Annotated in this window: 59 protein-coding genes, 1 tRNA gene and 1 pseudogene (2 of these 61 running past the window's edge); 33 read left to right on the top strand and 28 right to left on the bottom strand. The window is 63.0% G+C overall.

The window, feature by feature from the left end; translation table 11 throughout:
- The 6 genes from CK227_RS09120 to CK227_RS09145 form a co-directional block, all read left to right on the top strand.
- Positions 1–241, top strand: partial view of an SDR family oxidoreductase gene (locus tag CK227_RS09120; RefSeq protein WP_095772556.1) — the final stretch only. Its footprint begins 575 nt before the window's first position; 241 of the gene's 816 nt are visible here — the last part of the coding sequence; the start codon falls outside the window, past its left edge; the stop codon is at positions 239–241.
- Positions 242–280: 39 nt separating this feature from the next.
- Complete coding sequence (locus tag CK227_RS09125) at positions 281–766, top strand: MaoC family dehydratase (protein ID WP_010911413.1); 486 nt, start codon at positions 281–283, stop codon at positions 764–766.
- Positions 763–1,797 (top strand): phosphotransferase, encoded by a 1,035-nt coding sequence (locus tag CK227_RS09130; RefSeq protein ID WP_095772555.1) that lies wholly within the window; start codon positions 763–765, stop codon positions 1,795–1,797. The genes CK227_RS09125 and CK227_RS09130 overlap by 4 nt, the downstream gene beginning before the upstream one ends.
- Positions 1,798–1,809: 12 nt before the next feature.
- A complete protein-coding gene (locus CK227_RS09135) occupies positions 1,810–2,586 on the top strand; it encodes an SDR family oxidoreductase (protein WP_095772554.1) in 777 nt (258 codons plus the stop codon).
- 104 nt (positions 2,587–2,690) lie between these two features.
- On the top strand, positions 2,691–3,335 hold the full coding sequence (locus CK227_RS09140; protein WP_095772553.1) for a TetR/AcrR family transcriptional regulator: 645 nt from the start codon (positions 2,691–2,693) through the stop codon (positions 3,333–3,335).
- A gap of 187 nt (positions 3,336–3,522) precedes the next feature.
- On the top strand, positions 3,523–3,771 hold the full coding sequence (locus tag CK227_RS09145) for a DUF680 domain-containing protein (RefSeq protein ID WP_095772552.1): 249 nt from the start codon (positions 3,523–3,525) through the stop codon (positions 3,769–3,771).
- A 157-nt stretch (positions 3,772–3,928) separates the two neighbouring features.
- On the opposite strand, the gene CK227_RS09150 is transcribed toward CK227_RS09145, so the two are convergent.
- The 8 genes from CK227_RS09150 to CK227_RS09185 all read right to left on the bottom strand — a co-directional run bounded on the left by CK227_RS09150 (position 3,929) and on the right by CK227_RS09185 (position 11,706).
- Positions 3,929–4,978, bottom strand: coding sequence for a Gfo/Idh/MocA family oxidoreductase (locus CK227_RS09150; protein WP_095772551.1), 1,050 nt, complete (start codon positions 4,976–4,978; stop codon positions 3,929–3,931).
- Between the two features lie 16 nt (positions 4,979–4,994).
- Positions 4,995–5,780 (bottom strand): ThuA domain-containing protein, encoded by a 786-nt coding sequence (locus tag CK227_RS09155; protein ID WP_095772550.1) that lies wholly within the window; start codon positions 5,778–5,780, stop codon positions 4,995–4,997.
- A gap of 79 nt (positions 5,781–5,859) precedes the next feature.
- Positions 5,860–6,096 carry a hypothetical protein gene (locus tag CK227_RS09160; protein ID WP_095772549.1) on the bottom strand — a complete coding sequence of 79 codons (237 nt, stop codon included), beginning with the start codon at positions 6,094–6,096 and terminating at the stop codon, positions 5,860–5,862.
- A 59-nt stretch (positions 6,097–6,155) separates the two neighbouring features.
- A complete protein-coding gene (locus tag CK227_RS09165) occupies positions 6,156–6,740 on the bottom strand; it encodes a sarcosine oxidase subunit gamma (RefSeq protein WP_095772548.1) in 585 nt (194 codons plus the stop codon).
- On the bottom strand, positions 6,733–9,726 hold the full coding sequence (locus tag CK227_RS09170; RefSeq protein WP_095772547.1) for a sarcosine oxidase subunit alpha: 2,994 nt from the start codon (positions 9,724–9,726) through the stop codon (positions 6,733–6,735). The genes CK227_RS09165 and CK227_RS09170 overlap by 8 nt, the downstream gene beginning before the upstream one ends.
- A complete protein-coding gene (locus CK227_RS09175) occupies positions 9,723–10,019 on the bottom strand; it encodes a sarcosine oxidase subunit delta (protein WP_095772546.1) in 297 nt (98 codons plus the stop codon). The genes CK227_RS09170 and CK227_RS09175 overlap by 4 nt, the downstream gene beginning before the upstream one ends.
- 11 nt (positions 10,020–10,030) lie before the next feature.
- Complete coding sequence (locus CK227_RS09180) at positions 10,031–10,453, bottom strand: hypothetical protein (RefSeq protein ID WP_095772545.1); 423 nt, start codon at positions 10,451–10,453, stop codon at positions 10,031–10,033.
- On the bottom strand, positions 10,453–11,706 hold the full coding sequence (locus tag CK227_RS09185; protein ID WP_095772544.1) for a sarcosine oxidase subunit beta: 1,254 nt from the start codon (positions 11,704–11,706) through the stop codon (positions 10,453–10,455). Before CK227_RS09185 ends, CK227_RS09180 begins: the two co-directional genes overlap by 1 nt.
- Before the next feature lie 215 nt (positions 11,707–11,921).
- Between CK227_RS09185 and CK227_RS09190 the strand changes: the two genes are divergently transcribed.
- The 8 genes from CK227_RS09190 (at position 11,922) to CK227_RS09225 (ending at position 17,962) form a co-directional block, all read left to right on the top strand.
- Complete coding sequence (locus CK227_RS09190) at positions 11,922–12,290, top strand: YrdB family protein (RefSeq protein WP_095772543.1); 369 nt, start codon at positions 11,922–11,924, stop codon at positions 12,288–12,290.
- Between the two features lie 110 nt (positions 12,291–12,400).
- Positions 12,401–13,159: an SDR family oxidoreductase gene (locus CK227_RS09195; RefSeq protein WP_095772542.1), complete on the top strand. Its 759-nt coding sequence runs from the start codon at positions 12,401–12,403 to the stop codon at positions 13,157–13,159.
- Positions 13,160–13,269: 110 nt separating this feature from the next.
- On the top strand, positions 13,270–13,656 hold the full coding sequence (locus CK227_RS09200; protein WP_010911428.1) for an SET domain-containing protein-lysine N-methyltransferase: 387 nt from the start codon (positions 13,270–13,272) through the stop codon (positions 13,654–13,656).
- Between the two features lie 176 nt (positions 13,657–13,832).
- Complete coding sequence (gene rpsU, locus CK227_RS09205) at positions 13,833–14,099, top strand: 30S ribosomal protein S21 (protein ID WP_010911429.1); 267 nt, start codon at positions 13,833–13,835, stop codon at positions 14,097–14,099.
- Between the two features lie 143 nt (positions 14,100–14,242).
- A complete protein-coding gene (locus CK227_RS09210) occupies positions 14,243–15,085 on the top strand; it encodes a tetratricopeptide repeat protein (protein WP_095772541.1) in 843 nt (280 codons plus the stop codon).
- A 208-nt stretch (positions 15,086–15,293) separates the two neighbouring features.
- Positions 15,294–15,770, top strand: coding sequence for a DUF992 domain-containing protein (locus tag CK227_RS09215; protein WP_095772540.1), 477 nt, complete (start codon positions 15,294–15,296; stop codon positions 15,768–15,770).
- Positions 15,771–15,857: 87 nt separating this feature from the next.
- Positions 15,858–16,343 (top strand): DUF992 domain-containing protein, encoded by a 486-nt coding sequence (locus CK227_RS09220; RefSeq protein ID WP_095772539.1) that lies wholly within the window; start codon positions 15,858–15,860, stop codon positions 16,341–16,343.
- Positions 16,344–16,525: 182 nt separating this feature from the next.
- Positions 16,526–17,962, top strand: coding sequence for an MFS transporter (locus tag CK227_RS09225; protein WP_095772727.1), 1,437 nt, complete (start codon positions 16,526–16,528; stop codon positions 17,960–17,962).
- Between the two features lie 85 nt (positions 17,963–18,047).
- Here the strand turns inward: CK227_RS09225 and CK227_RS09230 are convergent, their stop codons facing one another.
- The 7 genes from CK227_RS09230 to kdpF are packed head-to-tail and all read right to left on the bottom strand — an operon-like array spanning position 18,048 to position 26,220.
- On the bottom strand, positions 18,048–18,737 hold the full coding sequence (locus CK227_RS09230) for a response regulator transcription factor (protein ID WP_095772538.1): 690 nt from the start codon (positions 18,735–18,737) through the stop codon (positions 18,048–18,050).
- Positions 18,734–21,466 carry a sensor histidine kinase KdpD gene (locus CK227_RS09235; protein WP_095772537.1) on the bottom strand — a complete coding sequence of 911 codons (2,733 nt, stop codon included), beginning with the start codon at positions 21,464–21,466 and terminating at the stop codon, positions 18,734–18,736. Before CK227_RS09235 ends, CK227_RS09230 begins: the two co-directional genes overlap by 4 nt.
- Before the next feature lie 57 nt (positions 21,467–21,523).
- Positions 21,524–22,087, bottom strand: a complete 564-nt coding sequence (kdpC, locus tag CK227_RS09240; RefSeq protein WP_095772536.1) for a potassium-transporting ATPase subunit KdpC — start codon at positions 22,085–22,087, stop codon at positions 21,524–21,526.
- Positions 22,088–22,098: 11 nt separating this feature from the next.
- The gene (gene kdpB, locus CK227_RS09245; protein ID WP_095772535.1) at positions 22,099–24,192 is read right to left on the bottom strand and encodes a potassium-transporting ATPase subunit KdpB; all 2,094 of its coding nucleotides are present in this window, start codon (positions 24,190–24,192) and stop codon (positions 22,099–22,101) included.
- Positions 24,189–24,398, bottom strand: a complete 210-nt coding sequence (locus CK227_RS09250) for a hypothetical protein (protein ID WP_245433474.1) — start codon at positions 24,396–24,398, stop codon at positions 24,189–24,191. Before CK227_RS09250 ends, kdpB begins: the two co-directional genes overlap by 4 nt.
- Before the next feature lie 7 nt (positions 24,399–24,405).
- Positions 24,406–26,109, bottom strand: coding sequence for a potassium-transporting ATPase subunit KdpA (gene kdpA, locus CK227_RS09255; protein WP_095772533.1), 1,704 nt, complete (start codon positions 26,107–26,109; stop codon positions 24,406–24,408).
- Between the two features lie 21 nt (positions 26,110–26,130).
- Positions 26,131–26,220 (bottom strand): K(+)-transporting ATPase subunit F, encoded by a 90-nt coding sequence (gene kdpF, locus CK227_RS09260; RefSeq protein ID WP_019861144.1) that lies wholly within the window; start codon positions 26,218–26,220, stop codon positions 26,131–26,133.
- Between the two features lie 430 nt (positions 26,221–26,650).
- Between kdpF and CK227_RS09265 the strand changes: the two genes are divergently transcribed.
- Positions 26,651–27,148, top strand: a complete 498-nt coding sequence (locus CK227_RS09265; RefSeq protein ID WP_179295809.1) for a ferritin-like domain-containing protein — start codon at positions 26,651–26,653, stop codon at positions 27,146–27,148.
- 41 nt (positions 27,149–27,189) lie between these two features.
- Here the strand turns inward: CK227_RS09265 and CK227_RS09270 are convergent, their stop codons facing one another.
- The gene (locus CK227_RS09270; protein WP_095772531.1) at positions 27,190–27,909 is read right to left on the bottom strand and encodes a Crp/Fnr family transcriptional regulator; all 720 of its coding nucleotides are present in this window, start codon (positions 27,907–27,909) and stop codon (positions 27,190–27,192) included.
- Positions 27,910–28,129: 220 nt separating this feature from the next.
- Here CK227_RS09270 and CK227_RS09275 point away from each other — a divergent pair, with 220 nt between their 5' ends.
- The gene (locus tag CK227_RS09275) at positions 28,130–28,366 is read left to right on the top strand and encodes a hypothetical protein (RefSeq protein WP_095772530.1); all 237 of its coding nucleotides are present in this window, start codon (positions 28,130–28,132) and stop codon (positions 28,364–28,366) included.
- Between the two features lie 499 nt (positions 28,367–28,865).
- Here the strand turns inward: CK227_RS09275 and CK227_RS09285 are convergent, their stop codons facing one another.
- Together CK227_RS09285 and CK227_RS09290 are read right to left on the bottom strand one after the other, a co-directional pair.
- Positions 28,866–29,168, bottom strand: coding sequence for a DUF982 domain-containing protein (locus CK227_RS09285; protein ID WP_095772528.1), 303 nt, complete (start codon positions 29,166–29,168; stop codon positions 28,866–28,868).
- 197 nt (positions 29,169–29,365) lie between these two features.
- On the bottom strand, positions 29,366–30,625 hold the full coding sequence (locus CK227_RS09290; protein ID WP_095772527.1) for an acyltransferase: 1,260 nt from the start codon (positions 30,623–30,625) through the stop codon (positions 29,366–29,368).
- A gap of 303 nt (positions 30,626–30,928) precedes the next feature.
- Between CK227_RS09290 and CK227_RS09295 the strand changes: the two genes are divergently transcribed.
- Positions 30,929–32,470, top strand: a complete 1,542-nt coding sequence (locus CK227_RS09295) for a hypothetical protein (RefSeq protein WP_095772526.1) — start codon at positions 30,929–30,931, stop codon at positions 32,468–32,470.
- A 153-nt stretch (positions 32,471–32,623) separates the two neighbouring features.
- Here CK227_RS09295 and CK227_RS09300 read toward each other — a convergent pair whose 3' ends face one another.
- Positions 32,624–33,496, bottom strand: coding sequence for a DUF5677 domain-containing protein (locus CK227_RS09300; RefSeq protein WP_095772525.1), 873 nt, complete (start codon positions 33,494–33,496; stop codon positions 32,624–32,626).
- 125 nt (positions 33,497–33,621) lie between these two features.
- Here CK227_RS09300 and CK227_RS09305 point away from each other — a divergent pair, with 125 nt between their 5' ends.
- Positions 33,622–34,485: an ATP-dependent DNA ligase gene (locus CK227_RS09305; protein WP_095772524.1), complete on the top strand. Its 864-nt coding sequence runs from the start codon at positions 33,622–33,624 to the stop codon at positions 34,483–34,485.
- On the opposite strand, the gene CK227_RS09310 is transcribed toward CK227_RS09305, so the two are convergent.
- Entirely contained in the window at positions 34,482–35,060 is a 579-nt protein-coding gene (locus tag CK227_RS09310; RefSeq protein WP_095772523.1) for a hypothetical protein, read from the bottom strand. The two genes, CK227_RS09305 and CK227_RS09310, sit on opposite strands and share 4 nt — an antisense overlap.
- Positions 35,061–35,930: 870 nt before the next feature.
- Positions 35,931–36,020 (bottom strand) — tRNA-Ser (locus CK227_RS09320).
- Between the two features lie 367 nt (positions 36,021–36,387).
- Here CK227_RS09320 and CK227_RS09325 point away from each other — a divergent pair.
- The 3 genes from CK227_RS09325 (at position 36,388) to CK227_RS09335 (ending at position 38,770) form a co-directional block, all read left to right on the top strand.
- Positions 36,388–37,104: a hypothetical protein gene (locus tag CK227_RS09325; RefSeq protein WP_245318105.1), complete on the top strand. Its 717-nt coding sequence runs from the start codon at positions 36,388–36,390 to the stop codon at positions 37,102–37,104.
- A gap of 134 nt (positions 37,105–37,238) precedes the next feature.
- Positions 37,239–37,562, top strand: a complete 324-nt coding sequence (locus CK227_RS09330; protein ID WP_095772521.1) for a hypothetical protein — start codon at positions 37,239–37,241, stop codon at positions 37,560–37,562.
- A gap of 218 nt (positions 37,563–37,780) precedes the next feature.
- The gene (locus CK227_RS09335; RefSeq protein ID WP_095772520.1) at positions 37,781–38,770 is read left to right on the top strand and encodes a BMP family ABC transporter substrate-binding protein; all 990 of its coding nucleotides are present in this window, start codon (positions 37,781–37,783) and stop codon (positions 38,768–38,770) included.
- A 56-nt stretch (positions 38,771–38,826) separates the two neighbouring features.
- Here CK227_RS09335 and CK227_RS09340 read toward each other — a convergent pair whose 3' ends face one another.
- Positions 38,827–39,225, bottom strand: a complete 399-nt coding sequence (locus CK227_RS09340; protein ID WP_095772519.1) for a hypothetical protein — start codon at positions 39,223–39,225, stop codon at positions 38,827–38,829.
- 22 nt (positions 39,226–39,247) lie between these two features.
- Positions 39,248–39,457 (bottom strand): SlyX family protein, encoded by a 210-nt coding sequence (locus CK227_RS09345; RefSeq protein ID WP_095772518.1) that lies wholly within the window; start codon positions 39,455–39,457, stop codon positions 39,248–39,250.
- A gap of 215 nt (positions 39,458–39,672) precedes the next feature.
- On the opposite strand from CK227_RS09345, the gene CK227_RS09350 reads away from it, so the two are divergent.
- The 6 genes from CK227_RS09350 (at position 39,673) to deoA (ending at position 46,034) form a co-directional block, all read left to right on the top strand.
- Entirely contained in the window at positions 39,673–41,205 is a 1,533-nt protein-coding gene (locus tag CK227_RS09350; RefSeq protein ID WP_095772517.1) for an ABC transporter ATP-binding protein, read from the top strand.
- Entirely contained in the window at positions 41,202–42,341 is a 1,140-nt protein-coding gene (locus tag CK227_RS09355; protein WP_095772516.1) for an ABC transporter permease, read from the top strand. The genes CK227_RS09350 and CK227_RS09355 overlap by 4 nt, the downstream gene beginning before the upstream one ends.
- Before the next feature lies 1 nt (position 42,342).
- On the top strand, positions 42,343–43,314 hold the full coding sequence (locus CK227_RS09360; protein ID WP_095772515.1) for an ABC transporter permease: 972 nt from the start codon (positions 42,343–42,345) through the stop codon (positions 43,312–43,314).
- A 168-nt stretch (positions 43,315–43,482) separates the two neighbouring features.
- A complete protein-coding gene (gene cdd / locus CK227_RS09365) occupies positions 43,483–43,875 on the top strand; it encodes a cytidine deaminase (RefSeq protein WP_095772514.1) in 393 nt (130 codons plus the stop codon).
- Between the two features lie 30 nt (positions 43,876–43,905).
- Entirely contained in the window at positions 43,906–44,715 is an 810-nt protein-coding gene (locus CK227_RS09370; RefSeq protein ID WP_069093120.1) for a purine-nucleoside phosphorylase, read from the top strand.
- Positions 44,715–46,034 (top strand): thymidine phosphorylase, encoded by a 1,320-nt coding sequence (gene deoA / locus CK227_RS09375; protein WP_095772513.1) that lies wholly within the window; start codon positions 44,715–44,717, stop codon positions 46,032–46,034. The genes CK227_RS09370 and deoA overlap by 1 nt, the downstream gene beginning before the upstream one ends.
- Here deoA and CK227_RS09380 read toward each other — a convergent pair whose 3' ends face one another.
- From CK227_RS09380 to CK227_RS09390, 3 genes are all read right to left on the bottom strand, one after another.
- Positions 46,035–46,598, bottom strand: coding sequence for a TIGR02281 family clan AA aspartic protease (locus tag CK227_RS09380; RefSeq protein WP_095772512.1), 564 nt, complete (start codon positions 46,596–46,598; stop codon positions 46,035–46,037).
- 121 nt (positions 46,599–46,719) lie between these two features.
- Positions 46,720–47,349, bottom strand: coding sequence for a uracil phosphoribosyltransferase (gene upp / locus CK227_RS09385; RefSeq protein WP_010911460.1), 630 nt, complete (start codon positions 47,347–47,349; stop codon positions 46,720–46,722).
- A 126-nt stretch (positions 47,350–47,475) separates the two neighbouring features.
- On the bottom strand, positions 47,476–48,450 hold the full coding sequence (locus CK227_RS09390) for an adenosine deaminase (protein WP_095772511.1): 975 nt from the start codon (positions 48,448–48,450) through the stop codon (positions 47,476–47,478).
- A gap of 134 nt (positions 48,451–48,584) precedes the next feature.
- Between CK227_RS09390 and ubiE the strand changes: the two genes are divergently transcribed.
- The 3 genes from ubiE to coaBC all read left to right on the top strand — a co-directional run bounded on the left by ubiE (position 48,585) and on the right by coaBC (position 52,565).
- On the top strand, positions 48,585–49,361 hold the full coding sequence (gene ubiE, locus CK227_RS09395; RefSeq protein WP_095772510.1) for a bifunctional demethylmenaquinone methyltransferase/2-methoxy-6-polyprenyl-1,4-benzoquinol methylase UbiE: 777 nt from the start codon (positions 48,585–48,587) through the stop codon (positions 49,359–49,361).
- A gap of 67 nt (positions 49,362–49,428) precedes the next feature.
- Positions 49,429–51,003, top strand: coding sequence for a 2-polyprenylphenol 6-hydroxylase (ubiB, locus tag CK227_RS09400; RefSeq protein WP_095772725.1), 1,575 nt, complete (start codon positions 49,429–49,431; stop codon positions 51,001–51,003).
- A gap of 92 nt (positions 51,004–51,095) precedes the next feature.
- Positions 51,096–52,565, top strand: coding sequence for a bifunctional phosphopantothenoylcysteine decarboxylase/phosphopantothenate--cysteine ligase CoaBC (gene coaBC / locus CK227_RS09405; RefSeq protein WP_210421433.1), 1,470 nt, complete (start codon positions 51,096–51,098; stop codon positions 52,563–52,565).
- Between the two features lie 140 nt (positions 52,566–52,705).
- Here coaBC and CK227_RS09410 read toward each other — a convergent pair whose 3' ends face one another.
- Complete coding sequence (locus CK227_RS09410) at positions 52,706–53,503, bottom strand: invasion associated locus B family protein (protein ID WP_245318104.1); 798 nt, start codon at positions 53,501–53,503, stop codon at positions 52,706–52,708.
- A 183-nt stretch (positions 53,504–53,686) separates the two neighbouring features.
- On the opposite strand from CK227_RS09410, the gene CK227_RS09415 reads away from it, so the two are divergent.
- Positions 53,687–54,070: a hypothetical protein gene (locus tag CK227_RS09415; protein WP_245318103.1), complete on the top strand. Its 384-nt coding sequence runs from the start codon at positions 53,687–53,689 to the stop codon at positions 54,068–54,070.
- Positions 54,071–54,195: 125 nt separating this feature from the next.
- Positions 54,196–54,672, top strand: a complete 477-nt coding sequence (locus CK227_RS09420) for an NUDIX hydrolase (RefSeq protein WP_095772509.1) — start codon at positions 54,196–54,198, stop codon at positions 54,670–54,672.
- 10 nt (positions 54,673–54,682) lie between these two features.
- Here the strand turns inward: CK227_RS09420 and CK227_RS09425 are convergent.
- Positions 54,683–55,322, bottom strand: a pseudogene (locus tag CK227_RS09425) (citryl-CoA lyase); the annotation flags it as partial.
- Here CK227_RS09425 and CK227_RS09430 point away from each other — a divergent pair.
- Positions 55,305–55,627: the 5' portion of an IclR family transcriptional regulator gene (locus CK227_RS09430; RefSeq protein WP_245318116.1), read on the top strand. 226 nt of this gene lie beyond the right edge of the window; the window shows 323 of its 549 coding nt (coding positions 1–323); the start codon lies at positions 55,305–55,307; its stop codon lies off the right edge, out of view. The pseudogene CK227_RS09425 and the gene CK227_RS09430 overlap by 18 nt on opposite strands.

Consider the following 55,627-nt stretch of genomic DNA (forward strand, 5'->3'; position numbering starts at 1 on the left):
CGTCAACGCCTTTGCCCCCGGCCCTTTCCAGAGCCGCATGACGGCCTTTGCCACCGGTACGGATGAGCAGGCCAAACATGTCGGCAACCATGTTCCGATCGGCCGTATCGGCGCACCGGATGACATTGCCGGCGCAACGCTCTATTTGTGCAGCCGTGCAGGCAGCTATGTCACCGGCGCCATCCTGCCGATCGACGGCGGGCAGTCGGTGCAGCATGGATTGACCTTGTTCAAGGAATGACATTTTCCGGCCGTAGAAGCCGGAGGTGAACTGGAGGACATGAGCGTGGAACCGATCAGTCTCGATGTGCTTCTGGCCAGTGTCGGCAAGGAGGTTGGCGTTTCGCCGTGGCGGGTGGTGACGCAGCGCATGATCGACCAGTTCGCCGACGCCACCGACGACCACCAGTTCATCCACTGTGATCCCGAGCGGGCCAAGCGCGAGACGCCGTTCGGCGGCACCATCGCGCACGGCTTCCTGTCGCTGTCGCTGCTGTCGGCAATGACGTTCGAGACAATGCCGCCGCTGGAAAACAGCAAGATGGGCGTCAACCACGGCTTCGATTCGCTGCGCTTCCTGGCGCCGGTGAAGACCGGCGCGCGCATCCGCACCCGTTTCGTGCTGGCCGACGTCAAGGTGAGACCCTCGGGCTGGGTGCAGACGGCGCACGACGTGACGATCGAGATCGAGGGCTCGAAGAAACCGGCCCTGACCGCCCGCTGGCTGACGCTGACGCTGATCGAGCGCCAGCCCGAGACCGCATGATCGACCCCAACGCGCTCGACCAGGCAGCGCTTGCGCCTTACCTCGAGGCGGAAATACCCGGCGTTTCCGGGCTTGCTTCAATCGAAAAATTCAAATCCGGCCAGTCCAACCCGACCTATCTCATCACGGCGGACAGCGGCCGCTATGTGCTGCGCGCCAAGCCGCCGGGGCAGTTGCTGAAATCGGCGCATCAGGTCGACCGCGAATTCCGCGTGATGAAGGCCCTTGCCGGCACCGCCGTTCCGGTGCCCGAAATGCTGCATCTGTCGGCCGAGGACTCGCCGATCGGCCGCATGTTCTATGTCATGGATTTCCTCGACGGCCGTATCTTCTGGGATCCGGCATTGCCCGAGGCACGTGACAACGAAGAACGCGCCGCCATCTACGACGCCATGAACGGCACGCTCGCGGCCCTGCACGATGTCGATGTCGACGCGGTGGGTCTCTCCGATTTCGGCCGGCCGGGCAATTATTTCGAACGGCAGCTGGCACGCTGGACCAGCCAGTACCGCGCCTCCGAAACCGCCATCATTGCCGACATGGACCGACTGATCGCCTGGCTGGAAACGCACCTGCCCGCCGATGACGGCCTGATATCGCTGGTGCATGGCGACTACCGGCTGGACAATCTGATCTTCGCGCCGGGCCAGCCAAGGGTCATCGCGGTGCTCGACTGGGAGTTGTCGACGCTTGGCCACCCCTTTGCCGATATCGCCTATCAATGCATGCAATGGCGCCTGCCGCATGCTTCCGGCTTTCGCGGCCTCGGCGGCGTCGACCGCGCCGCGCTCGGCCTGCCTTCCGAGGAAGACTACGTCGCTGCCTACTGCCGGCAGCGCGGCCTCAGCGGCATCGGCAACTGGACCTTCTTCCTCGCCTTCTCCTTCTTCCGGTTGGCGGCGATCTGCCAGGGCGTCTACAAGCGCGCGCTGGACGGCAATGCCTCCAATCCCGAAAAGGCCAGGACCTATGGCGAGGCGGTGAAGCTGCTGTCGCATCTCGCCGCCAGACTGATCGACAAGCAGACATGACGGGGAGCCATTATGGGCCGCTTTGACGGGGCAACGGTGCTGATCACAGGCGCCGCCGGCGGTCTCGGCCGGGGTGCTGCGAAAGGCTTTGCCACCGAGGGCGCGCGGCTGGTGCTGTCGGACATCGACGAAAAGGCGCTCACCGATCTCGCCGCAACCTTGCCCGCCGAGACGGCGTTCCTGGCCGGCAACGTAGCGGACGAAAAATTGTCCGAGGACCTGGTCCGGCTGGCGGTCGAAAGATTCAGCAGGCTGGATGTCGCCATCAACAATGCCGGCATCGTCCAGAGTCTCGTGCGCCTGCCGCAGGTTCCGTCGGACGAGGCCCGCCGCGTGCTTGAGATCGACCTGCTTGGCGTCTTCTATGCCATGAAGCACCAGATCCCGCAGATGGAGCGCCAGTTCGGGGCGACGGCCAAGGGCGGCGCTATCGTCAATATCGCCTCGGTTGCCGGACTGGTCGGCGCGCCGAAACTCTCGGTCTATGCGGCCGCCAAGCATGGCGTCGTCGGGCTGACCAAATCGGCGGCCGCCGAATATGCCACCAAGGGTGTGCGCATCAACGCCATCTGCCCGGCCCACACAAGGACGGCAATGGTGGACAGTTTCGTGCGCGCCTCGGGTGCCCCGGAGGCAGAGGCGTTGGCCGAACTGACACGCGGCGTGCCGATGAAACGCGTGGCGGAGGTCGACGAAATCATCGCCGCCATCCTCTTCGCCGCCGACCCGGCCAATTCCTTCATGACCGGCCATGCGCTGGCCATAGACGGTGGCGTCGGGGCGATCTGATGCCTCCCGCTTGGGAACCTGCGGCGCCCTTGTCCGTTTCCGTACAGCGTATATAATTTAGCGCAGATACCGCCAACCCCAGACACCACCGAAAGGCACCGGACTTGCCGCTGAGCGTCCAGAAACGCCGCGAAAAACAGAAGGCCGAGCTGCGTTCCGAACTGGTCGAAGCCGCGCATAAGCTCGTTCAGGAAGAAGGCTATGAGGGCCTGACCATCCGCAAACTGGCCAAGCGGGTCGGCTATGCGCCGATGTCGGTCTATTCCTATTTCGCCGACAAGCAGGACATTCTGTTCGCGCTGGCCGAAGACGCCTTCGAAACGCTCGCCCGCCGCATCGAGGAGCATCCGTCCGACGATCCGATCGAGGCCTTGCAGGCGGTGATGACTGAATATGCCGCCTTCGGCCTCGGCAATCCCAATGAATACCGCACGGTTTTCATGACCGAAAAGACCAGGCCGCCGGAAGGTCGGAGTTTTCAAGAAATGCACGAGGCCAACCCGGCGATGAAGGTGCTGATCACGCGGGTCGAAGCCTGCGTCGCCGCCGGAAAACTGCAAGGCGATTCGCGCGCCATCGCCACCATGTTGTGGGCGGTCGGCCACGGCACGATCTCGCTGCTGATCACCTTTCCCTTCTACCCCTTCGGCGACCCGCAGGCTTTCGTGAAACGCATGTGCGATTTCCAACTGGCCGCACTCAGCACCCAGAACGTGCCGCCATTGACCGACACACCGGTCAACTGCTGAACGACATCTCCTTCGTTTCCACGCTTCCTCGCCACCTTTCGAACCAAACCGAGGGCAAATTCTTGGTTAACAAAAAATTTATCGTACGCGTACGATCTTGACTTGAACTTCGCGATCGGCGGACGTATCTGTACGCAGCACCGTACATGTACGAAAGAAATTCACTCGTCGAAAACGGAGACTGACGATGAAAAAGACACTCCTCACCCTCGCCGCCGTGCTGGCACTTTCCGGTTCGGCCTTCGCCGCCGGCACCACCCAGCCGGTCAAGCACCTGCCGGCCGCGACCTGCGTCGACACCAAGACCAATGTGAAGCTGGATTGCGCCTCGACCGCCTCGGTCGAGAAGAAGGGCGCCGCGGAAAATACCGCTGAAGGCAAGGGCCCGCGCCTTGGCATCAGCATCAATCCCTGGATCCTGCCGAGCGCGTTCTAAGATCGACCGCATACCCGCCCGGGGTTTCCCCGGGCATGGACGAGACTCACAGCCCGCCCAGGTTCTGCGCCTGATATCGAGTAGGTACGCAGCCAACCTTGCCGCTGAAGGCGGTGCTGAAGGCGCCAAGACTGCCAACCGCTGCGATGGCCGGATGTCAGCCGACCGAGATCGGCAGCCTGCTCGCCGAACTCTCGAAGGCGGCGTCGATAAGCTTCTGAATGTCGGCGGCGCGCCGAAAGGACGGGTCGCCATTCCGCCCGGCATCCAGCGCGTCGACAAAACGCCGGGCGTTGCGCTTGACATCCGGCAGGGCCAGCTCTCGCCAGAGCTGAACATCGACATCCTCTCCCAGGCACGCCGACAGCCGCGCTGCCTTGCCATCGGTCTCGACCTTGAGCGCTCCTTTGGTGCCGTGCAGCGTCAGCGACAGGTCATTGCCATGGCCGGTTGTGTAGCGGCTCGCCATGATCGTCGCCAGCGCGCCGGATGCCAGCCGTGCCGTCATCGCCACACTGTCATTGGCGTCCAGCACATAGTCGCCGATCCGGTCGCCTTCGGACTTCGGAAACGTCACCAGGTCGGCGTGCAGGCTGACAATATCCTGGGCCGCGCCATAGGTGGCGAAGTCGAGGATGTGAATGCCGACATCGCCCAGAACCCCGGTCGAACCGTGCCGGGTCGACAGTCGCCACAGCCATTTGTCCTCGACGCGCCAGTCGCCCCAGGATTTGCTGACCAGCCAGCTCTGCTTGTAGCTCGCCTCGACATGGCGCAATTCGCCGATCGCGCCCGCCAACACCAGACGCCTTGCTTCCTGGATCGCCGGTGAATTGCGGTAGGTGAGATTGACCATGTTGACGAGGCCGGCGGCCTCGGCCGCTTCGGTCATGGCAAGCGCATCGGCATGGTTCGGTGCCAGCGGCTTTTCGCAAAAGACATGTTTTCCCGCTGCAAGCAGCGCCAGCGTCGTCGCCTTGTGCACACCGTCCGGAGTGGCGTTGATGGCGGCGTCGAAATCGCCCCAGGCGATCGCCGCTTCAAGGCTCTCGAAAGAAGCGCCGATGTCGTTGGCAGCGGCAAACGCCGCGGCGCGGCCAGGCAGTTGATCGACGCAGGCGACGATGCTGCAACCAGGAACCTTTGCGAACTCTTCGATATGATGTCCGGCGATCCAGCCGGTGCCGAGCAAGAGCAGGCGATGCATCAGATCAGGTTCCCCATCAACTCAACCCCTTATCGCCATCGGCATGCAGGCGCAGGCCCTTCTGCACGATCTTCTCCTTGGCCTTGTCCGTCGGCACGTTCGGCGCATTGGTGATGCCGGACCATGCGGGTGCCGGATTGTGCGCCCAGTGCACGGCATTGCGCAGCACCTGCTGCACGCCTTCATTGTGGTAGATCGGATAGGTCTCGTGGCCGGGTGAGAAATAGAAGATGCGGCCCGCGCCACGCTGGTAGGTCAGCCCGGAACGGAACACCTCGCCGCCCTCGTACCAGGAGACGAAGACCGTCTCCAGCGGCTCCGGCACCGCGAAGGGCTCGCCATACATTTCCGTCTCGCCGATCTCCAGGCATTCGCCGATGCCTTGTGCGATCGGGTGACCACGGTTGATCGCCCAGACACGCTCGCGCTCGCCCGCCTCGCGCCATTTCAGCGAACAGGGCGTGCCCATCAGCCGCTTGAAGATTTTCGAGTAATGGCCGGAATGCAGCACGATCAGCCCCATGCCTTCCCAAACCCGCTTCTGCACGCGCTCGACGATCTCGTCCTTGACCTCGCCATGCGCGGCATGGCCCCACCACAAAAGCACGTCGGTGGCGGCCAGGCGCTTCTCGCTCAGCCCGTGCTCCGGCTCCTGCAAGGTGGCGGTGGTTGCCTCGATGCCCTTGTCCTGGTTGAGCGCCGCGGCAATGGTGCCATGCATGGTCAACGGATAGAGGTCACGCACGGCGGCATTGGTCTGTTCATGGACGTTCTCGCCCCAGACAACAGCTTTTATCGGCATTTTTCCTCCTCCAAAGCGCTTTGAATATCCCAACTGGCGATGCCTTGGAAAGATGCCTGTCGACCAAAATTGCTGAAAATCAGGGCTTGCGGGTTTTTCGACCAGAAACGGTCTTGGCCTTGCCCGGCTTGGCGGGCGCGCCGGGGATCGCCGAACTGGTGATGGACACAGGATCGCTGGCCGGGAACGTGTCCTCCAAGCCTTCCTCGAGTTCCTCTTCGGCGTCGGCCTCGCGATGCCGCTCATGTTCAAGCGAGCGCACCGCCGCGGTTTTGGCATTCGACTGCGGCGATTTCGGCGCGGACTTCGACGGCATCGACACTTCTCCCTCGACCTGTTGCCGCACAACGAACGCAGGCGGCAAAACGTTCCGGGTCAGCCAGCCGCGTCGCGGGCTCCCTCGGACAGGAAAGTAAAGACATAGTCCGAGAACGAACGCCAGCACTCGACCCGGAAGGCATCGTCCGACGTGCGCAACAGCACGATCTCGGCCTTGCCGAGGATGGTGCGCGAAGCCGCGCCCGCCGGGAAGGCGTCGAGCGACAGGTCCTGCGGGCAGCCCGCATTGATCGTGGCTTCGGCCGCCGGACCGGCGACGGAGATCGCGATGTTGCGGTGTGAGATGCCGACAGCCGAATGAAGCGCGGCGACCGTCGCACAGTCGGCGAGCGGATCGTTTCCGCCTTCGTCGATGACAAGCCACTCGTCGGGGCCGAGCCACAAAGCGGTGCGCCCGCCCTTCGACGCGGAAGTCTTCGGCTTCTTCGGCAAGGTCAGGCCAAGCGCCTTCGACAGCGCCGCGACCGAAGCCTCCGGCGCGCGCAACGAGATGCGCTCGGCTGGCGGCAGCACTTCAACCTTCACGCCCGTCGCTGTCGTACTGCGTCCAGCCAATGCCGGACGGCGGTCGACCGAAGGCGATGCGGCCGCAGCCGTCTTCTTTGCAGCGGCCTTAGCCATTGAGGCGGCCTCCCGTCTCGTCGAAGAACACCATGCCGGTAACCTCCACTTCGATCACCCCGTTCGGCATCGGCACGTAGAGCGTATCGCCCATCCGGTCGCGGCCGCCGGCAACCAGCGCCAGCGCGATCGAGCGGCCGCAATTCTGCGACCAATAGCTGGACGTCACGTGGCCGATCATCTTCATCGGGATTGCCTGCTTCGGATCCTCGACGATCTGCGCGCCTTCCTCCAGCACCACCTTCGGGTCCTTGGTCTTGAGGCCGACCAGTTGCTTGCGGCCCTTGGCGACCAGGTCCGGCCGCGCCATGCCGCGGATGCCGACGAAGTCGGTCTTCTTCTTGCCGACCGCCCAGTCGAGACCGGCATCGTTCGGCGTCACCGTGCCATCCGTGTCCTGGCCGACGATGATGTAGCCCTTCTCGGCGCGCAGCACGTGCATGGACTCCGTGCCGTAAGCGGTGGCGCCGTGCTTCTGGCCTTCCGCCCACAGCGCTTCCCAGACGGCCTGGCCGTAATCGGCCGGCACATTGACCTCGAAGCCGCGCTCGCCGGTGAACGACATGCGGAACAGCCTTGTCGGCACGCCGCAGATCTTGCCTTCGCGCACCGACATGTGCGGCAGCGCCTCGTCGGACATGTCGATGCCTTCGACCAGCGGCGCGATGATGTCGCGCGATTTCGGCCCCTGCACCGCGATGACCGCCCACTGTTCGGTGATCGAGGTCAGCCAGACATTCAGATGCGGGAACTCGGTCTGGAGATAGTCTTCCATGTGGTTCATGACGCGCGGCGCACCGCCGGTCGTCGTCGTCACATGGAAGCGGTCCGGCGCCAGCCGGCCGACGACGCCGTCATCGTAGATGAAGCCGTCTTCGCGCAGCATGATGCCGTAACGGCAGCGGCCGGGCTCGAGCTTCTCCCACGGATTGGTGTAGAGCAGTTCCATGAACTTGGCCGCATCCGGCCCGACCACTTCGATCTTGCCGAGCGTCGAGGCGTCGAACAGGCCGGCAGTCGTGCGGACCGCGACGCATTCGCGGTCGACCGCGGCATGCATGTCCTCGCCGGCTTTCGGGAAATACCAGGCACGCTTCCACTGGCCGACATCCTCGAAGACCGCGCCTTGCGCTTCGGCCCACGGATGCGTCGCCGTCTTGCGCGTCGGGTCGAACAGCGGCCCACGCGCATGGCTGACGATCGCGCCGAAGGTGACCGGCGTGTAGGGCGCGCGGAAGGTCGTCAGGCCGACCTCGGGGATCGGCTTGCCCAGCGTCTCCGCGGCGATCGCCAGGCCGTGCATGTTGGAAGTCTTGCCCTGGTCGGTCGCCATGCCGTTGGTGGTGAAGCGCTTGACGTGCTCGATGGAGCGCATGCCCTCATGCACCGCCTGGCGGATGTCCTTGGCGGTGACGTCGTTCTGGAAGTCGACGAAGGCCTTCACCGTCGTGTCCGGGCCGGCGCCGGGCGCGGCGCCCAGCATGCCGCGCGACCAGCTTTCCGAGGCGTCGACCTTCGGCTTGGCGCCCTTGGCGGTTTTCGCACCGGCATCCTTGGCCGCCTTGGCCCCGGCCGCATAGGCCTCGTCCACCGTCGCCGACAAGCCATCCGTGCCGTTGCAGGCGCCGACGGAGACGCAATCCTGCGCATAGGTGCCGGGCACGAAGCGCTTGGTCTCGTCGTTGAAGGCGACCTTGCCGCGCGACTGCGAGAACAGATGCACCGACGGTGTCCAGCCGGCCGACATCAGGATCGCATCGACGGAAATGGTGCGCTCGCCGCCGCCATTCTTCGGCTGCACGGTCATCGAGGACACGCGCAATTTGCCGCCGGCACGGATCACCGCGCGGCCGAAATTGATCTCGATGCCGAGCGCCCGCGCCTCGTCGATCACCGGACCGGTCGGGTTGTCGCGCAGATCGACGATCGCCGCGATGTTGACGCCGGCCTTTTTCAGATCGATCGCCGCGGCGTAAGCCGAGTCATTGGCCGTGTAGACGCCGATATTCCTGCCGACCGCCACGCCATATTGGTTGAGGAAGGTGCGCGCCGCGCCCGCCAGCATGATGCCCGGCCGATCGTTGTTGGCGAACACCATGTGGCGTTCGATGGCGCCCGAGGCCAGCACGACGCGCTTGGCCCGCACCTGCCACAGCCGCTCGCGCGGCAAATCATGGCCGGGAGCCTTCAGGTGATCGCTGACGCGCTCGACCAGGCCGACGAAATTCTGCGCGTAATAGCCGAAAGCCGTCGTGCGCGGCAGCACGCGGACATTGTCCATCGCGCTCAGCCTGGCGATCGCCGCTTGCGCCCAGGCAAAACCGTCCTGGCCGTCGATCCTGGCACCCGTCTCGAAACGCAGGCTGCCGCCGAACTCGGCCTGCTCGTCGGCGAGGATGACGCGCACGCCGGTTTCCGCTGCCGCCAAGGCCGCCGCGAGCCCGGCCGCGCCGCCACCCAGCACCAGCACGTCGCAATGCGCGTAGCGCGACGAATAATGGTCGGGATCGGGTTTGTCGGGCGAAACGCCAAGGCCGGCGGCTTCACGGATCTTCGGCTCGTAAAAGCTTTTCCAGGCCGCCTTCGGCCACATGAAGGTCTTGTAGTAGAAGCCGGCCGAAAACATCGGCGATGCCAGGTCGTTGACCGCGCCGACGTCGAAGGACAGCGACGGCCAGCGGTTCTGCGAATTGGCGGCGAGCCCGTCATAGAGCTCCTGCACGGTGGCGCGCACATTCGGCGTCTTGCGCGCATCGTCGCGCACGATCTGCACCAATGCGTTCGGCTCTTCCGCGCCGGCCGACAGGAAGCCGCGCGGCCGGTGGTATTTGAACGAGCGGCCGACCAGATGCACGCCATTGGCAAGCAGCGCGGAGGCCAGCGTGTCGCCCTCGATGCCGGTATAGGACTGGCCGTCGAAGCTGAACCGCGCGGTCTTGGCCTGGCTGAGGCGACCGGCTCTCGGGATGCGGAACGCGCCGCTCATTTGGCAACTCCGGGCAGCTTGGCGGGTTTGGGTTCGCCGGCCTTGTAGGTCATGACGAACTTGTCGGTGACGGTGTCGCGCACTGCGTTGAAGAAGCGCGCGCAGCCATGCATGTGCCGCCAGCGCTCATAGATGATGCCCTTGGGGTTGGAGCGGATGAAGAAGAACTTCTCGAAATCGTCGTCGCTCTCGCCAGCAATGTCGGTCGAGCGCGCAATATGCGCCTCGCCGGCGTTGCGGAATTCGAGTTCCGGGCGCTCTTCCTCGCAATAGGGGCAGCGGATGAGAAGCATTCTGTTTGTTCCTACAATTCGCCGTGGCCGACGCGGGCGCCGGGGGGTTGGTCGCAAAGTTTCTGGCCCATGGTCACGAACGGCGCGACGAGCCGCAGCCGCTCCTCGACGTCAGCGGAATCGCGAAACAGGGCGCGGTTGGCCATGTTGCCGAGCGTCAGTTGCACCGGGTCGGTCGTGACGATGACGCCACGCGGCTTGAAATCCTCGTCTTCATCCAGGTCCTTCGGCCGGCCTTCGAAGAACATCACCATTTTCTGGCCGCCACCCCAGACGCAGGCGAGCGTTCCCTCGTCGACCGAAAACGGCCATCCGGCCTCGTTGCCGGCGCGCGTGATCGGCTGCAGCCGCACCTCTTCAGCCGAAGGCATGTGGAACATGCCTTGTTCCCCCGCCAGCATCAGCGGCATCGCGACAGCCATCTGCGCCATCATCAGTGCGCCACTGCCGCCGCCGCCGCCTCGTCGATCAGCCGGCCGGTGCGGAAGCGTTCGATGGTGAAGGGCGCATTGATCGGATGCGGATCGTCCCTGGCGATGGTGTGGGCAAAGACATGGCCCGAACCAGGCGTCGCCTTGAAGCCGCCCGTGCCCCAGCCGCAATTGACGTAGAGGCCGGGCACCGGCGTCTTGGCCAGGATCGGCGAGCGATCGGGCGTCACGTCGACGATGCCGCCCCACGAGCGCAGCATCTTCATGCGCGTGAAGATCGGGAACATCTCGCAGATGGCGTCCAGCGTATGCTGCAATATGTGCAGGCCGCCGGTCTGCGAATAGGAGACATACTGGTCGGTGCCGGCGCCGATCACCAGCTCGCCCTTGTCGGACTGCGAGATATAGGCGTGCACCGTGTTGGACATGACCACACATGGCACCACCGGCTTGACCGGCTCCGACACCAGCGCCTGCAGCGGATAGCTTTCCAGCGGCATGCGCACGCCGGCCATGTTCATGATGACCGAGGAATGGCCGGCGGCAACCACGCCGACCTTCTTGGCGCCGATGAAGCCGCGCGTCGTGTCGACGCCCGTGACCGCGCCGTTGGCGGCGCGCTTGACGCCGGTGACCTCGCAATTCTGGATGATGTGGACGCCGCGCGCCGAAGCGCCGCGCGCATAGCCCCAGGCGACCGCGTCATGGCGCGCCGTGCCGCCGCGCCGCTGCAGCGCGGCACCGACGACCGGATAACGCGCATCCCTGGAGATGTTGAGCGGCGGGCAGAATTCCTTCGCCTGCTCAGGCGACAGCCATTCATTGTCGATGCCGTTCAGCCGGTTGGCGTGGACATGGCGCTTCAGCACCTGGATGTCGTGCACATTGTGGGCCAGCATCATGACGCCGCGCGCCGAATACATGACGTTGTAGTTGAGCTCCTGGCTAAGCCCGTCCCACAGCTTCAGCGCATGGTCGTAGATGCCGGCGCTTTCGTCATAGAGATAATTGGAGCGGATGATGGTGGTGTTGCGGCCGGTGTTGCCGCCGCCGAGCCAGCCCTTTTCCAGCACCGCGACATTAGTGATGCCATGCACCGTGGCGAGATAGTAGGCGGTGGCCAGGCCATGGCCGCCGGCGCCGACGATGATGACGTCGTATTCCTTCTTGGGCTCAGGCGAGGACCATTGTTCCTCCCAACCCTTGTGGCCGCGCATGGCCTCGCGGGCGATGGCGAATACCGAATATTTTTTCAACGTCCCAGCCTCGCGCCAACAGATCTCGCGGATTGCAGCCGGGCTTTTGTTCGGCCCGGTGCGCGAGGTGTATCACTAGCGAAACAGCGCTTCCACCCTTGCGCTGTTTGCGACGGCGCTTGCCGTTTTGCGCCACGACGAAAAAGACCCATGCGGGCTGGCTGCCGTGGTTGGGTTCAGCCACATTATCCGTCGGGCGATTCTGGAGGACGAATATGGGCAATGCCTGGTGGAATCTGACCTTGCGCTTCCTGCTGGAGCTTGCCGCCCTGCTCGGTCTCGGCATTGCCGGCTGGCATGTCGCCGACGGATGGTGGCGCTGGGTCCTCGCTTTGGCCTTGCCGATCATTGCGGCCGTGCTGTGGGGTACTTTCGCGGTGCTCAACGACCCAAGCCGGTCGGGCCGCGCACCTGTGCCGGTTCCGGGCACGGTGCGGCTGGCGCTCGAACTGGTCATCCTGTTCGGCGGCGCTGCCGGATTCTATGCCGCGGGTCACACGACCGCGGGCATCGTCGTCGCGCTGCTCATCGCCATCAGCTACGCATTTTCGCTCGACCGGCTGGGCTGGCTGCTGAAGCAATAGTTCAGGACGACGCGACCTTCGCAGGTATCGGGTGGCTCCGACCTGCTCCATCTGCGACCAACATCCCGATTGCCGGCCAGACCGGCGCGAAAAACAGGGATGCCAAAAAAATGCTCGCACTCGCCAACAAGATCGCCATCGTCACTGGCGCCAGTTCCGGCATCGGCCGCGCCACGGCAAAACTCTTCGCCGAGGAAGGGGCCAGGCTCGTCGTCGCCGCCCGACGTCAGGCCGAGCTCGATACGCTTGTCGCCGAGATATCGGACGTGGAGGGCAAGGCCATCGCGCTTGCCGGCGACGTCAGGGACGAAGCCTATGCGAAGGCGCTTGTCGATCTGGCGGTCGAACGCTTCGGCGGCCTTGACATCGCCTTCAACAATGCCGGCGCCGTCGGCTTGATGGCGCCCCTGCCCGACATGATGCCGACAGCATGGCACGAGACGATGGACGTCAATCTGACCGGCGCCTTTCTCGGCGCGAAGTATCAGATACCGGCCATGCTGGAGCGCGGCGGCGGCTCGCTGATCTTCACTTCGAGCTTTGTCGGCTACACTGCCGGCATGCCGGGCATGGCCGCCTACGCCGCCGCCAAGGCCGGCCTGATCGGCCTGACACAGGTGCTGGCCGCCGAATACGGGCCGAAAGGCCTGCGCGTCAACGCATTGCTGCCGGGCGGCACCGACACACCGGGCGCAACGACAACGACGCCCGAAGCCCGCGCTTTCGTCGAAGGCATCCATGCGCTGAAGCGCATGGCGCAGCCGGAGGAGATTGCCCGCTCGGCGCTTTATCTCGCCTCCGATGCCTCGAGCTTCACAACGGGAACCGCGCTGTTCGCCGACGGCGGCGTCTCGATCAGCCGGACGTGAAGTTTTTTTGTGGCGAACAGGCCGGTTCACCGCTTTGACGCAGGCAGCCGGTCTTGCTTTTTCCGCGCGATTTGGCGATTCCGTTTCCTGTCGAAACGGGTCCCGAAACCATGATGCTGATCCGAACCTATGTGGCCGCGAGCGCGATCGAGGGCGTCGGCATGTTCGCCGCCGAGCCAATCCGGAAGGGCGCGTCGATCTGGCGGCTTAACCCGGATTTCGACCGGCTGATCCCGATGGACGAATACGAGGCCGCACCCCAGCCTCTGAAGGAATTGCTCGACCGTTATGCTTATCCGAGCCCGGATCGACCGGGCTTCATGGTCTATGAGGTCGACAATGGCCGCTTCATGAACCATTCGGCGACGCCGAACACCGATTTTTCGCAATATGGCGGCGCGACAGCGACCCGCGACATTGCCGCCGGCGAAGAGATCACTTGTGACTACGGCGAATTCTTCGAGGATTTCGAACGGCTGCACCTGGCCACGGCGTAGTTGGCGCCCTATCTCGGGGCGACCGTGGCAATTTGGCTGTTGTCCTGCATTTCGGCTGTGGACAGCGCGGCCTGATTCTGCTATCAGCCGCCACAATTCGTGGTGTCGACCGCCGCGGAGGCTAGTGGCTATGGCTACTTGCCTGTTGATATCAAACCCGAAAGACAGGATTGCCCGTGCAGGTACTCGTCCGCGACAATAACGTTGATCAGGCGCTTCGCGCGCTCAAGAAGAAGATGCAGCGCGAAGGCATTTTCCGCGAAATGAAGATGCGCGGTCACTACGAGAAGCCTTCCGAGAAGCGCGCCCGCGAAAAGGCAGAGGCCGTGCGCCGCGCCCGCAAGCTGGCCCGCAAGCGCGCCCAGCGCGAAGGCCTGCTGCCGATGACGCCGCGTCCGGTGGCTGCCGGTGGTGCTGCTGGCGCAGCGCGTCCGCCGCGCTGATTATCGCCAATATTTCGTCCTTTTCGAAGGATACCAAGGTGGCGCGATGCGGAATCGCCGCCACCTTTTTATTTTGATTGTGACCCGGCCCGGAGGGGGGATCCGGACCTGAACGACGCGGCATAAGTGAGGACAGGGCAGACATGAACGCAATAAGCGTGGAGCGCGGGACCGCATTGCGTGGTTTCGCCCTGACGGCAGCCCTGCTTTCCGGATTGGTGCTGGCCGGCTGCCAGACATCGGGCCCGACCGGCGAGTTCAACAACATCGACAAGGCGCAAGGGTCGAGCGAGAACATCTCCTCGCTGTCGGCCGTCATCCAGCGCAATCCCCAGGACCCCGAAGGCTACAATGTGCGCGGCTCGGCCTATGGCCGCGGCGGCCAGTATCAGGCGGCGCTCAAGGACTTCAACCAGGCCATCCAGCTCAATCCGAATTTCTACCAGGCCTATTCCAACCGCGCGCTCATCCAGCGCTTCCTCGGCAATCAGGCGGCCGCGCTCGACGACTACAACAAGTCGATCCAGATCAACGGCAATTATGACGCCGCCTATATCGGCCGCGGCAATCTCTACCGCAAGGCGGGCCGCACCCAGGACGCCTTCAACGACTTCCAGAAGGCGATCCAGCTCGACACGACGGACGCCCGCGCCTACCACAATCGCGGCCTGATCTATCAAAGCCAGGGCCAGCACAAATTCGCCATCGAGGATTTCTCGACCGCCATCTCGCTGGCGCCGGATGCCGCCGAGCCCTACAACGGCCGTGGCCTCTCCTATCTGGCGACGGGCGACGAGGACAACGCCTTCTCCGACTTCAACATGGCCATCAAGCTCGACGGCAAGAACGCCGAGGCCTGGGCCAATCAGGCGCTCATCTACGAGCGGCGCGGCGACAAGGCGAAGGCGGCGAAATCCTATAAGGAAGCCGTGCGCCTCAACCCCAATTACCAGCCGGCCAAGGACGGCCTCGCCCGCGTCAGCTGATATCGGCGTTAGCAGAGCCGGCTAAGCATTATAGCGACGTCGGCGTGTCCGAAAGGACACGCGGCGTTGCAGATCGCCGCCCATCCGGCAACCGCGCGTTAACCCCCGCACCAAGCCGTTGACCCTTGCCTTGTTCGCGCCAAGTTTTCAGCGGAACGGTCTGGTCACTCGAGCCGTTATTCCAAGCGATTTGCGAAAGGACCCTCCCATGATCAAGAAACTCGTCAGCGCCGCTGCCCTTGCAACGACCGTGTTCGCTGCCGCTCCGGCCAGCGCCGGAAAGCTGCAGCTCGGCACTCTCGACTGCACCATCGACGGCGGCACCGCCTATATCGTCGCCTCCAACAAGGGCGTGTCCTGCGTCTTCCGTCCCTACCACCACGGCCCGTCGGAGATCTACACCGGCGTCATCTCCAAGATCGGTGTCGATCTCGGCCAGACACATCAGGGCCAGCTCGTCTGGGCGGTTCTTGCCGCGACCCGCGACCGCGACGCGGGCGACCTTGCCGGCAGCTATTATGGCGTCAATGCCGAGGCGAGCGTCGTCACCGGCGGCGGCGCCAACCTGCTGGTCGGCGGCTTCGACGGCGCCTTCATGCTGGAGCCGCTCAGCGTCCAGGCGCAGACCGGCGTCAATCTCGCCGTGGCCGTGACCTCGCTTCAGCTGATTCATTCGCTGAAGTGATCGAACGGAGCCTTGCGCTCCTCTCTACCTTACGGCGCGGAACCATATAGGATGGTTCCGCGCCGTTTGATTTTGAGGGGGAACGATATGCCGAAGACAGCCATCGCCGCTGCCGCGATCGCACTCGTGCTCGGCGCGACACAGGCGCAGGCGCAGGACCGAGGCATCGAACTTGGTACCCTTGAATGCGCCATTGGCGGGGGCACCGGCTTCATCTTCGGCTCGACCAAGGATCTGAGCTGCACCTTCACGCCGACCGACAAGAGCTTCGCGCCGGAGGCCTATTTTGGCGCGGTCAACAAATACGGCCTCGACATCGGCACGACAAAACAGTCGGTGATGCGCTGGCTGGTGCTGACGCCGCTGAAGAACATCTACGCGCCGGGTGCGCTGGCGGGCGACTATATCGGCGCCAGCGCCGAGGTGACGGCCGCCGTCGGCGCCGGCGCCAATCTCCTGGCCGGCGGCTCCTCGCAGGCCTTCACCCTCCAGCCGCTCAGCCTGCAGACGCAGACCGGCATCAATCTCGCCATCGGCGTCAGCCAGTTCCAGCTGCGCAGCACCGAGAACTGACCTCCTTGAAAAAACCGCTTGAGCTCAACCGCGGTTGAGGTTCTACAAGCCCAGCCCGACCGGACCGGCACCCCGATGGGCACGCTATCCGGCGCTGTTGCCGCGCATGGTCCTGCCGGAAAGCCTTGCTGGCTTCTGGTGCCGTGCGCCGGCATCGCGATATGCAAAAGCATGGGGTGGACATGACTGAAATCAGCACAAACAGGGTCGACTGGCGCGCATTGTGGGCGAGCGGCGACCTGGCGCGCTTCTGCTTCATCAGCCTCGGCATCCTGCTGCACGCCACCAACGAGACGATGGTGGCAACCGTCATGCCGGCGATGGTCGGCGAACTGGCCGGGGTGCAGCTCGTCGGCTGGTCATTGGCGATCTACGAGCTCGGCGCCATCGTCGCCGGTGCCGCCGCCGGGCGACTGGTGAGCTACGTGGCGCTGCGCACCAATATGGTGGTCGCGGCCCTGCTCTACGCCGCCGGCGCGCTGATCTGCGCCACCTCGCCTTCCATGCAGTTGTTCCTGGCCGGCCGGCTGATCGAGGGGCTGGGCGGCGGCGCGCTGGTATCGCTCGCCTTCGTCTCGGTCGAGCGGCTGTTTTCGCGCACCATCTGGCCGCAGCTCTTCGGCATCATGTCGGCGATCTGGGGCGTCGCGGCGTTCAGCGGCCCGTTGCTGGGCGCTATCATGACCGAATTCCTGTCGTGGCGCTGGGCCTTCGGCGTCTTCACCCTCGGCGGTACCGCCATGGCGTTGGCAAGCTTCCTCGTGCTCAACACGCCGGAGGCGAAGAAACCCAGCAGGAGCGCCGGCAAGACCCCGCCCTTCCCCTTCGCCGCCCTTGCCTGCCTGGCCGTCGCCGTGGTGCTGATCGCCTCGGCCGGCATCGACATCGCCCTGTTGCGTTCCTCTCTGCTGGTCGTGCTGGGCCTGGCCGGGCTCGCGCTGTTCTTCACCATCGACGCGCTGAAGCCGCGCTCGCGGCTGTTCCCGGCGCGGCTGTTTTCGTGGCGCACTCCGGTCGGTGCCGGCATGACCATGGTCGCCGCCTTTTCCGTCGCGACCTGCTCCTTCGGCGTCTACGGGCCGCTGCTTTTGACCAGCCTGCACGACATCCCGCTGCTGATCACCGGCTACATCATCGCCGCTGAATCGATCGCCTGGTCGATCCTGTCGATCCTCGTCGCCAACGCGCCGCCGCAGCGTGAACGGCTGATCATTGTTACCGGCGCGCTGATGATCGCGGCGGGCATCGCCGGCTTTGCCTATACGATACCCCTGGGCTCGATCCCGCTGATCCTGGTCTGCGCCTTGCTGCAGGGCGGCGGCTTCGGCATTGCCTGGCCGTTCCTGACCCGCGTCATCGTCGCCTCCGCCCCGGACGACGAGCAGACCATCGCCTCGGCCGCGGTGCCGACCATGCAGCGCATCGGCTACGCCGTGGGGGCCGCCCTTGCCGGCATCGTCGCCAATGCCAGCGGCTTCTCGCAAGGCTTGAACCACGACGCGGCGGCCAATGTCGCGAGCTGGCTGTTCCTTGCCTTCGTCCCGCTTGGCATCCTCGGCTGTCTCGCCGCCTTGCGGACGTCGGTGGCCGCAACTCGGCCGTTGGAAGCCGTCGTCTGACTGGAGCAATTCCAGGAAAAGTGTGTACGGTTTTCCGCCCGGAATTGCGTCAAAACAAAAAGTTAGAACTTCAATTCGAGCTGTCTCAATCGACACGCAGCCGATAGCCGACACCGGTCTCGGTGGTGATGTAGCGCGGCTGGTCGGGGGTCTTCTCGATCTTCTGCCGGAGCTGCCTGACATAGACCCGGAGATACTGCACGTCGGTCGAATCATCCCAGATCTGCTTCAGGATGAAATGGTGGGTCAGCACCTTGCCGGCATGCTGCACCAGGATGCGCAATATGTCGTATTCCTTCGGCGAGAGTTTTATCTCCTTGCCCTCGACCTTGACGATGCGCTTGACCAGATCGACGCTGAGGTCGCCGCTTTGGAATACAGGCTTCTCGCCCTGTTGCTGGAACTTGTGCCGCAACGCCACGCGGATGCGCGCCACCAGTTCGTTCATGCCGAACGGTTTGGTGACATAATCGTCGGCGCCGAGTTCGAGCGCATTGACGATACCGGCCTCGTCGGTGCGGCTGGAGAGGATGACGACGGGAATGTCGAGGCCCTCGTCACGCCATTTGCGCAGGAGCTCATGACCGCCCATGCCAGGCAGGCCGAGGTCGAGCAGCACCAGATCCGGCTTTTCCTGTTCCATCAGTTCGATCGCCACCTTGGCGTTCGGCGCCTCGCTGATGCCATAGCCCTGGCTGCCGAGGCCGACCCGAAGCAGCTTGCGGATCGGCGGCTCGTCATCGACGACCAGTATCCTGACATTCGAATTTGTCATGAAGGCCGATCCACGCTGGTCTCTTCGCCGCGATTGCCGGCATCGGGTGCTTCCGCCGTCATCGGGATCCTGATGGTGAACGCAGCCCCTGTGCGGTCGGTCCGGTTGGCGGCCGAGATGGTGCCGCCCATCGATTCGACAAAGCCGCGGCAGATCGACAGGCCAAGGCCGGTGCCGGCGCGCACCTGATCGCCCTTGCGCGCCCGGTAAAAGGTGTCGAACACACGTTCCAAATCATGCCCCGGAATACCCGGCCCCTCATCCATGATCTGCACGATGACGGATCCATTGTCGGCCCATCCCTGCACGCGGATCGTCGAGCCGGACGGCGAATATTTCGACGCATTGTCGAGAAGGTTGAACAGAACCTGCTCGAACAGCACGGGATCGAGCTTCAGCATCGGCAGGTCGGGCGGAATATCGACCTCGATCTTGTGTTCGCTGGTGATCTTGCGGGCGCGGTTGAGCGCCGTGCCGACGATATCGCCGACATAATGCAGGGCATAGTTCGGCTCCATGGCCCCGGATTCGATCTTGGTCATGTCGAGCAGATTGGCGATGAAGCGGTTCAGCCGCTCCGATTCGTCGATCACCGTCGACAGGAGCTCCGCCCGGTCCGGCTCGGGCAGATCCGGCGCGAATTCCTTGAGCGTGCCCGCCGCTCCCATGATCGCCGAGAGCGGCGTTTTCAGATCATGCGAAATCGAGGTCAGCAGGGCCGAGCGTAGCCGGTCGGCTTCGGCGGCGAGCTTGGCGCGGTCGACATCGGCGACCAATTGGACGCGTTCGATCGCCACCGCCGCCTGGTCGGCCAGCGCATCGAGCAGGCGCTGTTGCTCGGGCGTCAGCAGCGGGCCCTGCTTGTCATTGTCGAGGCCGACGACACCGATCGCGGTGCGCCCGGTACGCAAAGGCAGATAAAGACGCTTGGCGCCAGGCAGCGTATCGGCGCCGCGCCCGGCGGCGCGGTTGTGTTCCCAGGCCCAGCGGGCTGCGGCGATGTCGGCTTCGGCCAGCGTGTCGTCCGGCGGATAGCCTGCCTTGACGGTGATGGTGCCGTCTTCGGGCAGAAGCAACACCACGCGCAGCTTCAGCATCGAGGCGATCTGGAAGGCGGTGGCCCACAGCACGTCGTCGAGCGTGCCGGCGCCGGCGAGCTTCCTGGAGAAGAGGTAGATGTCCTCGGTGGCCCGTGCCCGCGAGCGGGCGGCGACGGCCTGGCGCTGCATGCGCGCGGCGAGATTGCTGGCGATCACCGCCACGGCAAGGAAGACGGCGAGCGCCACGATGCTCTCGGGATCCCGGATCGTCAGTGTGTAGCGCGGCTCGAGGAAGAAATAGTTGAAGGCAAGGGCACTGAGGAAGCACGCATAGAGCGCCGGCCAAAGGCCGCCGGCCACCGCCGATGTCAGCACCGCCAGGAGGAAGACGATCGCCAGATTGCGGACGTCCAGGAACTGGTCGAGGACGGCGCTGACGGCCAATGAACCCGCGACATAGGTCGTGGCCAGCAGATAGGGCCAGATCTGGAATTGCTTCTGCTCGGCCGCTGCCTTGACCCTTCTCGAGGTCGCTTCGGCATCCCGCTCGGTCCCCGAAATGACGTGGACGCTGATGTCGCCGGCGTTGCGGATCAAATCATAGGTGAGCGAGCCCTCGATCAGTTCGCGCCAGCGCGACCGGGTCGGCCTGCCCACCACGATATGGGTGAAATTGTTGGCCGTCGCGTGGCGCACGATGTCCTGCGCGACGTTCTGGCCGGGAATGGTCGTCACCTCGGCGCCGAGTTGCTCGGCAAGGCGCATCAGCGTGGCGAGCCGGTCCTTGTCTTCCTCGGACATGCCGGCCGAGCGCGGCGTATCGACATGCAGCGCCGTCCATGGCGCGCGAAGCCGGTCGGCCAGCCTGCGTGCGTAGCGGATGCGGACCGCGCCGCCCGGACGCGCGTCGACGCAGACGAGCACCCTCTCGCCCGCGGCCCATGGGCCCTGGATGGCGTGCGACTGCATGTGATTGAGCAACTGCTCGTCGACACGCTGGGCGGTGCGGCGCAGCGCCAGTTCGCGCAAAGCCGTCAGATTGCCCGACGAAAAATAGTTCTCGATGGCGCGCTGCGCCGTGTTGGGGAAATAGACCTTTCCCTCTTCCAGCCGCTTGATCAGGTCGTCGGGCGTCAGGTCGATGATTTCGACATCGTCGGCCTGGTCGATGATGGAATCGGGAACCGTCTCGCGCACCCTGACCCGCGTGATCTGCGCGACGACGTCGTTCAGGCTTTCGACATGCTGGATGTTGAGCGTCGTGTAGACGTCGATGCCGCGCGCCAGGATCTCCTGGACGTCGAGATAACGCTTGGGGTGGCGGCTGCCGGGCGCGTTGGTGTGGGCGAGCTCGTCGACCAGAACCAATGCGGGGCGCCGGGCGAGGATGGCGTCGATGTCCATCTCGTCGAGGACGCGCCCCTTGTAGTCGATCTTGCGGCGGGGGATGACTTCGTAACCCTCGACCAGGGTCTGGGTTTCCCTGCGGCCATGCGTCTCGACGACGCCGATCACCACATCGATGCCGTCCGCCAGCCTGGCACGGCCCGACATCAGCATTTCGTAGGTCTTGCCGACACCGGGCGCGGCGCCGAGGAATATCCGCAGGCGGCCGCGTCCCTCCCGCTCGGCGTGCTCGAGCAGCGCGTCGGGGGAAGGTCGGTTTTCGTTGCTTCTGTCGTCCGGCATCAGGATCGATCATGGCGAGGTCCGGGGATGCTGTCGATCCCCGGACCTCTCCATCACCTATTTAGCCGCGTCGAGCGCCAGGTTGAGCGCCAGCACGTTGACGACAGGCTCTCCCATGAAGCCGAGCTCCCTGCCCTCGACCTGGCCGTCGACGAGCGCCTTGACCTTGGCTTCGTCGATGCCCCTGGCCTTGGCCACGCGCGGAACCTGGAAATAGGCGGCCTCCGGGCTGATCTGCGGGTCAAGGCCGCTGCCCGACGTCGTCACCAGATCCATTGGGACCGGTGCGTTCGGATTCTCCGCCTTCAGCTTCTCGGCATCGCCCTTGATGCGCTCGATCAGCTTGGGATTGGTCGGGCCGAGATTGGTGCCGCCGGAGGCGGTGGCATCGTAACCATTGCCGGCCGCCGAAGGCCTGCCATGGAAATACTTGTCGCTGGCGAAGACCTGGCCGATCAGCTCGGAGCCGATGACCGTTTTGTCCTTCTCGATCAGGCTGCCATTGGCTTGGTGCGGAAACAGCGCCTGGGCAATGCCGGTCATGCCGATCGGATAGATCAGTCCGGTCAGGACCGTGAAGAAGACGATCATGATGATCGCGGGTCTTATCTGGGTGAGCATGGATCTATTCCTTAAGCGAGGCCGAGGGCGGTGACGATCATATCGATCGCCTTGATGCCAACGAACGGCACGATGATGCCGCCGAGGCCGTAGACGAGGAGGTTGCGGCGGAGCAGCGCGCCGGCGCCGATGGCGCGATATTTGACGCCTTTCAGCGACAGCGGGATCAGCGCGATGATGATCAGCGCGTTGAAGATGATGGCCGACAGGATGGCGCTCTGCGGCGTGCCCAGATGCATGATGTTGAGCGCCTGCAACGGGCCGGTCGTCTGTCCCGGCGCGACGTAGAAGATCGCAAACATCGCCGGGATGATGGCAAAATACTTGGCAACGTCATTGGCGATGGAGAAGGTCGTCAGCGAGCCGCGTGTCATCAGCAGCGCCTTGCCGATCTCGACGATCTCGATGAGCTTGGTCGGATCGCTGTCGAGGTCGACCATGTTGCCCGCCTCGCGGGCGGCGACCGTGCCGGTGTTCATCGCGACGCCGACATCGGCCTGGGCAAGGGCCGGCGCATCGTTGGTGCCGTCGCCGCACATGGCGACCAGCTTGCCCTTGGCCTGTTCGTCTCGGATCAGCTTCAGCTTGTCCTCGGGCGTTGCCTGGGCGAGAAAGTCGTCGACGCCGGCTTCCGCCGCGATCGCCGCTGCCGTCATCGGATTGTCGCCGGTGATCATCACCGTGCGGATACCCATCTTGCGCAACTCGGCAAAGCGCTCCCTGATGCCACCCTTGACGATGTCCTTGAGGTGGACGACGCCGAGCAGGCGACCATCGCGCTCGACCGCCAGCGGCGTGCCGCCAGACTTGCCAATCTCGTCGGCGATCGCCTGGAGATCCCTGACGGTATCGCTGCCGGGACGCGTGCCGTGGGCGGCCACCGTCGACTGATTGACGTGGGCAAGCACGGAATCGACGGCGCCCTTGCGTACCGACGAGCCGTCGATGTCGACGCCGCTCATGCGGGTCTGCGCCGTGAAGGGCACGAAGGTGGCGTGCAATGTCGCCATGTCACGGGCGCGGATGCCGTATTTCTCCTTGGCCAGCACGACGATCGAGCGCCCCTCAGGCGTCTCGTCGGCGAGCGAGGCGAGTTGCGCCGCGTCGGCCAGTTCCTGCTCGGTGACGCCCTTGACCGGGCGGAATTCGGTCGCCTGGCGGTTGCCGAGCGTGATGGTGCCGGTCTTGTCGAGGAGCAGCGTGTCGACGTCGCCGGCGGCTTCCACGGCACGACCCGACATGGCCAGCACGTTGAAGCGCACCAGGCGGTCCATGCCGGCAATGCCGATGGCCGAGAGCAGCGCGCCGATGGTGGTCGGGATCAAGGTGACGAACAGCGCGACGAGCACAGTCACCGAGATATAGCCGCCGGAATAGGAGGCAAAGCTCGGGATGGTCGCGGTGGCCAGCACGAAGATCAGCGTCATGCCGACGAGCAGAATGTTGAGCGCGATCTCGTTCGGTGTCTTCTGGCGCGCGGCCCCTTCGACCAGTGAGATCATGCGGTCGAGGAAGGTGTGGCCGGACGCGGCTGATATGCGCACGCGGATCCAGTCGGACAGAACCTGCGTGCCGCCGGTGACGGCAGAACGGTCGCCGCCGGATTCGCGGATGACCGGTGCGGACTCCCCGGTGATTGCCGCCTCATTGACCGAGGCCACGCCTTCGATCACCTCGCCGTCGGACGGGATGATGTCGCCGGCTTCGACCAGCACGATGTCGCCGACCTTCAGGCTGGTGCCGGGCACCAGCTTGAATTTGGAGCGGTCCTCGCCGGCCAGCAGCTTGGCCTGGGTCTCGGTGCGCGCCTTGCGCAGCGAATCCGCCTGCGCCTTGCCGCGCCCCTCGGCGACGGCCTCGGCGAAATTGGCGAACAGCACCGTGAACCACAGCCAGATGATGATCTGCAATGTGAAGCGCAGGTCGCCGCCGCCGGTGATGAGGTCCCTGACGAACAGCACTGACGTCAGCGCCGAGACGATTGCGACGACGAACATCACCGGGTTGCGGGCCAGCGTGCGCGGGTCGAGTTTGCGGAAGGCACCGCCAATGGCGGGCCAAAGAATGCTGGCATCCACGATGCTGGCTGATTTTGTGTGACTCATTTTGAAGCTCCGGCTTCGCTGTTGTTGGGCGGCACCGGGTGATTGGATGCCGAAAAGGGTGGGCCGTAGACCAGCAGCCAGATCACGATCATGACGGCCGCAATGCCCAGGAACGTCGACACGGTCGGGAAGGGAGGAGGCTTGGCCTCCCCCTCGCTGTCGGCCGGCGGCCTGGCCTTGCGACGCTTGCTGCTGAACAAGGGCATGGCCGCCTCAGAAGGTTTGCCCATGGATCATCGCCAGGTGCTCGATGATCGGCCCGACGGCGAGCGCAGGGAAGAAGGTAAGGCCGCCGACGATGACGATGACGCCGATCAGCAGCCCGACGAACAGCGGCCCATCGGTCGGGAAGGTGCCTGCCGAAGCCGGCACGGTCTTCTTCGCCGCCAGCGAGCCGGCGATGGCGAGCGCCGGGATGATGACCAGGAAGCGGCCCATCAACATGCCGATGCCGATGGTGATGTTGTACCAGGGCGTGTTGCCGCTGAGGCCGCCAAAGGCCGAACCGTTGTTCGCCGCCGCCGAGGTGTAGGCGTAGAGCACCTCGGAGAAGCCGTGCGGACCGCCATTGGCAATCGAGGCCACGGCGCTCGGCAGGACAACGGCGATCGCCGTGAAGATCAGCATGGCGAGCGGCAAGCACAGGATGGCCAGCATCGCCATCTTGACTTCCTTGGCCTCGATCTTCTTGCCGAGATATTCCGGCGTGCGGCCGACCATCAGGCCGGCAACGAAGACGGCAACCACGACGAACATCAGGATGCCGTAGAAGCCGGCGCCGACACCGCCGACGATGACCTCGCCGAGCTGCATGTTGATGATCGGGATCATGCCGCCGAGCGCGGTGAAGCTGTCATGCATGGCGTTGACCGCACCGCAGGAAGCGGCCGTCGTGATGACGGCGAACAGCGCCGACAGAGCGACGCCGAAGCGGGTTTCCTTGCCTTCCATGTTGCCGCCGTCGATGCCCAGCGCATGGATCAGCGGATTGCCCGCGGCCTCTGCCCAGTAGCAGACGGCGACGCCGGCGATGAACAGCGCGCCCATCGATGCCAGGATCGCCCAGCCCTGGCGCTGGTTGCCGACCATGCGGCCGAAGACGTTGGTCAGCGCGGCACCCAGCGCGAAGATCGTCACCATCTGGATCAGGTTGGAGATGGCGTCGGGATTTTCGAACGGATGCGCGGCATTGGCATTGAAGAAGCCACCGCCATTGGTGCCGAGCATCTTGATGGCGACTTGCGAGGCCACCGGGCCAAGCGCGATGGTCTGCTTGGCGCCTTCCAGCGTGGTGGCGTCGACATACGGCCCAAGCGTCTGCGGTATGCCGAGCCGGACATAGACCAGGGTGAGCACGATGCAGAGCGGCAGGAGTACGTAGAGCGTGCAGCGGGTCATATCGACCCAGAAATTGCCGATCGATTTGCCGGAGGCGCGGGCAAAGCCTCGGATCAGTGCAATCGCGATGGCAATGCCGGTGGCCGCCGAAACGAAATTCTGGACCGTCATCCCGGCCATCTGCAGGAGATAGGACATCGTGCTTTCGCCACCGTAGTTCTGCCAGTTGGTGTTGGTCACGAAACTGGCGGCGGTGTTGAAGGCGAGCGCCGGATCGATCGCGCCCATGCCGGCGGGATTGTAGGGCAGACTGCCCTGCAGGCGCTGCAGGGCATAAAGCACCAGGAACCCGGCAAGGTTGAACAGCAGCAAGGCCACCGCATAGGCGGTCCAGTGCTGTTCCTCGCGTTCGCTGGTGCCGCAAATGCGGTAGAGCCCACGCTCGAGCGGGCCGAAGATCGGTGAAAGCGGCGTGCGATCGCCGTTGAAGACGCGGTGCATGTAGAAGCCAAGCGGCTTCGTCAGCAAAACGATGATCGCGCAGAAGACAAGGATCTGTATCCAACCGTTCAGTGTCATGGCTTGTGGCTTTCCGTGCCTTCAGAAGCGTTCTGGACGAACGAGGGCGTATGTGAGGTAGGCGAGCAGGAACAAGGTCACGCCGCCGCCGAGGATGTAATCGAAAAGCATGGCTCGATCCTTCAGCTCAAATTCTGTCGCAGGCTTTGACGTAGGCTAAGGACAGGGCAAAAAACAAAGCCCCTATCCCGAGAACAACGATGTCCATTGTGCTTGTTCCTTGCTTTGATTTTTCTATTCGGCAACTGCCGGAGTAGGCCTGCAATTACGTGAAAACGGCGCGCCGCATTCCGATTGGCGGCGTTCGACGTTTTTCCCCTGCGGAATATGGACCCGTTCGCCATAAACGTTCGAGACGGCGCGGGGCGGAAAGAAATAGGAATTTTATAAAGGTTTTGCCGGCCGTCGGTGTCGGGGGAGATGGCGTCCCGATGAGGATTTGTCGGGTTGGACCGCTCGACCGCGCTATGCGGCGCGGATGGAACGAATCATTCTGCGGGAGATTGTCGCCCTGAGGGTTCACGCATCAGAGGATATGACGATGGCAAAGCAGAAAATGCTCGACGACCTGTTTCATGACACGCTGAAGGACATCTATTTCGCCGAAAAGAAGATATTGGCGACACTGCCGAAAATGGCCAAGGCCGCGCAAAGCGCCGAGCTGAAGGCCGCCTTCGAAAAGCACCGCACCGAGACCGAGGGCCACGTCGCCAGACTGGAGAAAGTCTTCGGCGTGATCGGCAAGAAGCCGGTCGGCAAGACCTGTGCGGCGATCATGGGTATCACCGAGGAAGGCGCCGAGATCATGGAGGAGTACAAGGGATCTCCCGCGCTCGATGCCGGTCTGCTGGCCGCCGCGCAGGCGGTCGAGCACTACGAGATCTCACGCTATGGCACGCTGAGGACGTGGGGCGGTGAGCTCGGCCTGAACGAAGCCGTGACGCTTCTCGAAGCAACGCTGAAGGAAGAGAAGGCCACGGACGAGGCCCTGACCAAGATCGCGGAGACGGCGGTCAACGTAGCAGCCGAAGCGGCTTGAACGTCTCGCCCACAGGATCGGGGAGCCGCGTCTGGAATAAACTAACGCGGCTCCCGCATCATGCTGAGATAGGTGGGATCGAACTCGGCGATTTCCTGCAGCCGGTGCCAGTCGAGAATGGTCACCGTGTGGTTTGCCCAGTTGACGACCCCGACCTTGCGCAAGGCGCCGATAACCCGGTTCATGTGCACCACCGACAAGCCTAGCACATCGGCCAGTTCAGCCTGCGAGAGCGGCAGGTGAAAGCTCATGCCGCTGGTCCGCTGCACCACCTGCAGCCGCACGAAGAGTTCACAGACGAGATGGGCCAGATGCGAGGTCTTGGAGCGCCGCCCCATGGCGACGATCCACTCGCGGTGGATGGCGCCGTCGACCAGCGTGTCCAGCCACAACAGCCGGGTCAGGTGCGGCGCCTGCTCGGTGATGGCGCGAAGCCGGCTATGGTCCGCGAACATGACATGACAGGGCGACAGAGCGACGATGCCGTGATCCATGGTCTTCAGCAGGAAAGCATGGAGATCGACGAAATCGCCGGACACCTGCAATGAGGTGAACTGCCGGCCGCCATTCTCCAGCACCTTGTAGCGCGCCGCCAGCCCATCGAGGATCAGCGTCGAATAAGTCGGACGCGACCCCGATGCGACGATGTCCTGGCCGGTGGCGAAATGCCTCTCGAACGTCATGGCGCCGGCGAGCAGCGCCTTCTCGGCGTCTGACAGCGCGTCATGCTGCCCCAGGTTCAGATAGAGGGATTCAAGCACCGCAATCTCCGGCGAAAGGGCTTCGACAGCCGATCGCCATCTTGTTCTGTCGGAAGCAAAGGCGGCTTCGGCTGCATACGCCGTTGGCCACTGCTAAGCATTAACATTTGTTAGCGCCTGCTTGTTCCGCGGCAAATGCGCCTCTGACGGAACAACTGGTTGGTCCGCGAATTGTCGGTTGAATATTTCGCCATCTCATCAGTCTGAGGTTCAGCCCATCATGCCTCGATATTATCTTGACCTCTACAATGGCGACGGTCTGACGGTCGATGATGACGGCCAGGTCTTCGAGACGCGCGAACGCCTACGGCGCGAAGCGATCCGCATTCTGCCCGACATCGTCCGCGACGAGATCATCGAAAACGGCCACACCGCCATCACCGTCAAGGTACGCGACGAGGAGGGACACCAGATATTCGAGGCGTCGCTCGTCGTCTCGTCAGGTTGGTGTGACTGACACCTCTATCCCGGAACATCGATGACAAAAGCCTTCCAACCATCATTTGTAATCGCCGCCCCCGCCGCAACACTGCACCATGCGGGGCCGGAAGATGATGGAGGCGGCGATTTGTTCCAAATCAACGCTGGTTCGTAATGGAGTTAGCAGCACATGGTCCGTGCAAAAGTCGACACCCAGCGCGATGAGCGCGCCAAGCGTGAATCGCAGATCGTACTCGACGCCGAGCGGGCGGCCCGCGAAGCAAAGACAGCCAGATTGAGAGAGCTGCGCCTCGCAGCGCAGTCATCGCAAGAGCCCGATCCGACGAGGCCCAAGCCGACGCGTCGGCGCGCGCCTTCGAAAGGTTGATCGCCTACACCGTTGGGCAAAACATCAGCGGCAGATGACGGCGATCCTTGTGATCGCCTTGCAACAAAGCGAAGCCCGGCTCGGGAAGGCCAAGCCGGGCTTTCGGTGGTGGCGGCGTTAGCCGCCACGACGGGAGGTGGCCTCAAACTCAGGCGGCGTAGCCGCCATAGCCGCGCGCGACGGCGCGCGCCACGATGTCCGGCTCGACTTCGGGCCAGAGGATGCCGGTTGCTTGTGCGAACTCGACGAGCGCATGGCGCGCCTCGTCCCTGGTGATACAGCCTTCCAGCGCAAGGCCGCACGCCTCCACGGCATTGCGATGGAGGGGGCCACGGCGCGAGGTCGTCCAATCGGTCAGGAAATCGTGCATTTCGGCCAGCGAGGCAATCTCGCGCTTGAAGCCAAGGCCGACGGTCAGTGCGACCGGTGAATGAAACAGCTTGTCGTGCATGAAGCAGGCTCCTGATTATAGCAGCGCCAGGAGAAATATCCGGGCTGGTCCACGGACGGGACGCCGTGAAACGCGCTGCGGGCCAAGAGGTTCCGGGCCGGGAGCATTTCATATGAAATGCGGCGGTCGTGCTCTGATCGCGATGCCCGCATCGTTCGCGTCAGCCCAGGCCAAACAGCGTTCGAATGGCCCGGAAATCATCGCTCTTGGGCGTTGTGCGCGGCCTGCAGACTGTCTTGTGAGACGTCCGCGGTGCGCCAGGGCTGCGCTGCGTCAGCGGCTGTCGTCTCACGCACCTCGCGCTGCGTCGACAGGCGAAGAACTGCCGCAAGACGGTTTCCCAGCGAGACGCCCGGCTTTTCGATCACAAGGTGCGCGACCAGCGCCATGAGGACCAGAAGCACCATCGCAATCAATATCACGAGCCAATATTGGGCGGCATTGTCCATGGCGAAGGCCCGCAGGGGGGCGATGGAGAACGTCGAGACGAAGGCAAGCCCTTGCAAGAGATAGATGCCAAAGCTGATCTCGCCCAGCCGCACCGAGCGGGAGGCCGTCAGCAGACCAAAGAAATCAGCGCCCGTCACCACCAGGAAGAAGGTGGCAATGCATAGCAGCATCGGCCCCGGCGCGTAGGCAGTCTTATAAACGGCGAAGATACACACCAGCATCACCAGGGCGGCGGCGGACAAGGCATGCCGATGCCACTTCACCAGCAGGCCTTGCGCTTCAAGCGTTGCGCACAACATTCCGCCCGCGAAAAGCCCCAGAAAGCCGTAGGCGGGGCGGCCCCCGTTCACTGACATGAGAATTGAAAACGCCAGGAGAAAGGCTGGCAAGCCCATGCGGGCCACCGGATGCCGGCTGAATATCGCCGCGATCGGCAGGCTGAAATACAACAGCCATTCATAGGGCAAGGTCCAGGTTACGCAGGCCAATACGCAGACGCGGGAACTCGAAAGCGGGACATAGCCGAAGACACCGAACAGCAGATTGAAAAATGCCCGCTCGTAGGTCGCGAAGGCCGAATAGTCGATCGCGCCATCGGCGACCTCCAAAGCCATCGCCGTACCGACGGCCAGAACATAGAGCGGCCCGATCCTGAAAGCCCGCTTGAGGAACAGGGTCGGAAAATCCACGGAGGACTTTGCCGACAGCAGTTTCCCCCAGAACAGATAGGCGGAGATGATGAAGAACAAGGATACGCCCACCTGTCCCAGTGGGCCATAGAAAGCCGAAGGCGGATACTTCCATGCGCCGGTCGCCAGCATTTCATGGTAGATGACGGCGTGGTGAAGCACGACGGCAAGCGCCAGATAGCCTCGCATTCCGTCTATTGCCCGCACCCTGGAGGAGTTCGATTCGAAACCTACCCGCTGAAACAGCGGCATGCCCGCAAGCGGCCAAAGCAGCGCGACGACCACGAAAGCGGGCCAGATGTCATAAAGTCCAATCACGATTGCTCCGAGCCGATGCGCACAGCACGCTGAGTCGCCTTGTTGGACTATGCAACCTTGCCCGGAGCCGGCACAAGCGCTCGCCACCATCCGCCAACCGAACAATCATTGGTTTGCCGGAGCGCATCGTTCCCCTGACCGACACGTCTGAAATTGCTCAAGCGAAATACCGGGATTGCGTCGGATAACTCCCGCCTACGAACTACTTTTAAAGCAGCCAAGCGGGACAGAAGCAACTCCGGGCGTGAATTTAACGACTATCAATGCTACCAGCGCCATAGACCGGCAACAGGGGATTGAACCTTGGCGTTAGAGGATGAAAATGTCCCGCCCAACAGGGTCACGAGGGACAACATTGGCGAGCACGCTGCGGCGTTGAGAGCCTTATTCCCGGAGGAAATCTTTGCTCAACTCACTCGTGGCTATGCCGATCTTGCAACCGCTAAGAGCTTGCCTGAATATTTTGAGCGCCTAGCTCGCGCTCATCCCTTCGCTGTGGCTTGGCACCAACTACAGCAGTCAGTTGAAGCCCGCTCGATCCAGCTTTCCGAGCAAGCTTTCTTTCTGCTCGATATGCGGTTCCCAATTCTGGTAGCCGCACAGGACCCGGAGTTCGCCGAGCTACTGAACAAGCTGAAGGGTGACGATGAGTTTTTCTCAGCCGCCTTTGAAGCCTTTATCTTCTATATGTACGCTCACGAATTTAAATTGCCGATTGCTTTTGTTCAGCCAACCCGAGGTGAACAGCCTGATTTTGTATCTGATTTTGGCGATGCAGGAAAAGTCTATATTGAGTGCAAAAGCCTTCTTGATGACGTCCGCATTGAAGATCGCGTGTGGGATACCATTCGGCAGGCAATAATTAGGAGGCTAGATAAACAAAAGAAAAGCCTTGAGGTAGTTATTGAGGCAAAGAGGCCTATATTGTCAAAAGACGCCGCTGATGTCGTGGCTGAAATAAATGGAATTATAAGAAACTATGAGGGAGATATCCGCTTAGAGGGAAGTGCATACGTCGCAAATATCCAAACCATAATGAATGACTCTGAGGTAATGCCCCTCCCACTGCATTTTGATATTGGTGCCGATTATCAAATGGTATTCGGCGCGGAGCACACTTCCGTAGAGGCATCAAAAGTCTGGGTGCTCAAAACGCGAGCCTTCCCCGGTTCAAGTCAACTGGATCGCCTACGGGCGCTATTTACAAAGGCCAGAGATCAGCTTCCGTCGGACAGTCCCGGCGTCGTTCATTTTCAAATTCCCTACCGAAATCCCCGGCATTTTCAAAAGGCGCTCGATGATTGCCAAGATGAGCTTGCCCGTGATCTAAATAGGCGGAAACACATCTGCGCGATAGTGATTACGGGTCGGTTCCAAGACAAGAATTTGCAGAACGGCGGCGACCCAATAATTTCATTTCACGCTGTAATACCGAACTATGCTGCAACACAGACATTACCGGCTGATTTCGTAATACTCGGTAGTCATCCTATGACTTTACCTGGAGGCGAAATCATAGGAGAATTCGAATTGCCGTCTATCGGAGTAATATTTATCCAATTTGGCATTTTTAGAGAGATGCTAGAGCAATCCGGGCGGTATCTTTTGCAGTATTGCTCTCACAATGGACGTAGACAACTAAACTTATGGCAAGATTTTTCTGGTAGGTCTCGATTGGAACTCTGGCATGAAGAAAGTGGCCACCACGTTCTTGATTTTGATATGAACGGTATCGTTCCAGGCAAGACGAACAAAGCAGCAATTCGGTGGAGCGCCGGTGGATTGTCAGTTTCTCTCAACGGCGCGATCGTAGGCAATTCGGTCGTAGATGTGACTACACAATAGATGTGAGGGAACCGGCATTGCGCCGACCCTGGGCGAGCGTTGGCGAGCCTATTTGGCTAGTTGTGCCAAATCCACTAGCAAAATCAGGAAAAATGGCGGTCCAGTCCTCCGCCGATTGTCAGGAGAACATTTCGTCAAATCCACAGTGTGCCGCTATTCGGGTCCGGCATCGCGCTCGATCGATAGAGCTTCGTATCGCTTGAATGCCGCGATCAAATCAGCATCTTGTTCAGTTTTCCCTAGGACGCCGCTGTAACCCGCAATGCACAGTATTAGCCCATGACAAGCTGAACTAAATGACGACATGGCTCCTTCAACATCGGGACCAAAGATGTGTCCAGAAAACGTTCCATCGGCATTCTTACTCATAAATGCATAGGTGCTAGCAAGTGACGCATGTGCCGAACCTGAACTGAGCCGCTTATAAGTCGAGTAGAACAACGAGTGTCCCGCCTTCTTCGCCAATTCCTCCAAATCCTGCGATTTCGATGGACCTACAGCACTTATGCGCCTGTCTATTTCTGCCAAATCCAAACCGAAGACGCCTGGGGTCGCCTCTTCAATCCGACGTAAATGTTTCAAGAGCGATTTCTGACTATTTTTTTCGTCTGCAATGAAAGCGCCCGCCGCTTCCGTTGGCTCTTCGCTCAGATATCCTAACCAAAACCCGGCTTCGTAGAGACCGCGCGACAGGCAGTCAGCCTCAGCGACTAGGCCTCTTTCTGCTAATATGATGGCAGCTTGAAAATTGGAGAGTGCACGCAACATAATCCGGCACGCGATCGATACCGGGTCCATGCCCGTGCGGCCAAGAACGACGTTGTCGTGAGCGATCCAAAATCTTAGAGCGAGCCTGTTCAGGTCTTTCGAAAAATCGACCCATTCTCGGTTGATTTCTCTGAACCTTGGCAGAGCCGATTCGAGCGATTCCGACAAAAAGCCGTCTTCTCGAATGCTCCGCGCAAGATCGTCTTCGCTTTCCATATTGACCACATCCAGTCCGTCGCTATCGACGACAATCGTCATGCAACGTCACATGCCGGGACGGTAAAGGCTAGGTTTCGGAACCCTTTTGAATACCTAGTCGCATTAAATTATCCGGAACTAATTTAGCGGTTCGCGATTTGAATCGCGGGTTGCCGGGCGTCCGTATGCGTTTGAAATTTATACCGCCATTGATGCCAACTCTGGTCGACAAGCCACCGGAGGGTGCCGGTTGGAGTTACGAAGTCAAATTCGACGGATACCGATCGCAAATTGTCCGCGATGGCGACGGCGTTCGCATCTTCACCCGTCGCGGTTTGGATTGGACGGCTAAGTACCGCGACCTATCCGCCACTGCCGCTGCCCTCAACGTTGACAATGTGATAATCGACGGTGAGATCGTCGTTCTCAGCGAAGCCGGAATTTCTGATTTCAGTGAGTTGCGCAAAGCGATCACGCGCCGACAGCATGACCTCTATTTCGTTGCGTTCGATCTGCTGCACCTTAACGGCCACGATCTACGTGACATGCCGTTGGACGATCGCCGGGAAATCCTCGCTGCGCTGATACCCTACGGACAGCGCATCCAATTCAGCCAGGCGCTGCCCGGCACGGGTGCCGCCGTGTTCCATCTTGTCGAGCAGGCAGGGCTTGAAGGCGTTGTGTCGAAGCGGAGGGACAGTGTCTACCGAAGCGGTCCCTCAACGGCCTGGCTAAAGGCAAAAAGCTACGCGGTGGATGAATATGAAATTCTCGGCGTCGAGCGCGAAGCGGGCAAGCCGGCATTCGCTCTTATGGCGGAACGCGGCACCGGACGCTACGTCGGTGCGGCTTTCATCACGCTCAATCGAGAGATGCGCGAGCGGCTTTGGCAGCGCGTCCAAGAGCATGCAGGGCCAGCACCGAAGGGCGTGAAGCGGCCAGCGACGCAGTGGGTACAGCCGGGGCTGGTGGGCCGTGTGAAGCACTTGCGCGGCGAGGAAGGTTTGCGGCACGCGTCGTTGCAAGACTTTTACGACGAACGACCTTAAAGTCCGGACACAGCCGTGCTTGGCTTTTCAGGCCATCGGAGCGATGGACGAAGGAACTCTGGCACTTCCGGTCTTTCGGGCAGCGGCGGCGGAATCTCGTCCGGATCATGATCCTTCGGCCCCACCGCGAACCTGAAATTGAGAACGGCCAAAAGTGCGTAAGTAGTTAGGTCTTCGGTAGCAAAGACCTCTTCCTTGGTTAGATTTTTGTCCTTCGATCTGAGGTGAAAGAAGAGGTTCTTCCTGTCACCTGTCCAAAGCAGGATCGAGTGAACGAGGTTGTTCCTGACAGGCTGTATTGCCTGCATCACCACGTCCAGTTCCTTAAACAGAAATTCAGTCTCTGGCGGAACCGGATTGACGGCAATTAACTCTCGGATGCGTTCCCGACGCTCTCTCGCAGCGAGTTTGAAAACCATCGGGACTGACTCTGCCGGGGTGAGACGCAAAAGGACTCGGAGACAGTTCCCGATGGTGTGTTCAATCAGCGACCAACGAAGCGTGAGTTGCCCAATCTTTTGGAAGTCGGCCGGAGCAAGAACATCCTCATAGCGAAGAAAATCTGTTGGTATCATGCAATCCCCCCAAACGTTCCCGGTCAGAGATGGCGTTCGCCATCGGTACAATACCAGTGCGGTTCCTGTTTCGGCTTGGCAAAGCCCCAACCTGCATGCTGGCCGCAATCGGGATGCTCACAGGTGTGGTTCTGTACGCGCGGGACGGTCACGTAATCCGGTCGCGGCAATCTAATTTCGTCGCTCATACCACACTGAACAAAATGGGAACAAAATTGTCAACCGCACCTTGACTGGCTAGGAAAATGTTCTCTATCTCAATCAATCGAAGGGATGGGAAACGGGACGGCGACGCGCGCTCGCCGGGCGGAGCTGTGGCAAATACCGAAGAGGATCATTTCCGGATTGAAGTCTGGGATCGGGAGGAAACCACGCTAGTCGAGACGGTCTCTCGGTCGCCGGATTCGTTCGTCAGTCAAGCGGCGTGGCAGTCGGCCATTCGGCGTCGGCCCGGAATGCTCCTAATCCACTTCAACGGGCGGCACGTGATGGAAAAGATTGTAACTCCCGGCGAACCGGCGATCCCGCCACAGACTATAGTCGATGGCAGCGTACATGCCGGCCTAGACGTTTCGCTTGGTGATCTGCGCGAAAGGCATGCGCTGCGCGCATGGTGCAAAAACTGCTCACATTTTGCGGACGTAAAGCCGGCAGCTCTCATAAAGCGATATGGCAAAGGCGCGCTGTTTAGCACGGTCGAGCGCGCACTATTCTGCACAAGCTGCGATCGCGGCGGGCCGGTAAGGCTGGAGATTCACAGTTTGCCACGGAACTAGGGGCAGGGGGACTTCCGCTTCAAATTTCGGTTTGGCTAGTCGTTTGGCTATCTACCGCCGGAAAAATCGAGAAAACCCACGATTCCCGGTTGACTGGCGGAGAGAGCGGGATTCGAACCCGCGTTACGGTCTCCCGTAAACACACTTTCCAGGCGTGCGCCTTCAACCACTCGGCCACCTCTCCGTCCGTGCCTTCGCGCCGGCCGGTTTCGCCGCGCGGGTTGGGGAGATGCATCTCCTTGGGGCCGCGGCGCGGAATGTCCGCGCCATGGATGCCGCCCAACCAGCGGACATCCTTCCCCGGCACCTGAGCCGTCGAAGCAACAGGCGCGGGGCTCATCTAGTCGATCCCGCGCCGAATGCCAAGCCATAACGGCGCTCTATTCGCTTTGCCGGCCACATGGCGGTTCGCGGGGCCGCCCTCGCACCGGTTTCCGGGGCGCCGGCGCCGAATGATGTGCACAGGCAAGCCCGCAAGAGCCGCCGCGCTTGACTTCGCCGCCGGCCACCTGTCGAGTGAGGCAGAGGCTTTGCGGGGGCATCGTCCGGACATGACATCGAGCAGCGAACAACCGAGTGGGCAGGCGCCGGCCGGCCGCCCGGGCGGCGACCTTTTTTACGTCCCGGTGGGCTGGCTCATCTTCGTCATGGCGTGGTCGGTCTATGGCCTGGCGTCGGCATGGTGGCTGGTCGGCAATTCCGGCCTGCCCGACAGGATCTTCTATTTCCTCGTTGGCGGGCTCGTCGCCAATGTCATCACCATCCTGTGGGGGCTTTACCTGCTCGGCCTCGCCTTTGGCCGTTCTGGGCGTTTCCCCCGCCATTTCACCATCTGGCAGATCGCCACCATCGTCTGGGTGCTGGCGAGACAGGCCTATGTGCTGACCGTGCCGGAATTCGCCTTCTCCGCCAGGAGCCTCGGCATCACCGCCATCGAGATCGGCATCGGCCTGCTTTGCATCTACCTGTTGCGCCCCGGCTCCGGCGCCGGGACCGTCTACGCCAGGCCGCAAACCGAAGCGCCGCCGGTCTTCGTTTCCATCATCGCCGCCTTGCTCGGCATCATTCTGGGCGCCGTCATCGGTGCCCTGGTCGGCTTCTTCGCCGGCTCGGTGATCGCCGATGTCGCCCAGGTGAGCTGCTTCGAGGGTGGCTGCGGCTATTTCGCCGCCTTCATCGGCCTGGCCGGGCTGGTGGTCGGCGCCATTGGCGGCGGCATTCTCGCCGTCTGGCTCGTCCATCGGCGCAGGCGCAAGCCCGTGGCATAGGGACAGAAAAGCGCGGGCCTTCAAATTCGCGTATCGCGGTTGCGGGCGGGCCAGACAAATTCTATTTCTCGTTTCGGGACACGTGCCGGAGATCCCTTGGGAAAGCATCCAGGATCGGCCGGGGGAGAACCTGGATGTTTCGCTTCATTTTCCGCCTTGCCGCGATGGTCGCGCTGTCGGTCTCCGTCATCATGGCGGTGCTCGACACGACGCGCACGGTGGCGGCTTCGGCGCTTGTGCTGACCCCGCTCAATGCCAGCTGGCTGGCGGTGTCGCCGGAAACGCGGGCGGCCTTCGAAACCTTCGTCCGCGCCAAGGCCAGCCCGCTTTTGTGGGATGGCGCCATCGCGTGGGTGCTCGACCAGCCGGGATTTGCCGTGTTCGCGGTGCTGGCCTTCCTGCTCTACGCCATCGGCTATAGGCGCCAGCGGCGCACCGGCCAATTCGCCGCCAACTGATCGGCAAAGGTTCGCCAGGCAAGATCGAGCTGCGGCGCGGCCTGCCCCGGCACGCTTTTCCAAAAGGTCAAAATTCCGCGTGAATTTTGTTTCGGGCCGTGCCAGATTGCCGCCGAGCGGGAGGGGAATACACTCCTGGCTGACGTCGCATGCCGGCCGCAGAACCGGGCAGGCAGGCGGGGCGTAACGGAAAAAATAACCGACAGGGTGTGGATCACATGAAACGTATCGTTCTCGGCCTCCTGGCCGCAACCGCAATGGTTCTTCCGGCTTTCGCCGCGGATGTCCAGCCGGCCATCCTCTATGATCTGGGCGGCAAGTTCGACAAATCCTTCAACGAGGCTGCCTTCCATGGCGCCGAGAAGTTCAAGACCGAGACCGGCACGCCCTATGTCGAGTTCGAAGTGTCCAACGCCTCGCAGCGCGAGCAGGCGCTGCGCCGCTTCGCCGAGGACGGCCACAACCCGATCGTCATGGCGGGCTTTGCCTGGGAAGATGCGCTGAAAGCGGTCGCGAAAGATTATCCCGACCTCAACTTCGCCATCATCGACGATGCCGTCGATATGCCCAATGTCCGCTCGCTGGTGTTCAAGGAAAACGAGGGTTCCTATCTCGTCGGCATCATGGCGGCGATGGCCTCGAAGACCAAGAAGGTTGCCTTTATCGGTGGCATGGACATCCCGCTGATCCGCAAGTTCGAATGCGGCTATGTCGGCGGCGCCAAGTCGGCCGGCGCTACCGACGTCATTCAGAACATGACCGGCGACACCCCGGCCGCCTGGAACGATCCGGCCAAGGGCGGCGAGATCGCCAAGACGCAGATCGACCAGGGCGCCGACGTGGTCTACGCCGCGGCCGGCGGCACCGGCGTCGGCGTGCTGCAGGCGGCGGCTGATGCCGGCAAGCTCGGCATCGGCGTCGATTCCAACCAGAACGGCCTGCAGCCCGGCAAGGTGCTGACCTCGATGATGAAGCGCGTCGACATTGCCGTCTACACCGCCTTCATGGATGGCAAGAACGGCACCTTCAAGGGTGGCGTCGAGAATCTCGGCCTCAAGGAAGGCGGCGTCGACTACGCCATGGACGACAACAACAAGGCGCTGGTGACGGACGAGATGAAGGCGGCGGTCGAGAAGGCCAAGGCCGACATCATCTCCGGCAAGATCCAGGTGCACGACTACACGGCAGACAACGCCTGCCCTTATTGATCGGCAGAGACTGATTTGCGAACCGCCGGGTGAAAGCCCGGCGGTTCTGCGTCGGCCTATAGTTTTCCGACGAAATAGCCGAGCGCGAAGACCACTATCAGCACGACGGCGACGACAAATCCGCGCCGGCCGCCAAGCGAATGCACGCCAACGCCGTATGGTGACCGGGACAGGCTTCGGATCACCGTCTGCGGTTTGGCATCATTGCCGAGCCCAACGCTGCGCATCTGTGGCAATTCGGCGAGGCGTTGCGTCACCAGCGTCCAATGATTGGCAGGCAAGGCAGGCTTTTCGGCACGATCAAACACATGCATGCGTTCGGCAAGCTGCAGCACGGCGTCGCGGAAGGCAGGGTCTATCTCCAGATCGCGCTCGGCCCGTTCGCGATCGGTATCGTTCATCAGGCCGAGCACGTAGTCGCCGGCTCGCGCGATACGATCCCTTTCACCGACCATGGCTTGTTCCCTCCCCTCGTCCTCACCAATGCGGCGGCTTGGTCACCGGCACGTCGGGCGCCGCCTGCTCCTCCAGTGCCAGGAAGCGATCGGTCAGCGCGTCGAGCTTGCGCTGCATGCGCTCGATCACCGTCCACTGCTCGGCGATCTGTCCCGACAGTTCCTCGATGGTCCTTTCCTGCTCGGCGGCGCGGATTTCCAGCGTCGTCAGCCGGTCGGCGGGCATGTTCATTCGCAGTCCCTGATCTTGCACCACAATGCCTTGCGTCGTGATGCGAATTTCGACGCCGTCATATTAGCGAATATGAAGCCTGCGGACACGTTGGAAATTGACAAGCGCACCGGGATTTGCCGAGAGTGGATACTGCTCCGGCCAATTGGCACGGGCCGGGCGTCATGCTAGGCATTTTGACCAAGCGATAAAAAAATAAGAGTGGGACTGGCTGCATGGCGCAAGCCGCAATCGAACTGATCGGCATCAACAAGAGTTTTGGCGCCGTACGCGCCAACCGCGACATCAATCTGGAGATCGCGCGCGGCACCATCCACGGCATCGTCGGCGAGAACGGCGCCGGTAAGTCGACGCTGATGTCGATCCTCTACGGATTCTACCAGGCCGACAGCGGCGAAATCCATGTCGGCGGCAAGCCGGCATCGATCAAGACCCCCAATGACGCGATCGCGCTCGGCATCGGCATGGTGCACCAGCATTTCATGCTGGTCGACAATTTCTCGGTGCTGGAAAACATCATTCTCGGCGCCGAAAGCGATGCCCTCTTGAAAAGCAGCATCGCCAAGGCGCGCTCCGAACTCGACCGCCTCGAAAGGGAATATGGGCTCGAAGTCGACCCCGACGCCATCATCGAGGAACTGCCGGTCGGCCTGCAGCAGCGCGTCGAAATCCTCAAGGCGCTCTATCGCGGCGCCGAGATCCTCATTCTCGACGAGCCGACGGGCGTCTTGACGCCGGCCGAAGCCGACCATCTCTTCCGCATCCTCAAACAATTGAAGGAACAGGGTAAGACGGTGGTGCTGATCACCCACAAGCTGCGCGAGATCATGGCCATCACCGACAATGTCTCGGTCATGCGCCAGGGCACGATGGTAGCGACGCGCGAAACCAACAAGACGACGGTGGGCGAACTGGCCGAACTGATGGTCGGGCGGCGCGTGCTTTTGAGGGTCGAAAAGGGCGAAGCGGAAGCCGGCGCCGTCAAGCTCGCGGTCAAGAACCTGACGGTGAAGGATTCGCGTGGCGTCACCATGGTCGACGATATCTCCTTCGACCTGCGCGCCGGCGAGATCGTCGGCATCGCCGGCGTCGCCGGCAACGGCCAATCCGAGCTGCTCGAGGCGATTTCCGGCATCAGGCATGCCGTTTCAGGCTCGGTCATGCTCGACGGCAAGCCGATCGACCTGACGGGTGCCGCCGACCCCGGCGAATTGCGCGACCGAGGGCTGGCGCACGTGCCGGAGGATCGCCATCATGTCGGGCTGGTGCTGGCCTTCGAGGAGAACGAGAATTCCATCCTCGGCTATCACGACGACCCTCGCTATCTCAAAGGGCCGTTCCTCAACGTCGATGCCATCATGGCCGACGCCAAGGACAAGATCGAGAAATACGATATCCGGCCCGGCAATCCACGCCTGAAGACGGCGAACTTCTCCGGCGGCAACCAGCAGAAGATCGTTCTGGCGCGGGAGATGGAACAGGATCCGGGCGTGCTGATCGTCGGCCAGCCGACGCGCGGCGTCGACGTCGGCGCCATCGAATTCATCCACAAGCGCCTGATCGCCATGCGCGACCAGGGCAAGGCGGTGCTGGTGGTCTCCGTCGAACTCGACGAGATCCGCTCGCTCTCCGACCGCATCCTGGTGATGTTTGCCGGCCGCATCGTCGGTGAGCGCGGTCCGGAAGCGACCGAGGGCGAGCTTGGCCTGCTGATGGCGGGCGTCGAGCGCCAGGAGGCAGCACTTTGAGCACGCCATACGCCAAACTGCCGGCCTGGGCCGACTATGGGCTGATCCCACTGATCAACCTGGCGGTGGCCTTCATCGTCGCCGGCTTCGTCGTGCTCCTGGTCGGCGAGAACCCGTTCCGCGCCGCCGTCATCCTGGTCGAGGGCGCATTCGGCAAGGGAACGGGCATCGCCTTCACCCTCTTCTATGCCACCACCTTCATCTTCACCGGGCTTTCGGTGGCGGTCGCGGCGCATTGCGGCCTGTTCAACATCGGCACCGAGGGACAGGCCTACATTGCGGGCCTCGGCATCGCCATCGTCTGCCTGTCCTTCGACAGCACCCTGCCCTGGTGGCTGACATTTCCGATGGCCATCGTCGCTTCGGCGCTTGTGGGCGCCTTGTGGGCGCTCATCCCCGCCTACCTTCAGGCCCGGCGCGGCTCGCACATCGTCATCACCACCATCATGTTCAACTTCATCGCCGCCTCGATCATGGTCTATCTGCTGGTCGGACCGCTGAAGCCAGCGGGGTCGCAGGCACCGCAGACCCGCAACTTCCTTGCCGGCGCCGAACTGCCGAAACTCAACTGGATCATCGAGCTGTTCGGCGCCAAGATCCGCTCGGCGCCGCTCAACGTCACCTTCCTGCTGGCGCTGCTCATGGCCTTCCTGGTCTGGCTGCTGATCTGGCGCACCAAGCTCGGCTATGAGATGCGCACCTATGGCCATAGCCCCAAGGCGGCGCGCTATGCCGGCATTTCGGAAACCCGCATCATCATCACCGCGATGATGATCTCGGGCGCGCTGGCCGGCATGATGGCGCTCAATCCGGTGATGGGCGACCAGCACAATGTCGCGATCGACTTCGTCTCCGGCGCCGGCTTCGTCGGCATCGCCGTGGCGCTGATGGGGCGCCTGCATCCGGTCGGCATCGTGCTGGCGGCGGTCCTGTTCGGCATGCTCTATCAGGGCGGCGCCGAACTTGCCTTCGAAATGCCGGCGATCAGCCGCGACATGATCGTCATCATCCAGGGTCTGGTGATCCTGTTCGCCGGCGCGCTCGAACACATGTTCAGGCCTTACATCCAGGCGCTGTTCGCCTCGTTCAGTCCGAGGTCGGTCGGCATGGAAGCGGTCAAGGGAAAGGGCGCCTGAGATGGATGTCTTTATCGCCATCGTGCAGATATTGGACTCGACCATCCGCTTGTCGGTGCCATTGCTGCTCGCCTGCCTCGCCGGCCTCTTTTCCGAGCGTTCCGGCATCTTCGACATCGGGCTGGAAGGCAAGATGCTGGTCGGCGCCTTCGCCGGCGCCGCCGCTGCTTCCGTGTTCCATTCGGCCTTTGTCGGCCTCGGCATGGCGATCCTGATTTCGATCGCCTTCGCCATGGTGCACGGTTTCGCCTCGATCACCCACCGCGGCAACCAGATCGTTTCCGGCGTGGCGATCAATTTCATCGCCGCCGGATCGACCATCATCCTCGGTCAGGCCTGGTTCCAGCAGGGCGGGCGCACGCCTGCTCTGCAGCCGGGCGAGCGGTTCGACGCGATTGTCTGGCCCGGCGCCGAGGCGGTCAGGAACGTGCCGATCTTCGGGCCGATCTATGCGGAACTGATCTCGGGCCATTCGCTGCTGGTCTACCTCGCCTTCCTGATGGTGCCGTTCACCTGGTGGGTGCTGTTCCGCACCCGCTTCGGCCTCAGGCTGCGCGCCGTCGGCGAGAACCCGGCCGCCGTCGACACCGCCGGCATTTCGGTCGCCTGGCTGCGCTACCGCGCCCTGATCTGCACCGGCATCCTCACCGGCGTCGCCGGCGCCTATCTGTCGATGGTGCAGAATGGCGGCTTCGTGAAGGATATGACCGCCGGCAAGGGCTACATCGCGCTGGCCGCGCTGATCTTCGCCAAGTGGAAGCCGGTCAACGCCATGTTCGCTTGCCTGCTGTTCGGTTTCCTCGACGCGGCGGCGATCCGCCTGCAGGGATCACCCTTGCCGATCATCGGCAAGGTGCCGGTGCAGTTCATGCAGGCCTTGCCCTATATCCTCACCGTCATTCTGCTCGCCGGCTTCATCGGCAAAGCCATCCCGCCGCGTGCCGGCGGCGTGCCCTACGTCAAGGAACGCTAATGCATGTCGCCCAAAAGTGACCTCGGTTTTGGGAGAACGACATGCATAAAACAGAGAGTTAAAGCGCATCGCCTGAATCCGTTTCGACGCGACGCGCTTTAAGGGTTGACGGCCCGGCGCGTGCCTCGCGCCGGGTTTTGGACACGATCATCGGAGAGAACAACTGAAATGTCGCATGATCTGTTCGAAGCGGCCAGAGCCGCCATGGCCAAGGCCTATGCGCCCTACTCGAAATTTCCGGTGGGCGCGGCCTTGCGCACCGAGGACGGACGCGTCTTCACCGGCGCCAACATCGAAGTCGCCTCCTATCCGGAAGGCTGGTGCGCCGAGACCACCGCGCTCGGCCACTACATTATGGGCGGCGGCGGCAAGATCGTCGAAATAGCCGTCCTTGCCGAACGCATGGCCAAATGCTCGCCCTGCGGCGGGTGCCGCCAGCGGCTGGCCGAATTCTGCCAACCGGACACAAAACTCTACCTCTGCGACAATACGGGCGTGGCCGAGACCGTGACCATGGGTGACATGCTGCCCTATGGTTTCCGCGGCGACATCTTGAAATGAGGAATTGGCTCAAATGAAGAGCGGGCTGCAATGACCGAAAAGGCGGTGGACCATCTCATCGAAAGGCTGGACGGCCTGGCGCCGTCGACGGCGCTGGTGCTGGGATCGGGCCTCGGTGTCCTTGTCGACCGGATCGAGCACCCGATCCGCGTCCCCTATGCCGACCTGCCCGGCTTTCCCAGAAGCGGCGTCAGCGGCCATGCCGGCGAAGTGGTGGCGGGCCTGTTTGCCGGCAAGCCGGTGCTGATGCTGTCCGGCCGCGCCCATTATTACGAGCACGGCAACGCGGCGGCGATGCGCCCGGTGCTGGAAGTGCTCGCCGGCATCGGCATCACCAAACTGATCCTCACCAACGCCGCCGGTTCGGTCGACCCGGACATGCCGCCGGGCTCGGTGATGATGCTCACCGACCACATCAATTTCTCCGGCAGCAATCCGCTGATCGGCGAGCCCAGCGACCGCCGCTTCGTCGGCCTGACCGAAGCCTATGATGCCGGCATCCGCAAGGCGATCGAACGCGCCGCCAAGGCAACCGGCACCGCGTTGCACAAGGGCGTCTATATGTGGTTTTCCGGCCCGTGCTTCGAAACGCCGGCCGAAATCCGCATGGCGCGCATCATGGGCGCCAACGCCGTCGGCATGTCGACCGTTCCGGAAGTCATTCTCGCCCGTTTCCTTGGCCTGCGCGTCGCCGCCTGTTCGGTCATCACCAATCTGGCGGCCGGCATGACCGGAGCCGAGCTTTCGCACCAGGAGACCAAGGACATGGCGCCGGTCGGCGGGTCGCGGCTGGCAACGGTCCTGCACAGAGTGTTCCGCGACGGACTGCTGGAGAGCTGATGCTTCCGCAGGAAATCATCCGCCACAAGCGAGACGGTCACAGGCTCTCGGCCGGTGAAATCGCTGCCTTCATCGGCGGCGTGACCTCGGGCGCCGTCACCGATGGCCAGGCCGCGGCTTTCGCCATGGCGGTGTTCTTCAACGGCATGAACCGCGACGAGGCCGTGGCGTTGACGCTGGCCATGCGCGATTCCGGCGATGTGCTCGACTGGTCGGACCTGCCCGGCCCGGTCACCGACAAGCATTCGACCGGTGGCGTCGGCGACAATGTCTCGCTGATGCTGGCGCCGATCGTCGCCGCCTGCGGTGCCTATGTGCCGATGATTTCGGGCCGCGGCCTTGGTCATACCGGCGGCACTCTGGACAAGATGGATGCGATCCCCGGCTACATCACCCAGCCCGATCTCGCGTTGTTTCGCCAGGCGGTGCTGGAAACCGGCTGCGCCATCATCGGCCAGACCGCCGATCTGGCGCCCGCCGACCGCCGGCTCTATGCCATACGCGACGTCACCGGCACCGTGGAGTCGGTCCCGCTGATCACCGCCTCGATCCTGTCCAAGAAGCTGGCCGCCGGTCTGGGCTCGCTGGTGCTCGACGTCAAGGTCGGCAATGGCGCCTTCATGGAGAAGTCGCGCGACGCGACCGCGCTCGCCAACAGCCTGGTCGAGGTCGCCAGCGGCGCCGGACTGAAGGTCTCGGCGCTGATCACCGGCATGAACGAACCGCTGGCCTCGGCCGCCGGCAATGCCGTCGAGGTGCGCAGCGCCGTCGATTTCCTCACCGGCCGTCTGCGCGACCGGCGGCTGGAGGATGTGACGCTGGCGCTGGCCGCCGAAATGCTGCAGTCGACGGGACTGGTGTCGTCCAACCAGGATGGCTTGCGGCGCGCCACCGAGACGCTCACCAGCGGCCGCGCCGCCGCCACCTTCGCCCGCATGGTGGCGGTGCTCGGCGGCCCCGCCGATTTCATCGAGAAGCCGGAAAAATATTTGGCCGTGGCAGCCACGGAATTCGCGGTCAGGGCGACGACGGACGGCTTCGTCACCGGCATCGCCACCCGCGACATCGGCCTTGCGGTGGTTGGCCTGGGCGGCGGGCGCACGAGGCCTGACGACAAGATCGACCCCAGCGTCGGCATCACCAGGCTGCTGCCCATAGGCGCGGAAGTCCATGCCGGAGACGCGCTGGCACTGGTCCACGCCCGCTCGCCCTCCGATGCCGAGGCGGCCGCCGCCACCGTGGTTTCGGCCTATGCGATCGGCACCTCGAAGCCGCCGGCGGACAAAACCGTCATCCGGCGGATCCTGCCGCGCGGTTGATTATTGGATGAGCAGCAGCGTACCGTTTTCGGCCTGATATTTGCCGAGCCGGCTGAGGAAACTCATGCCTATCAGATTGGTGCTGAGCGCCCTGTCGTCGAGCACGATGGCTTGCACGCCGTCGACGCTGATGCTGCCGATCTGCAGGCGGTCGATCGTCACCACCGCCGCCTTGATCGAGCCGTTGGCGGTGTTGACCTCATGGCTGAAATCGGACGGATTGAGCGACAGCCCGATCCTGCGTGCCGTCGAGGTGTTGACGGCGACCAGCGTGGCGCCGGTGTCGATCATGCCGTCGACCTGACGGCCGTTGAGCTTGAAGGTCGACGAGAAATGCCCGCGCCCGTCCGCGGTGACGACGACCTTGCGGCCGGTCGCCAGCGGCGCCGCCGGTCTGTCGGGAACCGACGCCAGGTTGACCTGCGGTTGTGCCTCGACCTCGGGCCTGGCCGTCACCGTCGATTTCAGCAGGTCTTCGAACATCCGCGGATTCGACTGATAGACGACCGGGATCGATGCCGATGTCCCGGCAAAGACGCTGAGGATGAGAAGCTTGCGCAGCATGGATCGGCCTTCGTGAGAGCCAATCGTTTAGCCCCGGCATGGTATTTGCCGCTTTAACGGGGGCTAAAACCGCGCCGTTGCGTAAATATTCGGTAAACAGTACCAGGAATTTTGCCTGCTGCTATTTCGTCCCGTACATGCGGTCGCCGGCATCACCGAGGCCGGGCATGATGTAGCCCTTCTCGTTGAGCTGGCGGTCGATGGAGGCCGTGAAGACCGGAACGTCCGGATGCGCCTTGGTGAAACGCTCGATGCCTTCGGGCGCCGCCAAAAGGCAGAGGAAGCGGATGTTGGTGGCGCCGCGCCCTTTCAGTTTGTCGATAGCCGCGATCGCCGAATTGGCCGTCGCCAGCATCGGATCGACGACGATCACCAGCCGGTCGGCGAGATCGCTTGGCGCCTTGAAGAAATATTCGACCGCCTCCAGCGTCTCGTGGTCACGATAGAGGCCGATATGGGCGACGCGCGCCGCCGGCACCAGGTCAAGCAGGCCTTCCAGCAACCCGTTGCCGGCGCGCAGCACCGAAGCGAACACCAGCTTCTTGCCCTCCAGCGTCGGCGCTTCCATGGTCTCGATCGGCGTTTCGATCGTTGTCGTCGTCAGCTCGAGATTGCGCGTGACCTCGTAGCCGAGCAGCAGCGATATCTCGCGCAACAGCCGCCTGAAACCGGCCGTGGACGTCTCCTTCTTGCGCATGATGGTCAGCTTGTGCTGGACAAGCGGATGGTCGACGACGGTGACGCCCTTCATGATGTTCTCCTGATGCGTGTCGCCCGGCGCGCGGACGCGCTTCAGGCAGCTGGAACGACCCTAGCGACTATGGACCGGCCAAGGAACCGCTTGGCCGCCATCGACCACAGCTTTGTCGGAAGAAAATCAGCGCGCCGCGCCGTTCAGCCGGGCTAAAAGTGCCGCCTTGGTCTTCCTGTCGACAAAGGCGGCTTCGATGGCGGTTCTGGTGACGGCGGCAAGCGCCTTTTCGTTCATGGCAAAATGCTCCGCCGCGATATCGTATTCGCGCTTGATCGAGGTCCAGAAATAGGGCGGGTCGTCGGAGTTGAGCGTCACCTTGCAGCCGGCGGCCTGCAAGGCGGGAAACGGATGGTCGGCAAAACTGTCGAACACCTTGAGCGCGATGTTGGAGCCGGGGCAGCACTCCAGGACGATGCCTTCGTCGGCGATGCGCCGGACAAGATCCGGGTTCTCGATAGCGCGCACGCCGTGGCCGATGCGCGAGGGGCGGATATGGTCAAGCGCCGCCTGGACCGTCTCCCAGCCCGTCAGCTCGCCGGCATGGATGGTGATGCCGAGCCCGGCCTCGCGCGCGATCTCGAAAGCCCTGACATAGTCCTCCATCTCGCCCACGCGTTCGTCGCCGGCAACGCCGAAGCCAGTGACCAGCGGATTCCCGCAGCGCGCCGCGAAGCGTGCCGCCCGTTCGATCGATTCCACGCCGACATGGCGCACGCCGGTGACGATCATGCGGCCCTCAATGCCGGTCTTGGCCTTGGCGCGCAGCATGCCTTCGCCCAGCGCATCGGTATAGGCCTTGGGCGAGAGCCCGGCTTTCGTCGCATGGTCCGGCGAGGTGAAGACTTCGGAATAGATGGCGCCATCGCGGGCAAGACTGGTCAGATAGTGATCGGCCAGCCGCGCGTAATCCTCTTCGGTGCGGAACAGATCGGCGGAAAAATCGTAAGCCGCGAGGAAGGACGTAAAATCGTGCCAGACGAAGGAACCGTTCTGGATATAGGGCGAGGCATCCTCGCCGTATTTCTGCGCCTGGCGGATGACGAGCTCTGGCGCCGCTGCCCCTTCAATATGGCAGTGCAGTTCCGCTTTCAAAGGCATTCAAACATCCCGTCGGTCAGTCCAGGTCTTGAAAACCCACCACCTGGAAGCGCGGCTGAACACCGCGCCTTAAACAATAGCGCCCACAGCATCGATCGGCTATGGTCCCGCCGGTTTTATGACGGATCAAAAAAATGTCAGTTGAGAGAACCACGGCCGCGGGCGGCATGGAAACCTCCTATGGTTTCAAGCGTGTGGGGGAAGGCGAGAAGCAGTCCCTGGTCAACGATGTTTTCCACAAGGTCGCCAATCGCTACGACCTGATGAACGACCTGATGTCGGCAGGCCTGCACCGGCTGTGGAAGGATGCCATGGTCACCTGGCTCAACCCGCCGAAGCGGCCGGGCTGGAAGGTCCTGGATGTGGCCGGCGGCACCGGCGACATTGCCTTCCGCATCGTCGATGCCAGCCATGGCAGCGCCCACGCCACCGTGCTCGACATCAACGGCTCGATGCTCGCTGTCGGCCGCGACCGGGCCGAAAAGAAAGGCCTGTCCGGCAACACCGATTTCGTCGAGGCCAATGCCGAGGAACTGCCCTTCACCGACGCCACCTTCGACGCCTACACCATCGCATTCGGCATCCGCAACGTGCCGCGCATCGATGTCGCGCTCGCAGAAGCGTTCCGCGTGTTGAAGCCCGGCGGCCGGTTCCTGTGCCTGGAATTTTCCGAGGTCGAGATGCCGTTGCTCGACAAGGCCTATGAAGCCTGGTCGTTCAATGCCATCCCCAAGATCGGCAAGATGGTTACCGGCGACGGCGAGCCCTATTCCTATCTGGTTGAATCGATCGCGAAATTCCCCAACCAGCAGAATTTCGCGGCAATGATTTCCCGCGCCGGTTTCGACCGTGTTTCCTTCCGCAACTATTCCGGCGGTATTGCCGCGCTTCATTCGGGCTGGAAGCTTTGAGGCTGGCCCGCATTTCCCATTCTCGATATGGCTCATGCCGGTCTCAAGAACCGGCCTTGGTGCGGCCATGAGCAGCGTCGGCGCCGGTTTCAGGCTCGCGCGGGCCGGCTGGGTGCTGGTGCGCGAGGGCGTCATCGCCGCCCTGCCGGGCGAGGAACTGTCAGGCCTGCCGAAATTCGGCTGGCGGCTGGCGCGGCTGTTCACCCGCCGCCGCGCGCTCGCCTATGAGCGCAGCGACCGGCTGGCCAAGGCAGTGGTCCGGCTCGGCCCGTCCTATGTCAAGCTCGGCCAGTTCCTGGCAACGCGGCCCGACGTCGTCGGCAACGACATGGCGCTCGATCTCGCCATGTTGCAGGACAAGATGCACACCTTCCCGAGAACTGAGGCGGTAGCGGCCATCGAAGCCTCGCTCGGGCGCAAGGTGAGTGATCTCTACGCCGAGTTCGGCGACCCCGTCGCCGCCGCTTCGATCGCCCAGGTCCATGCCGCCGAAGCCATCCATGATGGCGCTGCCGCCAAGGTCGCGGTGAAGGTCATCCGGCCCGGCGTGCGCCGCCGCTTCTTCCAGGATCTCGAAAGTTATTTCCTCGCCGCCCACCTGCAGGAGAAATACATCCCCTCCTCGCGCCGCCTGCGGCCTGTCGAGGTGACCGAGACGCTGGCGCAGACAACCAAGATCGAGATGGATTTGCGCCTCGAGGCGGCGGCGCTCTCCGAACTTGGGGAGAACACCAAGGACGATCCGGGCTTTCGCGTGCCATCCGTCGACTGGGAGCGCACCGGCCGTGACGTTTTGACCATGGAATGGGTCGACGGCGTCAAGATGAACAACATCGCAGGCCTGGAGGAGGCCGGCCACGATCTGAAGGCGATCGCCGCCAATCTCGTCCAGTCATTCCTGCGCCATACGCTGCGCGACGGCTTCTTCCACGCCGACATGCATCCGGGCAATCTGTTCGTCGAGGAGGACGGCACCATCGTCGCCGTCGATCTCGGCATTGCCGGACGTCTCGGCAAGAAGGAGCGGCGCTTCCTCGCCGAAATCCTCTACGGCTTCATCATGCGTGATTATCTGCGCGTCGCCGAAGTGCATTTCGAGGCCGGCTACGTGCCGCGCCAGCACAATGTCGCGGCCTTCGCGCAAGCGATCCGCGCCATCGGCGAGCCGATCCACGGCCAGCCGGCCGAGACCATTTCCATGGCCAAGCTGCTGACGCTGCTGTTCGAGGTGACCGAACTCTTCGACATGGCGACGCGGCCGGAACTGATCCTGTTGCAGAAGACCATGGTCGTGGTCGAGGGCGTGGCGCGCACGCTCGATCCGGGCTTCAACATGTGGAAGACCGCCGAGCCGGTGGTCGGCAGCTGGATCGCAGGAAACCTTGGCCCCCGCAGCATGATGATCGATGCGCGCGACGGCGCCAAGGCGCTGCTGACGCTCGCTCGCCAGGCGCCGGAGCTTGCCGCGCGCACCGACCGGCTGTCGCGCGAGATCGACCTGATGGCCGAGCACGGCCTGCGTTTCGACGAGACCACGGCGCGTGCCATCGGCAAGGCCGAGGCACGCTACAGCCGCTCCGGCCGCGTCGCGCTGTGGGTGATCGCGCTGACGCTGGTCTGTATCGCATGGAAGATTCTTTAGACCTGAAAAAACGAAGGGTGAGCCCGCAACTTGCGGCAAATTGATTGCATTGCTATCATCGCCTTCGGCCGGCATGAGCAAAGTGCAATCACATGGCAAGCATCACGATCCGCAACCTTGACGATGAGGTCAAGGAGCTGCTGCGCCGATTGGCGGCGGAAAACAACCGCTCCATGGAGGAGCAGGCCAGGGTGATGATCCGGGCCGCCGTCGACGGTCAGATCGGATCCGGCCGCATCGACCAGATCGAAAACACCTTGCGCGAACTGACCAGCATGCACAGTGCGGCGACCGCGGTTGCGGCCCCTGCGGGCAAGATCCTTCCGCGGGGCACGCTTTCCGGCAAGCGCATCCTGCTTATCATCGGTGGCGGCATCGCCGCCTACAAGGCGCTGGACCTGATCCGCCGGCTGCGCGAGCATGGTGCGGCAGTAAGGGTGGTGATGACTGCCGCAGCGCAGGAATTCGTCACCACGCTGTCGGTTGGCGCGCTGTCGGCCGACCACGTCTTCACCGAACTGTTCGACCGCAATGACGAGCACGATGTCGGCCATATCAGGCTGTCGAGGGAGGCCGATCTTCTGGTCGTGGCTCCCGCCACCGCCGATCTGATGGCCAAGCTCGCCAATGGTCACGCCAACGATCTGGCCTCCACTGTGCTGCTGGCCACCGACAAGCCGGTACTGATGGCGCCGGCGATGAATCCGAAAATGTGGTCGCATCCGGCCACCCGCCGCAACCGCGCGACCTTGGGCAAGGACGGCGTCACTTTCGTCGGCCCTGCCAGGGGCGAGATGGCCGAAAGCAACGAGGCCGGTGAAGGCCGAATGGCTGAACCGCTGGAGATCGTCGCCGCAGTCGAGGCGCTGCTCGATGCCGGCCCCAAGCCGCTGGCGGGGCGTAGGATCATCGTCACCTCCGGCCCGACGCATGAGCCGATCGACCCGGTGCGCTATATCGCCAACCGTTCCTCCGGCAAGCAGGGCCACGCCATCGCCGCCGCATTGGCAAGGCTTGGCGCCGATGTGCGCCTCGTCTCCGGTCCCGTGAGCATCGCCGACCCGGCTGGCGTGAGGACTATTCATGTCGAACGTGCGCAGGAAATGCGCGATGCGGTCGAACAGCTTTTGCCCGCCGATGCCGCGGTGTTCGTCGCCGCCGTCGCCGACTGGCGCAGCGAGAATTCGGCCGGCGAAAAGATCAAGAAGGTGGCGGGCGAAGGACCGCCGGTGCTGCGCATGGTGGAGAACCCCGACATCCTTGCCGGCGTCGGCCATCACAGCCAGCGACCCGGCCTGGTCGTCGGCTTCGCCGCCGAGACGCAGGATCTCTTGCGCAATGCCCAGGCCAAGCTCGCGAAGAAAGGCGCCGATCTGATCGTCGCCAACGATGTGTCGCACGAAAGCGGCATCGGCCCTTCAGGCGTCATGGGCGGCGATCGCAACCGGGTGCGGATCGTGTCGAAGGCCGGCGTCGAGGAATGGCCCGAAATGACCAAGGACGAGGTGGCGGCGCGGCTCGCCACCCTCATTGCCGAGCGGCTGAAAACGATCGTCGTTTGACGTGTATTGGAGCAATTCCAGGAAAAGTGTGAGCGGTTTTCCCTGGAAAAGCGCGCAGCGCCTTCCCTAGGGAATTGCGAACATCAAAGACTACACGCGACGCCAGCTGGACGCCGCGCATCAGATTCCGGACTGAGCGGTCAGTTTGACAAGAGCTCCGCCGTACGGGCGAGCGCGCCGCCGAAACCGTTGAGCGGAATGGAAAAGCTCACCGCTTGTCCCGTATCCGCCGCGAAGGCGTCGATCTTCAGCGTCGTGCCATTCTTGAGCAGCGGCGTGACATTGGCGTCGAACGCCACCGGCACCAGGCAGCCGACGGCCTGGCAAGTGTTGAATGCCAGGCTGCCGTCCAGCTTCTGGTCATCGATGGTCAGGGTGACGCCTTTGGCGAGCGCCAGCCCAAACGGCAGGGCAAGAGTGCCTGTCGCCTCGTCGCCGGTCTTGCTCGACAGCTCGATCGCCAGCAGCCGCTGGTTGCTCTGTTTGTTGAACTGTTGGTGCGACAGGCTGCAGACCTTGTTCGTGCCCGATATCTGGCAATTGACCGTCCAGTCGCCATGGGTTTCGGACAAGGCCGATGCCCCGCCCGGCAGTTGTGGCGCATCGGCCGCGGCGGGCGGAGCCGCCACCTTGTCGCCTTTGGTCTGCGCGGCCACGGCCGGCACACCGGCGATGCAGGCCGCACCCAGCATCGCAACCAAATACGCGTATTTCCTCATCAAGACCTCTCCCGCCCGGCTCCGCCTCGAGCCAGCCTGGAAACTGACCTTGAGAGGCGCGCTGACTGCATTCTGTTTGACCGTTTCCCCGAAGACGCCATTGTCCCTGGCGGACATGCCGGCGCCATTCAGCTCGAGGCCGGCGCCGACCCGATAGAGCGGCGAATCGATCGCTTCCGTCAAGTGCAATGCGAGGTTGCCGGGCAGATTCTCCGCCACCGCGAAGCGGCCTTCGATCTCCGCTCCTTGTGTTGGAGAAGAACTCTGCCCCCGGGCCTTCGATAAGAGGCGATGCTGGCGCGATGTCCGTGCCGGTCTCCAGCGCTGGCGTCGCCTGCAATCCGTGGCCGCTGGCCGGATGGCCGAGACAGGGCGGGGTCACGATTGATTTCAAGGCGACCGATGGACCGCCATGGCATCGCCGGACAAACACCCTATATTGCGGGAATGAACAGGATTTTTAGCAAGAATGTGCCGATGTCGGCGCGCCGACTATTGATGAGACTTGCGTCGGCGGTGCTGGCCGCTACTTTTTTAGCCGGCTTTGCGCTGCACGCTTCCGCGCAGGTGGCCAATCCCGCGATCAACAGCAACGCGCCGATCCAGCAGAACGATCTGCAGGCCTTGCAGAGCCGCATTCAGCGGCAGCAATTCCAGCAGCAGCAACAGCAGTACCGCGACCAGGACCGCGTGATCGTCCAGCAGCCACCGCCGGTCGTGCCACGGGTCAGGCCGGGCTGCCAGACGCAGATCATCGGCAGCACGGCCGTGAGCAATTGCCGCTGACAGGCGGGCTTCTTTTATTTAGCCGACTTACATGGTAGGGGACCTTGAGGGTGCCCCTGCGGCAGTTTGGGTTTGCAAAGGCGCCGCGTCACGCTATGGGGCACTGACCGACTGGACTATTGCAGATGAAAACCACGAAGAAAAAGGCCGCACGCCGGGCCAAGAAAGGGGAAAGAATCCGCCAGGTGGCGGCGATCCCCTTTCGCTTGACCGCGGATGGGAGTTTCGAGGTGATGCTGGTCACGTCGAGAACGACGAGGCGCTTCATCGTCCCCAAGGGATGGCCGATGAAAGGCAAGAACGGACGCAAGGCCGCCACCATCGAGGCGATGGAAGAAGCCGGCGTGCTTGGCAAGACCCTGAAGCAGCCGGCCGGCACCTATTCCTACTGGAAGCGGCTGGCCAACCGCTTTGTCCATGTCGATGTCATCGTCTACCTGCTTGAAGTGACCGAGGAACTGGCCAACTGGCAGGAGGCCAAGCGGCGACAGCGGGCATGGCTGACGCCGGCCGACGCGGCGATGTTGATCGACGAACCGGATCTTTCGACGCTGGTGAAGACCCTGACACTTCCCCAGCCCACGCCGACCGATGCAACCTGAGGACAATTCCTCAGCCGCTCCTACCACCCTTTTCGGGGAGAGGGCGTACCGGCATGCCGGTATAGACCCACAACCATTCGCGCGGCAGCAGCCCCTTGTTGCGCTCGCTTTGCTGCGACTGTTCCCAGGCGTGCGCCAGGATGCCGACGGAACGTGACAGCACGAAGAGCCCGCGCGTCAGCGGCGGCGGGAAGCCGAGTTCGCATAGATGACGGCCGTGGCGCCATCGATGTTGAGCGGTATCCTCTTGCCCTTGCGGCGTGCGACCTCCGCCTCGATCGCCTCGGCGATGTCGGCGAACCCTCCATTGACGACGCCACGCGTGGCAAATTCGCGGGTCAGTTCCGGCAGGCGCGGTGCGCGCGGATCGACCGGGTGAAAGCGGTGGCCGAGCCCCGGCACATAACCCCTTTCCTCGACGAAGAACCGGTCGAGCCGTGCCGAGACCGCCTCCCCAACGCCGCCCCGCCATCGATCGCCTTGGCGATATCACCGTAGAAGGACTGCGCCTGTTCGCCGGCGCCGCCATGCACGTCGCCGAGTGCATTGATGGCTGAGGCCATGGCGCTGTTGATGCCGACACCGCAGGTTGCCGCCATGCGGGCGATGGCGATCGACGACGCCTGCGGCCCATGGTCGACGGCAGCGCCCGCGCAATGCCGAGCAGTGCGGCCTGGTCGCTCTATCAGCGTTCGGTCGTGGCGGTCGACATCCTGCTGCCGATCATGCGCGACCTTTCCGAGCACAGCTGGGAGTGTGTTGCCTTCTATGTCTGCTCGGGCGACGTCCGCACCTGTCTCTACCGCGTCGAATCCAAGCACCCGATCCGCTACACCATACGCGAGGGCGACCTGTTGCCTTTGCTCGTCGGTTCGGGCGGACGCGTGCTTGCGGCATTTTCCGGCGAGGCGGGCGAGCCCTATGAGACCATACGCCGGACCTGCCTCGCCGTCGG

Origin of the sequence: Mesorhizobium sp. WSM4308 (assembly GCF_002294905.1) — a bacterium.
Classification (GTDB): Bacteria; Pseudomonadota; Alphaproteobacteria; order Rhizobiales; family Rhizobiaceae; genus Mesorhizobium.

Coding starts and splice junctions, on each gene's coding strand:
- CK227_RS09325 (WP_245318105.1), top strand. CDS start 36,388: ATGACATCGAGCAGCGAACAACCGAGTGGGCAGGCGCCGGCCGGCCGC.
- CK227_RS09415 (WP_245318103.1), top strand. CDS start 53,687: ATGGACCGCCATGGCATCGCCGGACAAACACCCTATATTGCGGGAATG.
- CK227_RS09215 (WP_095772540.1), top strand. CDS start 15,294: ATGATCAAGAAACTCGTCAGCGCCGCTGCCCTTGCAACGACCGTGTTC.
- CK227_RS09380 (WP_095772512.1), bottom strand. CDS start 46,598: ATGCTGCGCAAGCTTCTCATCCTCAGCGTCTTTGCCGGGACATCGGCA.
- CK227_RS09125 (WP_010911413.1), top strand. CDS start 281: ATGAGCGTGGAACCGATCAGTCTCGATGTGCTTCTGGCCAGTGTCGGC.
- CK227_RS09310 (WP_095772523.1), bottom strand. CDS start 35,060: ATGATACCAACAGATTTTCTTCGCTATGAGGATGTTCTTGCTCCGGCC.
- CK227_RS09135 (WP_095772554.1), top strand. CDS start 1,810: ATGGGCCGCTTTGACGGGGCAACGGTGCTGATCACAGGCGCCGCCGGC.
- CK227_RS09360 (WP_095772515.1), top strand. CDS start 42,343: ATGGATGTCTTTATCGCCATCGTGCAGATATTGGACTCGACCATCCGC.
- CK227_RS09150 (WP_095772551.1), bottom strand. CDS start 4,978: ATGCATCGCCTGCTCTTGCTCGGCACCGGCTGGATCGCCGGACATCAT.
- CK227_RS09220 (WP_095772539.1), top strand. CDS start 15,858: ATGCCGAAGACAGCCATCGCCGCTGCCGCGATCGCACTCGTGCTCGGC.
- CK227_RS09165 (WP_095772548.1), bottom strand. CDS start 6,740: ATGGCTAAGGCCGCTGCAAAGAAGACGGCTGCGGCCGCATCGCCTTCG.
- kdpA (WP_095772533.1), bottom strand. CDS start 26,109: ATGACACTGAACGGTTGGATACAGATCCTTGTCTTCTGCGCGATCATC.
- ubiB (WP_095772725.1), top strand. CDS start 49,429: ATGAGCAGCGTCGGCGCCGGTTTCAGGCTCGCGCGGGCCGGCTGGGTG.
- CK227_RS09145 (WP_095772552.1), top strand. CDS start 3,523: ATGAAAAAGACACTCCTCACCCTCGCCGCCGTGCTGGCACTTTCCGGT.
- CK227_RS09200 (WP_010911428.1), top strand. CDS start 13,270: ATGATGCTGATCCGAACCTATGTGGCCGCGAGCGCGATCGAGGGCGTC.
- CK227_RS09175 (WP_095772546.1), bottom strand. CDS start 10,019: ATGCTTCTCATCCGCTGCCCCTATTGCGAGGAAGAGCGCCCGGAACTC.
- CK227_RS09130 (WP_095772555.1), top strand. CDS start 763: ATGATCGACCCCAACGCGCTCGACCAGGCAGCGCTTGCGCCTTACCTC.
- CK227_RS09210 (WP_095772541.1), top strand. CDS start 14,243: ATGAACGCAATAAGCGTGGAGCGCGGGACCGCATTGCGTGGTTTCGCC.
- CK227_RS09195 (WP_095772542.1), top strand. CDS start 12,401: ATGCTCGCACTCGCCAACAAGATCGCCATCGTCACTGGCGCCAGTTCC.
- CK227_RS09350 (WP_095772517.1), top strand. CDS start 39,673: ATGGCGCAAGCCGCAATCGAACTGATCGGCATCAACAAGAGTTTTGGC.
- CK227_RS09335 (WP_095772520.1), top strand. CDS start 37,781: ATGAAACGTATCGTTCTCGGCCTCCTGGCCGCAACCGCAATGGTTCTT.
- CK227_RS09305 (WP_095772524.1), top strand. CDS start 33,622: ATGCGTTTGAAATTTATACCGCCATTGATGCCAACTCTGGTCGACAAG.
- CK227_RS09390 (WP_095772511.1), bottom strand. CDS start 48,450: ATGCCTTTGAAAGCGGAACTGCACTGCCATATTGAAGGGGCAGCGGCG.
- CK227_RS09340 (WP_095772519.1), bottom strand. CDS start 39,225: ATGGTCGGTGAAAGGGATCGTATCGCGCGAGCCGGCGACTACGTGCTC.
- CK227_RS09235 (WP_095772537.1), bottom strand. CDS start 21,466: ATGCCGGACGACAGAAGCAACGAAAACCGACCTTCCCCCGACGCGCTG.
- ubiE (WP_095772510.1), top strand. CDS start 48,585: ATGTCAGTTGAGAGAACCACGGCCGCGGGCGGCATGGAAACCTCCTAT.
- CK227_RS09190 (WP_095772543.1), top strand. CDS start 11,922: ATGGGCAATGCCTGGTGGAATCTGACCTTGCGCTTCCTGCTGGAGCTT.
- CK227_RS09230 (WP_095772538.1), bottom strand. CDS start 18,737: ATGACAAATTCGAATGTCAGGATACTGGTCGTCGATGACGAGCCGCCG.
- CK227_RS09300 (WP_095772525.1), bottom strand. CDS start 33,496: ATGACGATTGTCGTCGATAGCGACGGACTGGATGTGGTCAATATGGAA.
- CK227_RS09275 (WP_095772530.1), top strand. CDS start 28,130: ATGCCTCGATATTATCTTGACCTCTACAATGGCGACGGTCTGACGGTC.
- kdpF (WP_019861144.1), bottom strand. CDS start 26,220: ATGCTTTTCGATTACATCCTCGGCGGCGGCGTGACCTTGTTCCTGCTC.
- CK227_RS09160 (WP_095772549.1), bottom strand. CDS start 6,096: ATGCCGTCGAAGTCCGCGCCGAAATCGCCGCAGTCGAATGCCAAAACC.
- CK227_RS09265 (WP_179295809.1), top strand. CDS start 26,651: ATGGCAAAGCAGAAAATGCTCGACGACCTGTTTCATGACACGCTGAAG.
- deoA (WP_095772513.1), top strand. CDS start 44,715: ATGCTTCCGCAGGAAATCATCCGCCACAAGCGAGACGGTCACAGGCTC.
- coaBC (WP_210421433.1), top strand. CDS start 51,096: ATGGCAAGCATCACGATCCGCAACCTTGACGATGAGGTCAAGGAGCTG.
- kdpB (WP_095772535.1), bottom strand. CDS start 24,192: ATGAGTCACACAAAATCAGCCAGCATCGTGGATGCCAGCATTCTTTGG.
- CK227_RS09370 (WP_069093120.1), top strand. CDS start 43,906: ATGACCGAAAAGGCGGTGGACCATCTCATCGAAAGGCTGGACGGCCTG.
- kdpC (WP_095772536.1), bottom strand. CDS start 22,087: ATGCTCACCCAGATAAGACCCGCGATCATCATGATCGTCTTCTTCACG.
- CK227_RS09330 (WP_095772521.1), top strand. CDS start 37,239: ATGTTTCGCTTCATTTTCCGCCTTGCCGCGATGGTCGCGCTGTCGGTC.
- CK227_RS09420 (WP_095772509.1), top strand. CDS start 54,196: ATGAAAACCACGAAGAAAAAGGCCGCACGCCGGGCCAAGAAAGGGGAA.
- CK227_RS09170 (WP_095772547.1), bottom strand. CDS start 9,726: ATGAGCGGCGCGTTCCGCATCCCGAGAGCCGGTCGCCTCAGCCAGGCC.
- CK227_RS09155 (WP_095772550.1), bottom strand. CDS start 5,780: ATGCCGATAAAAGCTGTTGTCTGGGGCGAGAACGTCCATGAACAGACC.
- cdd (WP_095772514.1), top strand. CDS start 43,483: ATGTCGCATGATCTGTTCGAAGCGGCCAGAGCCGCCATGGCCAAGGCC.
- CK227_RS09345 (WP_095772518.1), bottom strand. CDS start 39,457: ATGAACATGCCCGCCGACCGGCTGACGACGCTGGAAATCCGCGCCGCC.
- upp (WP_010911460.1), bottom strand. CDS start 47,349: ATGAAGGGCGTCACCGTCGTCGACCATCCGCTTGTCCAGCACAAGCTG.
- CK227_RS09225 (WP_095772727.1), top strand. CDS start 16,526: ATGACTGAAATCAGCACAAACAGGGTCGACTGGCGCGCATTGTGGGCG.
- CK227_RS09250 (WP_245433474.1), bottom strand. CDS start 24,398: ATGCCCTTGTTCAGCAGCAAGCGTCGCAAGGCCAGGCCGCCGGCCGAC.
- CK227_RS09285 (WP_095772528.1), bottom strand. CDS start 29,168: ATGCACGACAAGCTGTTTCATTCACCGGTCGCACTGACCGTCGGCCTT.
- CK227_RS09180 (WP_095772545.1), bottom strand. CDS start 10,453: ATGATGGCGCAGATGGCTGTCGCGATGCCGCTGATGCTGGCGGGGGAA.